This window comes from Arthrobacter vasquezii (assembly GCF_029455255.1).
GTDB lineage: Bacteria > Actinomycetota > Actinomycetes > Actinomycetales > Micrococcaceae > Arthrobacter_D > Arthrobacter_D parietis.
Map to the genome: position 1 here is coordinate 1 of NZ_JAROKN010000012.1, position 57671 is coordinate 57671.

Annotated in this window: 53 protein-coding genes, 3 tRNA genes and 2 pseudogenes (1 of these 58 running past the window's edge); 29 read left to right on the forward strand and 29 right to left on the reverse strand. The window is 60.9% G+C overall.

Annotation, left to right across the window (positions count from 1 at the left end):
* The 3 genes and pseudogenes from P4U43_RS06900 to trxA all read left to right on the forward strand — a co-directional run.
* Positions 1 to 1017: pseudogene (locus P4U43_RS06900) on the forward strand (hypothetical protein); the annotation flags it as partial.
* 117 nt (positions 1018 to 1134) lie between these two features.
* Complete coding sequence (gene trxB / locus P4U43_RS06905) at positions 1135 to 2169, forward strand: thioredoxin-disulfide reductase (protein ID WP_277358062.1); 1035 nt, start codon at positions 1135 to 1137, stop codon at positions 2167 to 2169.
* A 21-nt stretch (positions 2170 to 2190) separates the two neighbouring features.
* Positions 2191 to 2514: a thioredoxin gene (gene trxA, locus P4U43_RS06910; protein ID WP_277358063.1), complete on the forward strand. Its 324-nt coding sequence runs from the start codon at positions 2191 to 2193 to the stop codon at positions 2512 to 2514.
* 1949 nt (positions 2515 to 4463) lie between these two features.
* On the opposite strand, the gene P4U43_RS06915 is transcribed toward trxA, so the two are convergent.
* The 8 genes from P4U43_RS06915 to rpmH all read right to left on the reverse strand — a co-directional run bounded on the left by P4U43_RS06915 (position 4464) and on the right by rpmH (position 10361).
* Positions 4464 to 5930: a ParB/RepB/Spo0J family partition protein gene (locus P4U43_RS06915; RefSeq protein ID WP_277358064.1), complete on the reverse strand. Its 1467-nt coding sequence runs from the start codon at positions 5928 to 5930 to the stop codon at positions 4464 to 4466.
* A gap of 93 nt (positions 5931 to 6023) precedes the next feature.
* Positions 6024 to 7133, reverse strand: coding sequence for a ParA family protein (locus P4U43_RS06920; protein ID WP_277358065.1), 1110 nt, complete (start codon positions 7131 to 7133; stop codon positions 6024 to 6026).
* A gap of 97 nt (positions 7134 to 7230) precedes the next feature.
* On the reverse strand, positions 7231 to 7869 hold the full coding sequence (rsmG, locus tag P4U43_RS06925) for a 16S rRNA (guanine(527)-N(7))-methyltransferase RsmG (protein ID WP_404800709.1): 639 nt from the start codon (positions 7867 to 7869) through the stop codon (positions 7231 to 7233).
* Positions 7870 to 7903: 34 nt separating this feature from the next.
* Positions 7904 to 8461: a Jag family protein gene (locus P4U43_RS06930; protein WP_277358066.1), complete on the reverse strand. Its 558-nt coding sequence runs from the start codon at positions 8459 to 8461 to the stop codon at positions 7904 to 7906.
* Positions 8458 to 9420, reverse strand: coding sequence for a membrane protein insertase YidC (yidC, locus tag P4U43_RS06935; RefSeq protein WP_277358067.1), 963 nt, complete (start codon positions 9418 to 9420; stop codon positions 8458 to 8460). The genes P4U43_RS06930 and yidC overlap by 4 nt, the downstream gene beginning before the upstream one ends.
* A gap of 13 nt (positions 9421 to 9433) precedes the next feature.
* Entirely contained in the window at positions 9434 to 9787 is a 354-nt protein-coding gene (gene yidD, locus P4U43_RS06940) for a membrane protein insertion efficiency factor YidD (protein WP_277358068.1), read from the reverse strand.
* Entirely contained in the window at positions 9784 to 10158 is a 375-nt protein-coding gene (rnpA, locus tag P4U43_RS06945; protein ID WP_277358069.1) for a ribonuclease P protein component, read from the reverse strand. The genes yidD and rnpA overlap by 4 nt, the downstream gene beginning before the upstream one ends.
* A 65-nt stretch (positions 10159 to 10223) precedes the next feature.
* Positions 10224 to 10361 carry a 50S ribosomal protein L34 gene (gene rpmH, locus P4U43_RS06950; RefSeq protein WP_022892375.1) on the reverse strand — a complete coding sequence of 46 codons (138 nt, stop codon included), beginning with the start codon at positions 10359 to 10361 and terminating at the stop codon, positions 10224 to 10226.
* A gap of 454 nt (positions 10362 to 10815) precedes the next feature.
* Between rpmH and dnaA the strand changes: the two genes are divergently transcribed.
* The 11 genes from dnaA (at position 10816) to P4U43_RS07005 (ending at position 22489) form a co-directional block, all read left to right on the forward strand.
* Positions 10816 to 12219, forward strand: a complete 1404-nt coding sequence (gene dnaA / locus P4U43_RS06955; protein ID WP_277358070.1) for a chromosomal replication initiator protein DnaA — start codon at positions 10816 to 10818, stop codon at positions 12217 to 12219.
* 454 nt (positions 12220 to 12673) lie between these two features.
* Positions 12674 to 13798 (forward strand): DNA polymerase III subunit beta, encoded by a 1125-nt coding sequence (dnaN, locus tag P4U43_RS06960; RefSeq protein WP_277358071.1) that lies wholly within the window; start codon positions 12674 to 12676, stop codon positions 13796 to 13798.
* Positions 13799 to 13839: 41 nt separating this feature from the next.
* Positions 13840 to 14727 carry a phosphogluconate dehydrogenase (NAD(+)-dependent, decarboxylating) gene (gene gnd, locus P4U43_RS06965; protein ID WP_056545603.1) on the forward strand — a complete coding sequence of 296 codons (888 nt, stop codon included), beginning with the start codon at positions 13840 to 13842 and terminating at the stop codon, positions 14725 to 14727.
* Between the two features lie 17 nt (positions 14728 to 14744).
* Positions 14745 to 15926 (forward strand): DNA replication/repair protein RecF, encoded by a 1182-nt coding sequence (recF, locus tag P4U43_RS06970; protein ID WP_277358072.1) that lies wholly within the window; start codon positions 14745 to 14747, stop codon positions 15924 to 15926.
* A 25-nt stretch (positions 15927 to 15951) separates the two neighbouring features.
* Entirely contained in the window at positions 15952 to 16509 is a 558-nt protein-coding gene (locus tag P4U43_RS06975; protein WP_277358073.1) for a DUF721 domain-containing protein, read from the forward strand.
* 248 nt (positions 16510 to 16757) lie between these two features.
* Entirely contained in the window at positions 16758 to 18812 is a 2055-nt protein-coding gene (gene gyrB, locus P4U43_RS06980; protein ID WP_404800710.1) for a DNA topoisomerase (ATP-hydrolyzing) subunit B, read from the forward strand.
* An 82-nt stretch (positions 18813 to 18894) separates the two neighbouring features.
* Positions 18895 to 21528 carry a DNA gyrase subunit A gene (gene gyrA, locus P4U43_RS06985; protein WP_277358074.1) on the forward strand — a complete coding sequence of 878 codons (2634 nt, stop codon included), beginning with the start codon at positions 18895 to 18897 and terminating at the stop codon, positions 21526 to 21528.
* On the forward strand, positions 21525 to 22058 hold the full coding sequence (locus P4U43_RS06990; RefSeq protein ID WP_056545612.1) for a DUF3566 domain-containing protein: 534 nt from the start codon (positions 21525 to 21527) through the stop codon (positions 22056 to 22058). The genes gyrA and P4U43_RS06990 overlap by 4 nt, the downstream gene beginning before the upstream one ends.
* 82 nt (positions 22059 to 22140) lie before the next feature.
* Positions 22141 to 22214 (forward strand) — tRNA-Ile (locus P4U43_RS06995).
* Positions 22215 to 22254: 40 nt separating this feature from the next.
* Positions 22255 to 22371 carry a DLW-39 family protein gene (locus tag P4U43_RS07000; RefSeq protein ID WP_235563158.1) on the forward strand — a complete coding sequence of 39 codons (117 nt, stop codon included), beginning with the start codon at positions 22255 to 22257 and terminating at the stop codon, positions 22369 to 22371.
* A gap of 45 nt (positions 22372 to 22416) precedes the next feature.
* Positions 22417 to 22489 (forward strand) — tRNA-Ala (locus P4U43_RS07005).
* A 54-nt stretch (positions 22490 to 22543) separates the two neighbouring features.
* Here P4U43_RS07005 and P4U43_RS07010 read toward each other — a convergent pair.
* Positions 22544 to 23380 carry a glycosyltransferase gene (locus P4U43_RS07010; protein WP_277358075.1) on the reverse strand — a complete coding sequence of 279 codons (837 nt, stop codon included), beginning with the start codon at positions 23378 to 23380 and terminating at the stop codon, positions 22544 to 22546.
* A 110-nt stretch (positions 23381 to 23490) separates the two neighbouring features.
* Complete coding sequence (locus tag P4U43_RS07015; RefSeq protein ID WP_277358076.1) at positions 23491 to 24294, reverse strand: hypothetical protein; 804 nt, start codon at positions 24292 to 24294, stop codon at positions 23491 to 23493.
* A gap of 153 nt (positions 24295 to 24447) precedes the next feature.
* Here P4U43_RS07015 and P4U43_RS07020 point away from each other — a divergent pair, with 153 nt between their 5' ends.
* Together P4U43_RS07020 and P4U43_RS07025 are read left to right on the forward strand one after the other, a co-directional pair.
* On the forward strand, positions 24448 to 24990 hold the full coding sequence (locus P4U43_RS07020) for a peptidylprolyl isomerase (protein ID WP_056545617.1): 543 nt from the start codon (positions 24448 to 24450) through the stop codon (positions 24988 to 24990).
* A gap of 240 nt (positions 24991 to 25230) precedes the next feature.
* Positions 25231 to 25863, forward strand: coding sequence for a rhomboid family intramembrane serine protease (locus P4U43_RS07025; RefSeq protein WP_318533010.1), 633 nt, complete (start codon positions 25231 to 25233; stop codon positions 25861 to 25863).
* Between the two features lie 153 nt (positions 25864 to 26016).
* On the opposite strand, the gene P4U43_RS07030 is transcribed toward P4U43_RS07025, so the two are convergent.
* On the reverse strand, positions 26017 to 26724 hold the full coding sequence (locus P4U43_RS07030; protein ID WP_277358078.1) for a FadR/GntR family transcriptional regulator: 708 nt from the start codon (positions 26722 to 26724) through the stop codon (positions 26017 to 26019).
* A gap of 166 nt (positions 26725 to 26890) precedes the next feature.
* Between P4U43_RS07030 and P4U43_RS07035 the strand changes: the two genes are divergently transcribed.
* Positions 26891 to 27403, forward strand: a complete 513-nt coding sequence (locus P4U43_RS07035) for a gluconokinase (protein WP_277358079.1) — start codon at positions 26891 to 26893, stop codon at positions 27401 to 27403.
* Positions 27404 to 27482: 79 nt separating this feature from the next.
* On the opposite strand, the gene P4U43_RS07040 is transcribed toward P4U43_RS07035, so the two are convergent.
* Positions 27483 to 27728, reverse strand: a complete 246-nt coding sequence (locus P4U43_RS07040) for a cell division protein CrgA (protein WP_056545619.1) — start codon at positions 27726 to 27728, stop codon at positions 27483 to 27485.
* Between the two features lie 277 nt (positions 27729 to 28005).
* Between P4U43_RS07040 and P4U43_RS07045 the strand changes: the two genes are divergently transcribed.
* Genes P4U43_RS07045 through P4U43_RS07055 form a run of 3 tightly spaced genes read left to right on the forward strand, consistent with a single transcriptional unit; the run spans position 28006 to position 29542 of the window.
* The gene (locus P4U43_RS07045) at positions 28006 to 28728 is read left to right on the forward strand and encodes a class E sortase (protein WP_277358116.1); all 723 of its coding nucleotides are present in this window, start codon (positions 28006 to 28008) and stop codon (positions 28726 to 28728) included.
* The gene (locus P4U43_RS07050; RefSeq protein WP_277358080.1) at positions 28728 to 28886 is read left to right on the forward strand and encodes a hypothetical protein; all 159 of its coding nucleotides are present in this window, start codon (positions 28728 to 28730) and stop codon (positions 28884 to 28886) included. The genes P4U43_RS07045 and P4U43_RS07050 overlap by 1 nt, the downstream gene beginning before the upstream one ends.
* Positions 28887 to 28888: 2 nt before the next feature.
* On the forward strand, positions 28889 to 29542 hold the full coding sequence (locus P4U43_RS07055) for an anthranilate synthase component II (RefSeq protein WP_056546686.1): 654 nt from the start codon (positions 28889 to 28891) through the stop codon (positions 29540 to 29542).
* On the opposite strand, the gene pknB is transcribed toward P4U43_RS07055, so the two are convergent.
* From pknB to P4U43_RS07090, 7 genes are read right to left on the reverse strand one after another with little or no spacing between them, the layout of a single operon-like run.
* Complete coding sequence (gene pknB, locus P4U43_RS07060) at positions 29531 to 31465, reverse strand: Stk1 family PASTA domain-containing Ser/Thr kinase (protein WP_277358081.1); 1935 nt, start codon at positions 31463 to 31465, stop codon at positions 29531 to 29533. The two genes, P4U43_RS07055 and pknB, sit on opposite strands and share 12 nt — an antisense overlap.
* Before the next feature lie 22 nt (positions 31466 to 31487).
* Positions 31488 to 33233: a protein kinase domain-containing protein gene (locus tag P4U43_RS07065; protein ID WP_277358082.1), complete on the reverse strand. Its 1746-nt coding sequence runs from the start codon at positions 33231 to 33233 to the stop codon at positions 31488 to 31490.
* Complete coding sequence (locus P4U43_RS07070) at positions 33230 to 34672, reverse strand: peptidoglycan D,D-transpeptidase FtsI family protein (protein WP_056545626.1); 1443 nt, start codon at positions 34670 to 34672, stop codon at positions 33230 to 33232. The genes P4U43_RS07065 and P4U43_RS07070 overlap by 4 nt, the downstream gene beginning before the upstream one ends.
* Positions 34669 to 36081 carry an FtsW/RodA/SpoVE family cell cycle protein gene (locus P4U43_RS07075; protein WP_277358083.1) on the reverse strand — a complete coding sequence of 471 codons (1413 nt, stop codon included), beginning with the start codon at positions 36079 to 36081 and terminating at the stop codon, positions 34669 to 34671. The genes P4U43_RS07070 and P4U43_RS07075 overlap by 4 nt, the downstream gene beginning before the upstream one ends.
* Entirely contained in the window at positions 36078 to 37661 is a 1584-nt protein-coding gene (locus tag P4U43_RS07080) for a PP2C family protein-serine/threonine phosphatase (protein WP_277358084.1), read from the reverse strand. Before P4U43_RS07080 ends, P4U43_RS07075 begins: the two co-directional genes overlap by 4 nt.
* 3 nt (positions 37662 to 37664) lie before the next feature.
* A complete protein-coding gene (locus P4U43_RS07085; protein ID WP_056545632.1) occupies positions 37665 to 38141 on the reverse strand; it encodes an FHA domain-containing protein FhaB/FipA in 477 nt (158 codons plus the stop codon).
* On the reverse strand, positions 38138 to 38866 hold the full coding sequence (locus P4U43_RS07090; RefSeq protein WP_277358085.1) for an FhaA domain-containing protein: 729 nt from the start codon (positions 38864 to 38866) through the stop codon (positions 38138 to 38140). Before P4U43_RS07090 ends, P4U43_RS07085 begins: the two co-directional genes overlap by 4 nt.
* A gap of 279 nt (positions 38867 to 39145) precedes the next feature.
* On the opposite strand from P4U43_RS07090, the gene P4U43_RS07095 reads away from it, so the two are divergent.
* Positions 39146 to 39228, forward strand: a tRNA-Leu gene (locus P4U43_RS07095).
* Positions 39229 to 39307: 79 nt separating this feature from the next.
* Here P4U43_RS07095 and P4U43_RS07100 read toward each other — a convergent pair.
* The 3 genes from P4U43_RS07100 to P4U43_RS07110 are packed head-to-tail and all read right to left on the reverse strand — an operon-like array spanning position 39308 to position 45155.
* Positions 39308 to 42715, reverse strand: coding sequence for an error-prone DNA polymerase (locus tag P4U43_RS07100; RefSeq protein WP_277358086.1), 3408 nt, complete (start codon positions 42713 to 42715; stop codon positions 39308 to 39310).
* 44 nt (positions 42716 to 42759) lie between these two features.
* Positions 42760 to 44361: a DNA polymerase Y family protein gene (locus tag P4U43_RS07105; protein WP_277358087.1), complete on the reverse strand. Its 1602-nt coding sequence runs from the start codon at positions 44359 to 44361 to the stop codon at positions 42760 to 42762.
* Positions 44358 to 45155, reverse strand: coding sequence for a hypothetical protein (locus P4U43_RS07110; RefSeq protein ID WP_277358088.1), 798 nt, complete (start codon positions 45153 to 45155; stop codon positions 44358 to 44360). Before P4U43_RS07110 ends, P4U43_RS07105 begins: the two co-directional genes overlap by 4 nt.
* Positions 45156 to 45248: 93 nt before the next feature.
* On the opposite strand from P4U43_RS07110, the gene P4U43_RS07115 reads away from it, so the two are divergent.
* Positions 45249 to 45950: an SOS response-associated peptidase gene (locus P4U43_RS07115; protein WP_277358089.1), complete on the forward strand. Its 702-nt coding sequence runs from the start codon at positions 45249 to 45251 to the stop codon at positions 45948 to 45950.
* A 3-nt stretch (positions 45951 to 45953) separates the two neighbouring features.
* On the opposite strand, the gene P4U43_RS07120 is transcribed toward P4U43_RS07115, so the two are convergent.
* Positions 45954 to 46334, reverse strand: coding sequence for a DUF5997 family protein (locus tag P4U43_RS07120; protein ID WP_277358090.1), 381 nt, complete (start codon positions 46332 to 46334; stop codon positions 45954 to 45956).
* Positions 46335 to 46371: 37 nt separating this feature from the next.
* Here P4U43_RS07120 and P4U43_RS07125 point away from each other — a divergent pair, with 37 nt between their 5' ends.
* Entirely contained in the window at positions 46372 to 47085 is a 714-nt protein-coding gene (locus P4U43_RS07125; protein ID WP_277358091.1) for a LysR family transcriptional regulator substrate-binding protein, read from the forward strand.
* 7 nt (positions 47086 to 47092) lie between these two features.
* Here the strand turns inward: P4U43_RS07125 and P4U43_RS07130 are convergent, their stop codons facing one another.
* A complete protein-coding gene (locus P4U43_RS07130) occupies positions 47093 to 48475 on the reverse strand; it encodes a GH1 family beta-glucosidase (RefSeq protein ID WP_277358092.1) in 1383 nt (460 codons plus the stop codon).
* Between the two features lie 105 nt (positions 48476 to 48580).
* On the opposite strand from P4U43_RS07130, the gene P4U43_RS07135 reads away from it, so the two are divergent.
* Positions 48581 to 49447 (forward strand): CPBP family intramembrane glutamic endopeptidase, encoded by an 867-nt coding sequence (locus P4U43_RS07135; protein WP_277358093.1) that lies wholly within the window; start codon positions 48581 to 48583, stop codon positions 49445 to 49447.
* Here the strand turns inward: P4U43_RS07135 and P4U43_RS07140 are convergent, their stop codons facing one another.
* Complete coding sequence (locus P4U43_RS07140; RefSeq protein WP_277358094.1) at positions 49448 to 49969, reverse strand: DUF4262 domain-containing protein; 522 nt, start codon at positions 49967 to 49969, stop codon at positions 49448 to 49450.
* Positions 49970 to 50051: 82 nt separating this feature from the next.
* Here P4U43_RS07140 and P4U43_RS07145 point away from each other — a divergent pair, with 82 nt between their 5' ends.
* Genes P4U43_RS07145 through P4U43_RS07155 form a run of 3 tightly spaced genes read left to right on the forward strand, consistent with a single transcriptional unit; the run spans position 50052 to position 52408 of the window.
* The gene (locus P4U43_RS07145; RefSeq protein ID WP_056545659.1) at positions 50052 to 50864 is read left to right on the forward strand and encodes an enoyl-CoA hydratase/isomerase family protein; all 813 of its coding nucleotides are present in this window, start codon (positions 50052 to 50054) and stop codon (positions 50862 to 50864) included.
* Between the two features lie 51 nt (positions 50865 to 50915).
* Entirely contained in the window at positions 50916 to 51395 is a 480-nt protein-coding gene (locus P4U43_RS07150) for a transporter substrate-binding domain-containing protein (protein WP_277358095.1), read from the forward strand.
* Positions 51392 to 52408, forward strand: coding sequence for a cation diffusion facilitator family transporter (locus P4U43_RS07155; protein WP_277358096.1), 1017 nt, complete (start codon positions 51392 to 51394; stop codon positions 52406 to 52408). Before P4U43_RS07150 ends, P4U43_RS07155 begins: the two co-directional genes overlap by 4 nt.
* A 57-nt stretch (positions 52409 to 52465) precedes the next feature.
* On the opposite strand, the gene P4U43_RS07160 is transcribed toward P4U43_RS07155, so the two are convergent.
* Positions 52466 to 52945, reverse strand: coding sequence for a Dps family protein (locus P4U43_RS07160; RefSeq protein ID WP_277358097.1), 480 nt, complete (start codon positions 52943 to 52945; stop codon positions 52466 to 52468).
* A gap of 218 nt (positions 52946 to 53163) precedes the next feature.
* On the opposite strand from P4U43_RS07160, the pseudogene P4U43_RS07165 reads away from it, so the two are divergent.
* Positions 53164 to 53613: pseudogene (locus P4U43_RS07165) on the forward strand (SRPBCC family protein); the annotation flags it as partial.
* 188 nt (positions 53614 to 53801) lie between these two features.
* On the opposite strand, the gene pstS reads toward P4U43_RS07165, so the two are convergent.
* Genes pstS through P4U43_RS07180 form a run of 3 tightly spaced genes read right to left on the reverse strand, consistent with a single transcriptional unit; the run spans position 53802 to position 57114 of the window.
* Entirely contained in the window at positions 53802 to 54914 is a 1113-nt protein-coding gene (gene pstS / locus P4U43_RS07170) for a phosphate ABC transporter substrate-binding protein PstS (RefSeq protein ID WP_404800711.1), read from the reverse strand.
* Between the two features lie 59 nt (positions 54915 to 54973).
* Entirely contained in the window at positions 54974 to 56461 is a 1488-nt protein-coding gene (locus P4U43_RS07175; RefSeq protein WP_277358098.1) for an FAD-dependent oxidoreductase, read from the reverse strand.
* A 29-nt stretch (positions 56462 to 56490) separates the two neighbouring features.
* Positions 56491 to 57114: a hypothetical protein gene (locus P4U43_RS07180; RefSeq protein WP_277358099.1), complete on the reverse strand. Its 624-nt coding sequence runs from the start codon at positions 57112 to 57114 to the stop codon at positions 56491 to 56493.
* 59 nt (positions 57115 to 57173) lie between these two features.
* On the opposite strand from P4U43_RS07180, the gene P4U43_RS07185 reads away from it, so the two are divergent.
* Positions 57174 to 57671: the 5' portion of a cysteine hydrolase family protein gene (locus P4U43_RS07185; RefSeq protein ID WP_277358100.1), read on the forward strand. Its footprint extends 66 nt past the window's final position; the window shows 498 of its 564 coding nt (coding positions 1–498); the start codon lies at positions 57174 to 57176; its stop codon lies off the right edge, out of view.

Here is a 57671-nt window from a genome sequence, read left to right on the forward strand (position 1 = left end):
GCCGCCGGCGGAGCTGCTGCGGGTGCTGCCGCCGCGTCCGGACAGGCAGATCCAGGCACTGCACCGCAGGACATCTCGGCATCCCGCCCCGTCGGAGGCAATGCGAGTGTTCCACCGCCACCGAGCGCCCCTCCCCGGGCTATCCCGGCTGACGAGCGGAACGAGCGGGCGAAAGTCACGGCCTGGTCCGAAGACGATTACGACCGCCCGGAAGACCGATCATCATCCCAGCGGCCGGCGTCGCGTTTCCCCGCCGCTGCTGCGGGCGGAGCTACCGCTGCCGGTAGCCAGTATGACGACGACGGCCCGTACGAGGATTACGACGAGGATGAAGATCGCGAGAACAATCCCCGCTTCACGCGCTTGCTCGTGGGTATTGTCCTCGCTCTTGTAATTGTCGGTGCGGTCGTCCTCGCTGTCACCCAATTGCGGCCCATCTTCGACCCGCCTGTCGCCAACGAGAGCGCAACGACGGAGAGTGCCGTCGAACCCACGGACAGCGCGGCTCCCTCTCCGTCCGCCTCAGGCTCTGCAACACCGACACCGGAGCTGGTACCCCCGGTCGCCACAAGCGTCACTCGCCTGGTGCCGGATAATCCCGAGCTCAACTCCCAGACCGACGGTGACCTCGGGGCAATCATCGACGATAACCCTGCAAGCTTCTGGGGCAGCCTCGTCTACGCAAACGAAACCTTCGGCGGGCTCGCTCAGAACCTTGCGCTCGTGGTGGAACTGGAAGAGCCATCCAGCATCTCGGAAATTCAGATTGAACAACTGAACAGCTCGGGCGGCAGCTTCAGTGTATTGCTGAATGATGAGCCGACACTTGAGGGCGCTACCCAGGTGGCGCAGTCGGGCTTCACCGGACCGTCGGTGACGTTCAATGTGCCGCAGGTCGATGGTGCTCCTGCCACAGCGCAGTATGTGATCGTAAATTTCACTCAGCTCCCCAGGCTTTCCAACGTTCAGGCACAGTACCCATGGGGAATGCGTATCGCCGAGATCAACATCTCCTAGCGACTACCCCTCTGCCCGGGACACGGAATAACGGCAGTTGACCTGTCGTTATTGCAAATGATCGCGACTGGACTGAAGGTTCGATCGCTCTCACCGATAGAAAGGTTCATCAAACCCGTGAGCACTGAGACAGACAACGGCAGCAATTCGCCAAGCGATATCCGCGACGTCATCATCGTAGGGTCCGGTCCCGCTGGATACACCGCCGCGGTCTACACAGCAAGGGCCAATCTTTCACCGCTGCTGATCGCCAGCTCGGTGACCGCTGGCGGCGAATTGATGAATACGACTGACGTCGAGAATTACCCGGGATTCCCCGACGGTGTCATGGGCCCTGACCTCATGGAGAACTTCGAGAAGCAGGCAGCGCGCTTTGGAACTGAGATCCTTTTTGAAGATGTGACGTCGGTAGACCTCTCTGGAGACGTCAAAGCCGTTACCATCGGCACCGGTGAGACGTTCAGGGCTCGTGCGGTCATCATCTCCACCGGATCCGCTTACCGCGAACTCGGCCTCGAAGATGAGAAGCGACTTTCCGGTCACGGAGTCAGCTGGTGCGCCACCTGTGACGGGTTCTTCTTCAAGGACCAGGACATTGCCGTTATCGGCGGAGGTGACTCAGCTATGGAGGAGGCACTCTTCCTGACCAAGTTCGCCCGCTCGGTTACGGTGGTCCACAGGCGTGATTCCCTCCGCGCGTCACGAATCATGCAGGACCGCGCACTGGCTCACGAGAAGATCCGCTTCGAGTGGAACGCGGAAGTGGCAGCTATCCATGGCACCGACAAGGTGACCGGTCTGACGCTCGCGAGCACCGTCGACGATTCCTCCCGGGAACTAGCTGTCACTGGAGTGTTTGTGGCGATCGGCAACGACCCTCGGATCGACCTGGTCAAAGATCAGCTCAAGCTGACAGGTGAAGGAACCATTGCCGTTCTCGGGCGGACATCCAAGACCTCCTTGCCCGGTGTGTTTGCAGCCGGGGACGTCATTGACCCGACGTACCGTCAGGCCATCACGGCGTCCGGTTCCGGCTGTGTTGCTGCCATCGATGTCGAGCACTACCTCGCTGATCTGGGAGACACTGTGCAGACAGCCGCTGAAGTACCGACACCGGTAGCAGAAGAAGTCTCCGAGACCGCTTCCGTATAACCCTCGAAAAGGAGTAGAGATATGAGCGATGCAAAGGAAGTTACTGACAGTTCGTTCGAAGCCGACGTACTCAACGCTTCGAAACCCGTAATGGTTGATTTCTGGGCCGAGTGGTGTGGCCCCTGCCGTAAACTATCGCCAATCCTTGATGACATCGCTTCAGAGCACGCCGACAAGATCGATGTCGTGAAGCTGAATGTTGATGACAACCCTGCCACGGCGGCGAAGTACGGGATCACGTCAATTCCCGCTGTGTACGTCTTCCAGGACGGGGAAGTGGCGGCTACCTCAATTGGTGCCAAGCCAAAGCAGGTGTTGGAACAGGAGTTTGCACAGTTCCTCTAAGAACGCGGATCAGAAGAAGCCGGGCCGCCCAATCGGGCCCCGGCTTTTTCGTGCACGAGATTGCGGTGCCACCTCCCGATAGTTTCCAGACGCTGATGTCCACGAGATCAATGTTTCACGTGGGACACAATCTGCATGCGCACGGAGCTTTAGTAGCGGGAGTGTGTTTGGCCGCGGGCCACTACAACTTCAACTCAGCCAACGGCTCACCGAAAATCGTATCCCGCCCCCGGTCTGCTGTGGACCGATAGCAGACGCTGGCCCGAGGACTTGTCCGACAGGTCCTCTATCTCCTGAGCGTCCTGGATGTCAGCGGCAGTCCCGCGCCAACACTGGCTAGCCGCCCGATGCTGGCCGGTACGTTTCACGTGGAACGCGCGAGCGGTCAGGTACTTACAAGGCGACCCACCAAAAGCCAAAGGGAATCGGTGCTCTGATCGCAGATGCCGACTCTGTTCACAGGGCGCTAACGTCCGTCCAAGAACACACCCGCCGGCGTCACCAGCCAGGTCAGATAGGGAAACCGGCGGTTTCACGTGAAACCTTCGGACTTCCTGATTCATGAAGCCGGACCATCGACAACCCATCGCGACTTAGCCCCGCTCGCGCGTCGGTGGCAGCTCGATCCCGAGGAGCTATCCGGGGCCGGCCTTCGTTAGGCTTGCTGCCCCAGAGCTTCGCGCTCAATCGAGCTGCCCGTCCTTCGGAACGGATCCAGGCAGTTCCAGGCCTAGCTCCCAACAGCGTCACGCAGGCACTCATTCGGTCGAGTTTCACGTGAAACTGGGACTCCAAACGTGTAGCGACGGGGTCGTGCCGGTTTGCAAGTTACAGGTCTTCAAAGGCTAGGCGGCAAATACGGGACGTGGGCGCCGTGGTGGCCATTGGGGTCCCCGAGCGCAGACTGCACGAAACGACCCGCCTCAGCCTCCAGCAACGTTGTCTTCGGCGATACTTCTGAAGCACCCGCGGACACTCATACGCAGACACTCATACCAATTGGGCTACGGTCTACTTTCCCTGAAGCGAGTGAGTAAGAAAATAGAACGGTTGGCGAGGAGCCAGGGCACATGGCAACGCGCGACATGGCCACAACCGGAGCCGCATAGCGCATCGTCACATTGCATCCGTCAGTAGTATCGCGCGTTTCACGTGAAACGGCTTGCTCCGACAGCATAGAGCTGGAAGCTGCCCGCCCGTAGCCTGAATCAACGGCAACACGCACCAATACCGCCGCTGAACAATTCAATCGGTTAAGCCAATCGGCAACTCGTTAATGACGCCGACCGCGTAGTGCCCGTGCCTGTCGCCCGCCCGTCGCCCTCGGGTCGCCCGCCCTTCGCAACAGCCGCTCACCGAGATGGCATTCCGGTGTACCGGTGTTTCACGTGAAACCGTTCGTTCCTTGGCACTCCTGCACGAGCAATTTCCTACAATGCAGAGGCTCGCCACGAGTGCTCGGAGTTCCGCGTGACACTTTCCTCCGCCGTCGTATCCGGTGCCATCAGCCACGCAGTCGTCAACTAGCCCATCGTGCAAAGGTGCGAGCGGTACCACCAGCAACCGGGTGGGTACGGTAGACAGCTCTCTGTTTCAAACCCCGGTCCTACCTTCAGCCAATTTTGACCAGCGCAGGGACCATTAAACACCAAACGCCTTCCAACCCAGATAGCAGTAGCATATAGCGCGCCCATAGGGGTCGCGTGGCCTCAGCGTGATTCGCCGCTGTATGCGGCGATGACTTCGACGGACCGTGCGAATGCTACGCGGAGTCATCAACCCCTGATTACACCTTCAGCGCAGGTGGAACCGCAGATCTGGCCCGAACGGACTTCGCAACTGTAAACGACCCGTCCTCGGCAGCACCAGTCTGACCACGAAAAGGCGCCGTTTCACGTGAAACTTCCACGCAAACGACGCCTTTTCGTAACCTATGACCGTTCCGTCCATTATGGAGTCGGTGCGAGTACCCCCATGATTCGGTTCAGGTCGTCAACACTCGCGAACTCAATACTCACCCGTCCCTTTTTTGCGCCCAGTGTGATCTTGACACTGGTGTCCAACCGATCGGACAGAGAGGTAGCAAGGTAATCGAGGCGCTCATGTCGCGCGCCAACTCGCGGACTACTTGGCTTCGATGGCCGGCGCAGACCGTCACTCATGGCGACGATCTCTTCTGTGGACCGGACGGATAGACCCTCAGCGACGATCCGTTGTGCCAGCTTCTCCATCTCAGCTGGATCGGACAGTCCGAGAAGCGCCCTCGCGTGCCCAGCACTGAGCACGCCAGCTGCCAGGCGGCGCTGCACGAGCGGTGGCAGTTTCATCAGCCGCAATGTGTTCGAGATCTGCGGTCGGGAACGCCCGATGCGCACCGCCAGCTCCTCTTGAGAACAACCGAAGTCCTCGAGAAGCTGCTGGTACGCAGCAGCTTCCTCAAGTGGATTGAGTTGACTACGGTGCAGGTTTTCCAGCAGGGCATCCCGGAGAAGATCATCGTCCGTGGTATCGCGGATGATTGCTGGAACGGTTTCAAGGCCGGCCTCTTTTGATGCTCGCCAACGACGCTCGCCCATCACTAGCTCGTAGTTCTGTTCTCCACCCTCAGGGGAGACACGAACCACTACCGGTTGCAGCACACCAATTTCACGGACAGAGTGCACCAGCTCAGCCATCTCGTCTTCGTCGAAGACGTTACGGGGCTGCTTCCGGTTAGGGTGAATGGAGTCAATCGGGAGTTCGGCGAAACGGGCTCCCGGCACCTCGCGAAGCGTTTCACGTGAAACGTCATCGGGTGGAACGTCATCAGCGGTATCGGTTCCGGCGTCGACGATACCCGTCTTATCCTCGCCCGGCTCGGCTTCGGAGCCCGGCGACGCCCCTTCAACTCGGGACACAGGGGAAGGTTCCTTCGCGGCCGGGCGCTGCAACTCAACTGCGTCAGATGCCGCCAAGGTGGTCGCCTCGCCGGGGCTTGTCTGCAAACCCGCTGCATCCAGAGCAGGCTCCGCCGTGATGCCGATCTGGTCTGTCTTCTGATCATCAATCGCCGAATCAGCCGGTGTTGCAACAGTGCCTTGACCAGTGGGTTCCGGCTTGGCTTTTGCTGCCCTATTCGGCGGTTGCTTCTTGAGCCCTGCCTGGTTACGTCCGGTCTGTCGCTTCGAGGGCGCGGTCAGCGCCTCCTTGTTAATCGACGATCGCGTAGACGACTGCGACGGCTCATCCCGCTCTCCGCCATCACTTGAGCGATCACCGGCGCCATTAGATGCGCCGGTGGGGAAGAAGAGGTCAACTGGACGCCCGCGCTCAGTGACCCTCGTGCTAGTACTGCCTGCGTTTCCATCCTGTTGTTCTGCGCTGCTCGGTATGAGCGCGCCAAGTCCTCGACCTAGACCCCTACGCTTCTCAGGCATGAAACGGTTCCTCTCAAAGGAGAGCAGACAAACTGCAGCGATTGATAACGCGTTCAGTCTACTGTGGGGGATGCGCTATACAGCGCAGGCGCTCTAGGAGCGTTCCGCTATTTCAGCGGCCGCTTCTAAATAGGACAGTGCACCACTCGATGATGGGTCATAGGTAAGTACTGTCTGCTGGTAGCTGGGAGCCTCTGATATCCGCACAGAACGGGGAACAACCGCTTTTAAGACCTGGTGGGGGAAGTGCTCGCGAACCTCGGCAGCCACCTGCGCGGCCAGATTAGTTCGGCCGTCGTACATGGTGAGAAGGATCGTAGACACAACCAGATCAGCATTGAGGTGCTTCTGGATCATCTCGATGTTCTTCAGAAGCTGGCTCAAACCCTCTAGAGCGTAGTACTCGCACTGGATGGGTATAAGGACTTCACGAGCCGCTACAAAAGCATTGACGGTCAATAAACCGAGACTTGGCGGGCAGTCGATGAAGATGAAATCCAAACGGTCCTCACCATTCTCCGCACGCTCTTTCGCATACAGATCGATGGCACGCCGCAGCCGCTGCTCACGAGCCACCAGCGAGACGAGCTCAATTTCAGCGCCGGCCAAGTGAATTGTCGCGGGCGCGCAGATTAGGTTTGGAACATCTGGGCACGGTGCCACCACACTCGACAGTGGAAGGTCATCGATCAGGACATCGTAAATGCTGTCCACTTCGGCATGATGCTCAATGCCCAGAGCGGTAGAGGCGTTTCCTTGCGGGTCGATGTCGATAACAAGAACGTTCAAGCCGGAGGAGGCGAGACCTGCCGCGAGATTCACTGTTGTCGTCGTCTTGCCGACGCCGCCCTTTTGATTGCTGACGGTAAGCACACGCGTCTCGGCCGGCCGAGGCAAAGAGCGCCCCAGTAGCTTCTCGCGTCGCCGGTTCTCCGACGCAAGCTCACGCGCCAAAGGGGTGCTGTCGTCGAGAACATCCATGACGTTCCTGGTACTTCCATTAGATTTCACGCTGGTGGCCTGACTTGAATCACTTGTCCCGCCCGTGCGGCCCGTTTCACGTGAAACGATGCCGGTGTTTGTCGGGTTCGAAAACACTTCGGGTTGAATATCGGCGATAGTGATTGCCAAGGACGAACCCATCATCGACGTAGGCTGCTCGCGTCGCATGGCAGAATCTTTCGTCACAAGCGTTTTGCTCACTTTCCGGTCCGGGTGTTCCACTCTAGGTTATCGGGTGTAGGCCCCATACCCCGGCAGGCAATCCCTTGTGTGGTGGAACTTCCCTCTAGAGAGGAGATCAGCGTTCGACGACGATACGGACTACCGTCGTCGGTTCGTCAAGGAGATCGCCACCCACTGTTTCAACGCGCGTCGACTTTCCACCCAAACGGCGGATGATCTTCGCCGCCTTCTCTACTTCTTCACCCGCGCTTCGCCCCTTGATGGCGAGGACCTCTCCCGGACCCTTAAGGAGTGGCAGGGTGAGCGAGGCGAGCCCGGACAGCGCGGACACAGCGCGAGCTGTAACAACATCTACGTCAGACTTTCCGATAGCTTGCTCAGCGCGACCGCGAAAAATCTCCACGTTCTTCAGGCCGAGATCCTCGGTCACCTCGCGAAGCCAGTTCACTCTTCGTTCGAGGGGCTCAATCAGGAGGAATGCAGCGTCCGGTCTGGCGATGGCAAGAGCCAACCCAGGCAAGCCGGCACCACTACCGACATCAGCAACGCGAGACGCCTCTGGAATCAGTTCACCGACAACCGCACAGTTAAGGACATGCCTGTCCCACAAGCGCGGCAACTCGCGAGGTCCGAGGAGACCTCGCTCGATCCCTGACGTAGCCAAGTGGTGTACGAAGCGCTCAGCAAGCGGAAGGTCGTCACCGAAGATGGTGCGCGCAGCAAGAAGTTCCTTCGTGCTGATCTCAATCGTCAAGGCAATCCCTCCTTTGGGAAAGACAGACGGGATGTCAGGATCCGGCTGACACTACGATGTGGCGCCGTGACCCCTCACCCTCGGACTCGCTGACCATGCCCAGATCCGCAACAATGTCGTGGACGATTTTGCGTTCGTATGCAGACATCGGCGCGAGAGCTACCTCTGTGCCGCCTTCCTTGACCGTACTTACTGCCTGTTCGGCGATCTCGCGGAGCTCCTTGTTACGGGCCTCACGAAATCCGTCAATATCCAGAACAAGACGTGAGCGGTGTTCCGTCGACGTAAGCACCGAGAGCCGTGCCAGTTCCTGGAGTGCTTCAAGAACCTCCCCATCCCGACCGACAAGAGCTTCAAGTCCCCGTGCTTCATTCTCTTCCGACACGATCGAGATGTAGGTGCGCCCATTTCGCACCTCAATGTCGATATCACCGTCTAGATCCGCTATGTCCAGGAGTTCCTCCAGGTAGTCCGCGGCGACGTCGCCCTCGTCTTCCGCTGAGGTCGCTTCATTTTGGTCTCCTGCGTCCTGGGCGCCGGCGTCCCCAACAACTGTCTGAAGAGATTCTTCCTGCATGTTGTCAGTGCTCATTTGCGTTTCCTGTTCTTGCGCTGAGGCTGTACTCGTTGAGCTTTGGGTGGAGCAACAACTTCGACTGCCGGTTCACTCTTCTTCTCGCCGAGCAACGGAACCATGGGCAGTCCCTTCTTTGCGCGACGCTCGGCCAGGGCCTTCGCCGCCGGGGACCCCGGAGTAGGCATCCGCCTGATCACGTAGAACTGCTGAACCATGGTCCAGAGGTTGGTAGTGGTCCAGTAGATGAGCACACCGATCGGAAAGTTGATTCCACCAACACCGAAGACCAGCGGAAGGATGTACAGCATGATCTTCTGCTGCCGCATGAAGGGACTCTGCATGGCCTCTTCGGACATGTTCTTGGCCATGATCTGCTTCTGCGTGATGAACTGCGAGGCAGTCATGGCAAGGATCATGATGATCGAAAGGACCACCACTGAGGTATGTCCCTCAGTACCGAACCCGTGAAGCAGGGAGGAGGAGAGGGGCGCACCGAAGATCTCGGCAGCATCGAACTGCTGCACATCGTCGACGGTCAGAGCACCGATACCCTCACCATTGTCGCTTGCGGTGGATACACCGTTCAGAACAGTGAACAAAGCGAAGAAGAACGGCATTTGGATCAGGATCGGCAGACACGCAGCAAACGGGTTTGTCCCATGCTTCTTGTACAGTGCCATCTGCTCCTGCGTCATTGCCTGACGCGAAAGCTGATCCGTCTTGCCCTTGTATTTCTGCTGCAGCTTCCGAAGGTCCGGCTGCAGCGCCTGCATCCCGCGCTGGGCCTTGATCTGCTTCACGAAGACGGGGATCAATGCGGCTCGGATGACCACAACCAGGCCAACAATGGACAGCGTCCAGGTCCAGCCGGACGCCGCGTCCATCCCGAGGAAGGTGAATCCCTCGTGGAAAGCCTGCATGACCCAAGACACCAGCCATCGGAAGGGCAGGAGAATCGTTTCGAAGAAATCCATAATCTGTTGCTCCTCAGGCCGCTGGGCGGCTTTCCTCGTCTGCAGGAATCACCGGGTGATTCAGCACTACAATCTGTGGTTCCTCACCGGGTGCAAAGCGTCGCCCACCAGACGGCACGTGGTCCACGCCGCCGTCGTTCCAGGGATGGCACCGGCAGAGCCGCCTGGCAGCTAGCCATGAACCCTTTCCAGCACCATGGACGGTCACAGCTTCAAGTGCGTAGGCCGAGCAGGAGGGGAAAAATCGGCATACCGGTCCATAGAGGGGTGATATCAAGCGGCGGTAGCCAACAAGGATGCCGATAAGAATGAAACGTGGCAGCGACAACAGCCCGGAGAGTTTGGACGGCGAATGATCCCGTGTCATCTGCCGTCTCCCTTTCTGCCGCCGTCCTTGCTGAACCGCTTCACACTCGATGCCAGGCATCGTTCAAAATCGGAACTGAGCTCGGGCCAACCCGCCGAAGCCGCCGAAGGCAGTGCACGTACGACAACATCTACTCCGACCGGTCGCTTCACCAGCGCTGACGCTGCTGCTTCTCTCAGTCTCCTCTTAACGAGGTTCCTTGTTACCGCGTTCCCCACACTTTTCGACACAATGAAACCGAAACGCGAAGGCCTACCGGCTCCGGTTCCGACCGCATATAACACCAAGTTCCGGCACCCCGAACGGGTACCGGAACGAACGGTATGTGAAAAATCTGTGGCCGTCCGAACTCGGTGGGCGATAGGAAGCACCTGGAGCTCCGGGACGGTCAGGGCGTTGTCAGTTGAGACAACACCGGCGGACGGATTGACTGATGCTAGGCCGAAAGCTCGGTGCGTCCCTTGCCGCGGCGCGCAGACAGGATGGCGCGGCCGGCGCGGGTGCGCATGCGAAGGCGGAAGCCGTGCTTCTTGGCACGACGGCGGTTATTCGGCTGAAAGGTCCGCTTGCTCACTGTGATACTCCAGAACGTTCTTGGCATGCGCTGCCGTTGCAACAAGGGGGAAGAACGGACTGGCGCAATGAAGTTGTAGTACATCTGCGTTGGCGTGCAACAGCATACTGTTCAGCGCTTGGCTGACCATATGGAGGCACGCAAAATGCAGACATAAAGGACTACATAACGTTAGGGCACCGGACACAAGGCGGTCAAACCGACCGGCTTCGACACAGCGCGCGGCGTCCTGTGAACCGTGTGGACAACTGCCGACAACCGGCCGCTCCTGCACCCTACGGGCACTCGCGGGAACTACCTTATCCACAGGCGCGGGCCCAGCTATCCTCTGTACTTTTCATCGTCTACTGTTGCCGGGTGGCGCAATTATCCACGTACTGTGCATAACTCTGTGGATTACTGACCCTGCTACGGGGTCAAGATGGCTCAAAAGAACTGACAACTGAGGACGCGAGTGAGTACAGACGAGATCAATGATGTAGGAAGCTCCTGGCGCAAGGTCATCCGAACCCTGGAACAGGACGAGCGGATATCTCCACGTCAACGTGGGTTCGTGGTGCTGGCGCAGGCACAGGGACTCATCGGGACAACCCTGCTGGTGGCCGTTCCGAATGAACTGACCCGCGAAGTTTTGCAGAGTCAGCTGAAGAGCCAGCTCAATGACGCACTAAAAGACGTTTTCCGAGAGGATATCCAGTGCGCGTTCGTCATTGATCCGGAACTCACTCCGATCATTGAAGAAGAACCGGAAGAGATTCCGGAGGAAAGTGCGCCGCGGGACCAGACGCCATCGCCCACTCCACCGAGCAACTCCCATGAGTTCGGGCGACTGAATCCTAAATACATCTTCGACACCTTCGTCATTGGTTCATCGAACCGGTTTGCGCATGCGGCCGCAGTGGCGGTCGCCGAGGCGCCGGCCAAGGCGTACAACCCGCTCTTTATCTACGGCGATTCCGGGCTGGGTAAAACTCACCTGCTACACGCCATCGGCCACTACGCCCGCCACCTCTACACAGGGATCCGGGTTCGCTACGTAAACTCCGAGGAATTCACGAACGACTTCATCAACTCAATTCGCGATGATGAAGGCACAAGCTTCAAGCAGACGTATCGGAACGTCGACATCCTGCTCATCGATGACATTCAGTTCCTCTCCGGCAAAGACCGTACACAGGAGGAGTTCTTTCACACCTTCAACGCCCTGCACAACCACAGCAAGCAGGTGGTCATCACCTCTGATCTTCCGCCCAAGCAGCTGTCCGGCTTCGAGGAGCGGATGCGTTCGCGCTTCGAGTGGGGGCTCCTTACTGACATCCAGCCGCCGGAACTGGAAACCCGGATCGCCATCCTTCGTAAGAAGGCAATCAGCGAAGGAATGAGCGCACCCGATGAGGTGCTTGAGTACATCGCGTCGAAGATCTCCACGAACATCCGTGAACTTGAGGGTGCGCTGATCCGCGTAACAGCCTTCGCCAGCCTGAACCGCCAGGCGGTGGACAAGAACCTGGCCGAGATCGTGCTCAAGGACTTGATCAGTGACGACGGCGCCCAGGAAATTACATCGTCGCTGATCATGGCGCAGACAGCTGAGTACTTCAACATCACTCTTGATGACCTGTGCAGCAAGTCGCGAACGCGCACGCTGGTCACGGCACGGCAGATTGCGATGTACCTGTGCCGTGAGCTGACCGATATGTCACTACCGAAAATAGGCCAAGAGCTGGGAGGACGGGATCACACCACTGTCATCCACGCTGACCGCAAAATTCGCGAGCTCATGGCGGAACGCCGGGCCATCTACAACCAGGTGACCGAACTGACCAACCGGATAAAGCACCACCGGAAAGATTCATAGGACCTTTGGTACATACCTCAGCCGCGCGTGAATTAACATCTGTGGAAACAATTGTGGATAACTACCGGATTCCCGTGGACGTTAATGAGGACAACGCCAGGGAAGCCTGTGGACCGCTGAATTACGGCTATCTCATGCACAGCACACCTGGTACTTCTCCGTCTTCAGCTCACATGCTGTACACAGGGAGAATCCGCGGAAATGCCAGTACTGGGAAGGTTATCCACAGTATCCACAGGAGTTATTAACACTACTGATCCTTAATCCATCGATCTGTTCCAAATAACATTTCCCCTCCAGGCCATCCGGCAAGACTGTCCGCTGTGTCGCGCTAAGCTGTGACTCAGTAGAGTTGACGCTTGCTCACGCCTCCTCCTTCGCCCGCAAAGAATCGTCGGACAGGTCGAGGCCGAGTGGCTTCCCCCATGTACCTCGCGAAAGGCGGCACCCTTCAGTGAAATTCCGAGTCGAGCGCGATGTCCTGGCTGAGGCCGTCACATGGACGGCGCGTTCCTTGTCACCGCGTCCTCCCGTACCGGTGCTGTCGGGACTGTTGATCAAGGCGGGTGCAGGCAGTCTCAGCTTGGCCAGCTTTGACTACGAAATCTCAGCTCGTTTGGAAATTGCCGCTGATGTAGCCGAAGAAGGCACCATTCTCGTGTCCGGCCGGTTACTCGCTGACATTTGCCGCAGCCTTCCGTCCGCACCGGTTGAGGTAGAGACTGACGGATCCAAGGTCACACTGACCTGCCGTAACAGCCGCTTCAACCTGGCGACGATGCCGGAAGCGGAGTATCCCGAACTTCCAGCACTGCCGGAGGTCAGCGGCGTCGTCGACGGCGATGCTTTCGCCGAAGCCGTTTCTCAGGTCATCATCGCTGCCAGCAGGGATGACACACTGCCCATCCTCACCGGTGTACGGATGGAAATCGAGGAAGACCTGATCACCTTCCTCGCCACCGACCGTTATCGCTTGGCGTTGCGTGAACTCTCCTGGAAACCGACGAACCCTGGAATCTCCACCAGCGCCCTGGTCAAAGCCAAGACGCTGAGCGAAGTGGCAAAGACCCTGGGCGGATCCGGAGATCTCAACATCGCGCTGTCTGACAACAGTGAACTCATCGGCTTCGAAAGTGGCGGCCGGCGAACCACCTCTTTGCTGGTTGACGGCGATTACCCCAAAATCCGGTCCCTATTCCCGGACAGCACACCCATCCATGCAACGGTGGAGACGAGTTTGCTGGTCGAAGCAGTCCGTCGTGTGTCCTTGGTGGCCGAGCGGAATACGCCTGTGCGCCTCGCTTTCAGTGCGGGCCAGGTGGTACTTGACGCCGGTACGGGTGAGGATGCCCAGGCATCCGAAGCCATCGAAGCTACCCTGGACGGCGAGGACATTACCGTTGCCTTCAACCCCCATTACCTGAGTGAAGGTCTTGGTGCCTTCAGCAGCCGCTTCGTGCGGTTCTCCTTCACCACCCCGCCCAAACCCGCTGTTATCTCGGCGCAGGAAGAGGCAACCGGCGCTGACCGGGAAGATTACAGGTACTTGTTGATGCCGGTGAGGTTGCCAAACCAGTAGCAGCGAGACCGTCCATCCCACCGAAACCCATGGAGGATACTTTGCACATCGGCCTAATCGGACTCGGAAAAATGGGACATAACATGCGGGAACGGTTGCGTTCCAAGGGCATTGAGGTCTCCGGTTACGACCGCAATCCGGATGTATCCGACGTCGCAAGTCTTGATGAACTGATTGCTACGATCCCCACTCCACGGGTGGTCTGGGTCATGGTCCCGGCTGGAAAGATTACCGATCAGGTGATTGCCGAGTTGGGAGAGAAGCTCTCCGAGGGCGATCTCGTGATTGATGGCGGCAATACCAAGTTCAGTACCGATCAGGAACACAGCGAGCAGTTGTCACTCAAAGGCATTGCCTTTGTTGATTGTGGGGTCTCCGGCGGTGTATGGGGCCTTGAGAACGGATATGGGCTGATGGTCGGCGGAGCTGCCGAGGACGTTGAACGGGTGATGCCGGTCTTCGATGCCTTGCGTCCGGAAGGTGACCGCGAAGAAAGCTTCGTCCATGTGGGAGACACCGGTGCGGGACACTACGCAAAAATGGTGCATAACGGGATTGAGTACGGTCTGATGCAGGCTTACGCCGAGGGCTACGAACTGCTCGAGGCAAAAGACATCATCAAGGATGTACACGGGACGTTCCGCGCATGGCAAAAGGGTACAGTCGTGCGGTCCTGGCTACTGGACCTGTTGGTGAAGGCGCTCGAGGAAGACCCGAAACTCACCCAGGTTGGCGCTTACGTTGAGGACTCAGGCGAAGGGCGGTGGACGGTTGAGCAGGCTATTGCCAATGAAGTGGCCGCACCAGCCATCACTGCTGCGCTCTTTGCCCGATTCAGCTCGCGGCAGGAGGATGCACCCTCGCTGAAGATGGTTGCGGCCCTGCGCAACCAGTTCGGCGGCCATGCCGTACGCCCTCCCCGCAAGTGAAAAATGATTGAGCAACGGTGTACGTCCAGCATCTCTCACTGACCGATTTCCGTAGTTATTCCCAGCTTGAGGTCGCCCTGGAACCAGGAGTGACGGTGTTCGTCGGGCAAAACGGCGTCGGGAAGACCAATATCGTCGAAGCCATCGGTTTCCTCGGGTCCCTCTCGTCCCACCGGGTGAGCTCCGACAAACCATTGATAGCCTTCGACGCTGAGCGGGCGTTGGTCCGTGGGCGCCTGGTACGCGGATCACAAGCCACGAGTGTGGAGCTGGAGATCAACGGCGAGCGGGCCAATCGCGCCCGTATCAACCGGGCCAACCCGGTTCGGGCACGGGACGCCGCAGGTATCCTGCGTACGGTTCTCTTTGCACCGGAAGACCTCGCTCTCGTCAAGGGAGATCCGTCCAACCGCCGCCGGTTCCTGGACGAACTGATGGTGCAGCTGGTACCGCATCATGCCGGCACACGAGCGGACTACGAACGGGTCTTGAAGCAGCGCAACGCATTACTCAAATCATTGCGGGGGCGCAGGCTGACCGATGCGCATGAGGCCACTTTGGAAGTGTGGGACCAGCACCTTGCGGCGGTTGGTTCACAACTCCTCCATGCCCGACTCGCCGTTCTGACCAGACTTCTGCCGCATATTCAAAAGGCCTATCGCGAGCTGACCGACGGCTCGAAAGTTGCAACAGCCGCTTACCGTTCGTCCCTGGTCGGTCCGGTTTCCGATGACGACGACGGCCAGGCACCTTCTTCGGCCGAAGACCTCGGCACGCTCTCCATTGAACACATCACTGAGCGGTTTTTGACGACAATCAGGGAGCAGCGGCGCCGCGAAACCGAGCGTGGTATCTCATTGGTGGGGCCGCACCGCGACGAGGTGGAGCTCATGCTCGGTCGTGCCCTGGTCAAGGGGTATGCCTCGCACGGCGAAACCTGGTCGATGGCGCTTGCGCTCCGCCTCGGTTCGTACTACCTCCTGACCGATGATGATCAGACCCCGGGATCCACGCCAGTCCTGATTCTCGACGATGTGTTTGCTGAACTGGATACTGATCGCCGAGAGCGGTTGGCCTCTGTGGTGGTCGGAGCTGAACAGGTACTGGTGACCGCTGCGGTTGGAGCGGATGTACCTGCTGCGTTGGCAGGCCGCCAGTTCGAGGTAGTACCGGGGGGCTTCAGTGAAGTACCGGCCTGAAGATAATCGTGCAGCGCCGGGTGTTATGAAGGCACAACCCAATGACGACGCCGGCACACCCCTTGCGGATGATGCCGGGGAAACACCTGCCCAGGATGCACCGCGGCTGTTGTTGAATCGACTCCGTGACGCGTCTGCAGCGCGTGGTGATCTTCGCGCGCCGGCCGCCCGCCGTCGTCGTACTGGGAATGGTGCTCATCATCCTAGAGGTCAGGAGTCCTACACCGGCAGGGATCCGCAGGGAGTCGGGGCCGTATTCGGGCGGCTCCTTAGTGAGCGAGGCTGGAATTCGCCGGTAGCCGTGGGGTCGGTCATGGCGCGGTGGCCGGAACTGGTCGGGCAGGAAATCGCCAGCCACTGTACTCCCGAAAGCTTCCACGAAACAACGGTTCTCGTGCGCTGCGACTCCACCGCCTGGGCAACGCAGCTCAGACTGATCAGCCCTGACCTTTTACGCCGCTTCGAACACGAGCTGGGCACAGGTGTTGTGACGGCCATGAAAATTGTCGGGCCGTCGGCTCCGTCCTGGCGAAAAGGGGGCCGATCGGTTCCCGGCAGAGGTCCCAGGGACACCTACGGGTGACCTGCTGACCGGTTATCTGCGGATCCGCTGATGAGCGGCGTGCAGCGCCGAGCGGACCCCAGCGGACGTATACGCCCCCACAAGACCCCCCGCTGAGAGCTTAAATAGCTGTTTATTCGCCGTTAGGGGGCAATTGAGGCTCCGTTGTCGGCCACTGCACGGTAGAATGACAGGTGCAGGCATTCCTTTTGGGATGCCTTCATTCTGAGACTGGGCAACATTAGGACAACGAGGAGTCGACAGCGTCAGTGGCTAACGACAACGAAGTGGAATCTGCCGGACTGCCGGAAACCGGCGCCGGCGCACCCAAAGGTTACGGCGCAAGCGACATCACAGTCCTTGAGGGGCTGGAAGCGGTTCGAAAGCGGCCCGGTATGTATATCGGGTCCACTGGTCCCCGCGGCCTGCACCACCTTGTCTATGAGGTTGTGGATAACTCTGTGGATGAGGCACTCGCGGGATACTGCGACCACATCAAGGTGGCGCTGCTTGCTGACGGCGGCGTCCGCGTCATCGACAATGGCCGCGGTATTCCGGTTGATATGCACCCGACCGAGGGCAAACCCACCGTTGAAGTAGTCATGACTATCCTGCACGCAGGCGGGAAGTTCGGCGGTGGAGGATATGCCGTATCCGGTGGCCTCCATGGAGTGGGTATTTCGGTTGTGAATGCGCTTTCCTCCCGTGTCAACACGGAAATTAAGCGTCAGGGCCACGTCTGGAGGCAGTCCTTCGAGGATGGTGGAAAACCTGTCGGAAAGCTCGAAAAGGGTCCGGAGACCACCGAGACCGGTACCACGCAGACTTTCTATCCGGATGCCTCAATCTTCGAGTCGGTTGAGTTCGATTTCGAGACGTTGCGGGCGCGTTTCCAGCAGATGGCCTTCCTGAACAAAGGCCTGCGGATCAGCCTTGTGGATGAGCGCGTGCCTGAGGTGGAGACCGAGGAAATTACGGACGCCGCCCACGCCGAGGCAGAACAGTCCGAAGAGAACAAGCACCGCCATGTCGAGTACCTCTATGAGAACGGCTTGCTGGACTACGTCAAGCACCTGAACTCATCGAAACGCGTTGACATCATCCACGAGGACGTCATTGCGTTCGAGACTGAGGATTCGGACCGCTCCATCGCCGTCGAAGTGGCAATGCAGTGGACAACGGCGTATTCCGAAAGCGTTCACACCTACGCGAATACGATCAACACCCACGAGGGTGGAACCCACGAAGAGGGTTTCCGTGCAGCTATGACATCGTTGATCAACCGTTATGCGCGTGAGAAGAACATCATCAAGGAAAAGGATGACAACCTCACGGGTGACGACATCCGTGAAGGGCTTACCGCCGTCATCTCGGTCAAGCTGTCCGAACCACAGTTCGAAGGGCAGACCAAGACCAAGCTGGGCAACTCGGAAGCCAAGGGATTTGTGCAGCGCGTGGTCACGGACCAGTTGGGTGACTGGCTCGAACGTAATCCCGGGCCTGCCCGCGATGTCATCCGCAAGTCCATTCAGGCAGCCCAGGCGCGGCTGGCTGCGCGCAAGGCAAGGGAGTCCACCCGGCGGAAGGGCCTGCTGGAATCCGGCGGGATGCCGGGCAAGCTCAAGGACTGCCAGTCGAAGGACCCATCGAAGTCTGAGATCTACATTGTCGAGGGAGATTCCGCAGGTGGCTCGGCCGTTCGCGGTCGCAATCCGGAAACGCAGGCAATCCTCCCGTTGCGCGGAAAGATCCTGAACGTTGAGCGTGCCCGGCTTGACCGTGCGCTGAGCAACACCGAAGTCCAGGCGATGATCACCGCCTTCGGAGCCGGCATCGGTGAGGATTTCGACGTCGAGAAGGCCCGCTATCACAAGATCGTCCTGATGGCAGATGCCGACGTCGATGGTCAGCACATCACCACGCTGTTGCTGACGCTGCTTTTCCGCTACATGCGGCCGCTCATCGAGAATGGGTATGTGTACCTGGCGCAGCCGCCCCTGTACCGCATCAAATGGTCCAACGCTGCGCACTCCTACGTATACAGCGACCGCGAGCGGGATGAAACCATCAAGATGGGCCTTGCCAATAACCAGCGTCTCCCCAAGGAAAACGGGATCCAACGTTACAAGGGCCTCGGCGAGATGGACTACACCGAGCTCTGGGACACCACGATGGATCCTGACAACCGCACCTTGCTGCAGGTCACTATGGATGATGCCGCTGCAGCCGACCAGATTTTCTCTGTACTGATGGGTGAGGATGTCGAGTCTCGCCGCAACTTCATCCAGCAGAACGCGAAAGACGTACGGTTCCTCGACATCTGAGCGTCATTGAGTAGCCCCGGCCGGGCACGCAGCTATCTGCTGGCCCGGGTCCTGACACGCATTCACGAATGGAACGAACTAGATGAGTGACGAAGTAACGCCTGAGGTTCCGAGCGGTACGCCCATTGAAGGTGCAGTGCTGACGGACCGTATCGAGCAGGTAGACCTGCAGACCGAGATGCAGCGGTCCTACTTGGACTACGCAATGGCGGTCATTGTCGGTCGCGCGCTGCCTGACGTGCGTGACGGTCTGAAACCCGTTCACCGTCGCGTTCTCTATGCAATGTTCGACGGCGGCTACCGCCCCGACCGCTCGTTCAACAAGTGTGCGCGCGTTGTCGGTGAGGTCATGGGCCAGTACCACCCGCACGGCGACAGCGCTATCTATGATGCACTCGTCCGGCTGATCCAGGACTGGACCATGCGGTACCCGTTGGCCCTTGGGCAGGGGAACTTCGGATCGCCGGGTAACGACGGCGCGGCAGCCCCCCGGTATACCGAGACCAAGATGGCACCGCTGGCCATGGAGATGGTCCGCGACATCGACGAAGAGACTGTCGACTTCCAGGACAACTACGACGGAAAAAACCAGGAACCCACCATCCTGCCGGCGCGCTTCCCGAACCTGCTGGTCAATGGATCCTCCGGTATTGCCGTCGGCATGGCAACCAACATCCCGCCGCACAACCTGCGTGAGGTGGCGGACGGTGTGCAGTGGTATCTGCAGAACCCGACTGCCAGCAAGGAAGAACTGCTTGAGGCGCTCATCCAGCGCATCAAGGGACCGGATTTCCCTACCGGAGCGCAGATTCTTGGCCACAGGGGTATTGAAGACGCCTATCGGACAGGCCGCGGTTCAATCACCATGCGCGCCGTGGTCAACGTGGAGGAAATTCAGGGTCGTACCTGCCTGGTCGTAACCGAGTTGCCCTACCAGGCCAATCCGGACAACCTGGCGATCAAGATTGCCGATCTCGTCAAGGACGGGAAGGTTTCGGGGATCGCCGACCTCCGGGATGAGACCTCGGGCCGCACGGGCCAGCGCCTGGTCATTGTCCTGAAGCGTGATGCCGTGGCCAAAGTAGTGCTCAACAACCTCTACAAGCACACGCAGCTCCAGGACAATTTCAGCGCCAACATGCTGGCGATCGTGGATGAGGTCCCCCGCACCCTCAGCCTGGATGCCTTCATTCGGCACTGGGTGACGCATCAGCTCGAAGTCATTGTCCGCAGAACCAGGTACCGCCTGCGGAAAGCGGAAGAAGCCGCACATATTCTGCGGGGACTGCTCAAGGCACTCGACGCCCTCGATGACGTGATCGCCCTTATCCGGAGATCTTCGACCGTAGAGGACGCACGCAATGGGCTGATGGGTCTGCTGGACATTGACGAGATCCAGGCTCAGGCGATTCTGGACATGCAGCTGCGGCGGCTCGCCGCCCTGGAGAGACAGAAGATCCAGGATCAGCATGCCAAGCTCGAATCCGAAATCACCGAGTACAAAAAAATCCTTGCCTCCGAGGTACAGCAACGAGAAATCGTCTCTACGGAGTTGCAGGAGATCGTCGACAAGCATGGTGATGACCGCCGCACCGAGATTCTCATGGGGTACGACGGCGATATGAGCATGGAAGACCTCATCCCTGAAGAGGAGATGGTGGTCACCATCACCCGAGGTGGTTACGTCAAGCGGACTCGTAGTGATAACTACCGCCAGCAGGCTCGGGGCGGTAAGGGTATCCGTGGGGCGCAGTTGCGCGGCGACGATGTCGTCGAACACTTCTTCGTCACCACGACGCACCATTGGCTGCTGTTTTTCACCAACCTTGGGCGCGTTTACCGCGCGAAGGCGTACGAGCTTGTGGAAGCGGCACGCGACGCCAAAGGTCAGCATGTAGCGAACCTGTTGGCATTTCAGCCTGACGAAACCATTGCGCAGGTACTTGATCTGCGCGATTACCAGCAATCCCCTTACCTGGTGCTGGCAACCAAACGCGGCCTGGTCAAGAAGACGCGCCTCGAGGACTATGACACCAACCGGTCCGCGGGTGTTATCGCCATCAACCTGCGTGACGGTGATGAACTGGTGTCAGCTCAGCTTGTGTCCGAAACCGACGACATGATGCTGGTCTCCCGGAAAGGGCAGTCACTTCGCTTCAGTGCCACCGATGAGGCGTTACGCCCGATGGGCAGGGCTACCTCGGGAGTGACCGGCATGAAGTTCCGGGAAGAGGATGAGCTACTGGCGGCCAACGTCGTGAGTGATGACTCCTACGTGTTCATCGTGACCGAGGGCGGCTTCGCGAAGCGGACCAAGGTCGATGAGTATCGGGTGCAGGGCCGTGGTGGCCTGGGCATCAAGGTAGCAAAGCTTGCTGACGTGCGCGGCGATCTGGTTGGGGCCCTCATCGTGCAGGAAGAAGACGAAGTCCTCGTTGTTATGGGCGGCGGCAAGGTGGTGCGGTCATCGGTGGCCGGCGTTCCGGCGAAGGGCCGTGACACCATGGGCGTGATTTTCGCGAAGCCGGACAAGTCGGACCGGATCATCGCTGTTGCCCGCAACACGGAACGTGGACTCACGGTGGATGAGGAAGTTCCGGTAATGGGTGTGGATGACACTGAATCTGCGCCGGTTGCTCCTGATGAAGTACCGTTGTCGTCAGAAGAAACGGCTGAGCCGGAGGCTGAGTCAAGCGATATTGGAGGTTCCGAGTGAGTTCTGCCAACTCAAATCCGCGCACGACTGCGGGCAGCGCTGTGCGGTCGTCGGGCGGCGGACCTCGGGTCAACCCGCCCGCGCGGCCCACCCAGCGTCCGGCTTCATCAGGCGCAAGGCCGGCGGGAAACCGTCCTGGGCTGGTCAAACCCGCACCGAAGGCCAAGGCTCGCAAAGCGCGTCTGCTGGTCAGCAAGATCGATCCGTGGTCCGTCCTCAAAATGTCATTCCTGCTTTCTGTGGCGCTGGGCATTGTTACGGTGGTTGCGGCGATCGTCATTTGGACTGTGCTAGACCTCACTGGGATCTTTGATCGGGTGAACCAGCTCCTTGGAGAGATCGCTGGATCAGAGGGAGCCGGCTTTGATCTGCGCCAGTTCGCATCTCTGGGTCAGGTTGTCTCGTTCGCCACCATCATCGCCGTCGTGAATGTAGTGCTTCTGACCGCCCTGGCCATGCTTTCGGCGGTTCTTTACAACATTTCATCGACCCTTGTCGGCGGAATCGGCGTGACGCTGACGGACGACTGATCTGCCGAAATCGATGCGGGCCTCAATTTGTGGATCGCTGAGGCCCTACTGTAAAGTCGTATTTCGGCCCGATGAGGTACGGGGGCGTATAGCTCAGGCGGTTAGAGCGCTTCGCTGATAACGAAGAGGTCCCAGGTTCAAGTCCTGGTACGCCCACGGATCGTGAAACCGGCAGGCAACTGCAAGGAGGAGCACTGTGAAGAAGTTGCTGGTAGCGGCAGCTGCTGTTGCAGGAGTTTTCGCCTACAAACGGTGGCAGGAGTCCGAGAAGGAAAAAGAAGTGTGGAGCAGCGCGACTGATCCAGTCGAGTAAAACTTCACCGCCTGGTCGGGGTATACTGATCAGGTTCCGTTTTACGGGGGCATGGCGCAATTGGTAGCGCACCTGCTTTGCAAGCAGGGGGTTCGGGGTTCGAGTCCCCGTGCCTCCACCGAAAGATAAGGGCTCCAGTCGAAAGACTGGGGCTCTTGTCTGTTAACGGTGGCTAACGGTTCGCCGCTGTGTTTCGGGCTGCACGCGCGGTGTGCACGGCACGCAACACCTTCGCTGGGTAGTAGATCGACATGAAGATCAGCATCGGAATTTTCAGAACTTTCTTGTCAATCTGATGCGCTCGGTAGGTGCGGTCGAACCTTGTGACGTAATAGCGGTAGTCCTTGGGCGAATTCTCGAGGCGCCGGGCTGACATCCCGCTCACCATGCCGGGGATGTACCGGATGATCAGATCCTGTTCTGCAAGGTGAAGAGAGAGGTCTATGTCCTCATGCATCTCGTCCTTTTCATCAAGACAGGTGTACTCACGGATCTGTTCCCATGCCGTCCTGCGAAGCGCCATGTTGGAGCCGAAGAGAAAGTGGTACTGGTTACGTGCGAGCTTCAGCACGAGTTGACGCATCTTGTCATCCGCTTTCAGCCCCCACCGCCGCATCGGCATGTCATAGTAGACAACCGGTCCGGTCGCGGCGGCTACGGTTGGATCGCTGAAGCCTGCCTGAACGGTTTCGACCCAGTCGGGTTCCAGGACGGAGTCGGCATCAATTCGGCCTAGTACGTCTCCTGTTGAGTGGTTCAGCCCATAGTTTCGGGTAGGTATGAGACCTTGCTTGTCATCTTGCTCCAGCAGGCGGATCGGGCTCTCAGGGTATTCGAGCTGCATCTGACGGACAATGTCGGCAGTGCGGTCAGTAGAGCGATTGTTCACGACCAGAATCTCGTGTGCCGGCATTGACTGATAGATGGCCGCGACGAGGCACTGGCGGATGACGCTTTCTTCGTTGTACGCCGGGATGACTATCGACACGGACGGCTTCGCGGTGTGCACGGCCGTAAATCTATCACCGGCCGGTCAGACTAAGACCCCAGACATCAAAAAAGCGGGAAAGATCCTCCGATAGGTGGACCTTTCCCGCTTTTTGCGGGGCGTCAACGAACCTAGACGGCGGGACCCTTGGGTGCGCCGGCGCCGTCGTCCGACTTTTCGGCTGCGCGGTCAGCGGCTTCCTTGATGTCGTTCACAGCCTGCTTGGCCTCTTCATTGTGCGCAATGTCTGCAACAGGAGTCGGTTCAACCGGAGCTGGGGTTTTCCAGGGATCCTCCACAGGCTGTGAAGCGCGCCAGATGGCAACTCCAGCTGTCAGGGCGGCGGCGATGATGCCGACAATCAGCCAGCCCTTCCCGCCCTTGCGCTGCTTGCTTCGCCTGAGGTCTTTCGCGGCGCGCTGGGCGGCGACAACGGCTGCTTTCTGGTACTTCTTTACGGCCTTTTTGTCACCGGTAACCTTGGTCACCACACCGGCAACTCCAGCCGGGATGGTAGCAGCAGCCAAAGTACGCGACGCTGAATCTGCGGCATCACCAAGCCGGTATGACACAGCCGGGATGTATTCACTCACGACGCGGTCGCGCGCGTGGTGGATGGCCGGGGTTGCGCGGTCCAGGGTGCCCTGAATGCGGGGCGCCGTGCCGTCGACGAACTGGTTGATGCGCGGACCTACGCGGTCCAGGCTCTCCTGAATTCTAGGGGTGACGACGGCTATGCCGTCTGAGAGACCCTGTGTTGCCCGGTTCACGCCCTGCTGGATCCTGGGCGAGGCCGTCTCGATTCCTCGCTCGATTCGCGGCGTCACCCATTCTCTGGCGGCATCCACTCGCGGAGCGGCCCAATCCCGTGCCGTTCCGACGCCCATCAGAACGTTGTTCTCAAGGCTGCGGACAACGCTTTCGGATTTCTTCACAACTACCTCCCATGGATAGTGACTGTTGTTAGTCAGCCTACGTGCTATCCCGAGGTCCATGCTATCCGTGCGTTGGTTTCACAGCTTTTTCACTGTACGCGGAACGTGGTCGTTCCGGGAGATACCACGGGTGTGCGTGAAAGAATGGATCCCATGACAGCTATAGCTACTGCACACGCAACTATTCACACCAGCCTTGGAGACATCAAGGTGGAGCTTTACGGCAACCACGCCCCGAAGACCGTCAAGAACTTCACGGGCCTCGCTACCGGTGAGATAAAATGGACTCACCCCAGCACGGGCGAAGAGACCAACGCACCGCTCTACGACGGCACCATTTTTCACCGCGTCATCAAAGACTTCATGATCCAAGGTGGCGACCCCCTTGGCCAGGGCATCGGCGGCCCGGGCTACAAGTTCGACGATGAGATCAACCCCGACCTTGACTTCAGCGCTCCCTACAAGCTGGCAATGGCCAATGCCGGCCTGCAGAATGGCCGCGGAACCAACGGCTCGCAGTTCTTCATCACCTCCGTTCCCACCACGTGGCTGCAGGGGAAGCACACCATTTTCGGCGAGGTCAAGGACGAGTCATCCCGCGCCATCGTCGACCAGCTCAACTCGATCCCCACCGATGGACGCGATAAGCCTCTCGAAGATGTCGTAATCAACAGCATCACCATCGAGCAGGCCTAGCACCGTATGACCTATGGAATCCCGGCGGGCCAGCCGGATGAGGACGTTCCCGTATGCCCACGCCACCCGGACAGGGTGAGTTATGTGCGGTGTCAACGATGTGGCAGGCCCGCCTGTCCGGAATGCCAGCGTCCGGCGGCCGTCGGGATTCAGTGCGTCGACTGCGTGCGTGACGCACAGCGCCACAGTCCGGCCACGCGCACCATCTTCGGCGGAACAGTGCGGCAAGGGAAACCGCTGGTGACCTTTTCGCTCATCGGAGCCTGCGTAGCGTTGTTCCTGGCCCAACTAGCCATCCCCGGGGTGACGGACCTATTGGCGTACGCAGGAATCTATACCTCCGGCATCATCACTCCGGAACCCTGGCGCATGATCACCGCCGCGTTCCTTCACTCCACAGGATTCCTGCTCCATATCGGTTTCAATATGTATGCGCTGTGGATCATCGGACAGGCTCTTGAACCCCTGCTGGGGCGGGCAAGATTCCTCGCCCTGTACCTGATCGCTGCCTTCGGCGGATCGGTGGCGGTACTCCTGCTGACCAATCCGCTGCAGGGCGTTGTCGGGGCATCAGGGGCGGTGTTCGGACTCTTCGGGGCCATGCTCATTGTGCAGAGGCGGCGTGGCGGTGACGTACGGCAACTGGTTGTGCTCATTGCAATCAACACCGTCCTCGGGTTTGTGGTATCGGGAATCTCCTGGCAGGCACACCTTGGCGGTCTGATGGCCGGAAGCGCTGCCGCGGCCATCATCGCCTACACGCCGCGGAGTTCGAAGCGCTCCCTGATCCAGTGGTCAGGACTGGCCGCGCTGACGGTTGTCTTCCTTGTTCTTACGTTTGTCGGTGCAAGCCTGGTGACGTTCCCCGCCTAGTTTTCCACAAGGGTTATCCCCAGTGGGGAAAACTTACACACATGTAATTCCACAGGTGTGGATAAGCAGAACCCACGGATTTCAGAAACGGCCCGAAGAATTGCACCGAGTTACCCACAGCTGTGGATAACTCGGTGCACAACCTGTGCACGACTACGTAACCGCTTCCTGTACTTCGGCCAGCAGGTTCCGCATCTCTGTTTCGGCTGCGTCAGGGTCGGATCCGGCGATCGCCGCCGCGACGGCTTCGTGGCTGGCAAGCGAATACTCACGGGGTGTGCGGGGCATCAACCCCTGGGTGGTCCTTCCCCGGAGAACTTCCGTGACAACGTCATCGAGCGCGGAGAACATCTCGTTACCGCTGGCCAACAGGAGTAGGGCGTGGAATTCGATATCCACGGCTAGAAACTCGTCAAGACGGCCCGCTTCGCCGAGTGCGCGCAACTGCTGGGCGAGGTTCACAACGACGGCGCGTTGCTCTTGGGTTGCATTGCGCGCTGCTCCCGCCGCAGCAAGCGGCTCAACTGCGCATCGCAGTTCCATCAGGCTCTTGAACTGCCGTGCGCGGGATGTTCCCTCCAACCGCCAACGGATGATCCGCGCGTCGTAGACATTCCAGTGACGAGGGGCCTGAACCACAATTCCGACGCGGCGTTTGCTGAAGACGAGGTTCATGGATTCGAGAATCCGCATGCAGTCGCGAATCACGGTTCGTGAGACCTTGAAGCGCGCCTGTAGTCCCTCGATTGTCAGCCGTCCCCCGGGTTGTAGCTCACCGCTGACAATGCTGCGCCCCAGCTCCTCGATGATGCTGCTGTACTTTACGGCGGCCGCCGGTGCCCGGCCTTGCGAAGACAGCACCACTGATTGACCTTTCCGAGGGGTAGGGATGGGATCAGAATAAGCCGGGACGCCGGCGATTCAAAGGTCGCATCTTTACATTCGGTAAAGGTGCTACCTTTATAGCCGAGTAGATTGAGCGTTGAGTCACAGGCGGCGGAAACGACCAGAAAGTCGAGGAGACGGCGTGGAGTCACGAATGCATCTGGTGATTATGGGCGTGTCAGGATCAGGCAAGACGACGATCGCCACTGCACTGGCGGAGCGCCTCGGTTGGATCTATGCCGAAGCGGACGAGTTTCATTCCCCTGAGAACATCACGAAGATGACCCAGGGTATTGCTTTGACCGACGAGGACCGCAAACCCTGGCTTGATTCAATCTCGCATTGGATCAGCGAGAAGAGCGCCAATGGAGAATCCACCATCGTGACGTGCTCGGCGCTGCGAAGGCGTTACCGGGATGTTCTGGCCGCTGCCGACGGTGACATCCGGTTTGTTCACTTGCTCGGCGATGTTGACCTCATTCGCTCACGCATGAAGACGCGCACCGGGCACTTCATGCCTGAATCCCTGCTGCCATCGCAGGTCAGCACCCTCGAAATCCTCGAGGAGAACGAGCGCGGGCTCACCATCGACAATGTCGGCACACCCGCGGAAGTTACGGATCGGATCATGGCCGAACTCGGCATCATCGCCTGAGCGCATAGAACAAAGGAGGCGCCTTTCGCTCGGAAGGCACCTCCTTTCTGGCTGGATGGAGCAGCCGCTCTGGCTAGAACTACCGCCAGCGGGTGGTCATGAGGAACCCGGCGATCGCGACTCCAAAGCCAATGAGAATGTTCCAGGAGTCGATGCCTGGGATCGGGAAACGTCCTTCGGAGATGTAATAGACCAGAATCCACAACAGACCGAGCACCATCAACCCGAACATTACCGGCTTGTACCAGACCGGGTTCGGCTTCGGTTCCGCAGCGGCGCGCGTCTTCGGCTCGACCTGCTTCTTGCGGGACTTCGACTCGGGCACGGATCCTCCTAGACGGTGGCTGGGGCTTCCAGCCGCTGTGTTTGTGGTCATACAGCTCGGAACCCGGCCGCGACACCAGTTATCCTGAGATGAGGACCCATGGCATCGGCGCGGTTCTAGCTGCCCATTCTAGCTAATGAATGGCCGCTGCGACGCCCGACATCACATCCGTAGGCAGGGAGAAGGATTGAGCGACCTCGGCGGCGGCATCGCGGTGGCTCGCCGTGACCGTTCCCGGCGCGCGCCCGCCCGCCGACGTCGTCGTAGTCTGCTCGAGATGGCGGCCCAAGTGATCGGTGAGCTGCTCATCACGGCCGGCGTTATCCTGCTCCTGTTCGTGGCGTGGCAGCTGTGGTGGACAAATGTCCAATCCAATGCAATACAAGACCAGGCAGTTGAGGAGTTCTTCGCCGACCTCGGTGAGGCGCCTGTGGCAGATGATCCTGTGGACGAGCCTCCAACTTCGTCACCGGATCAGGTTCCCGTTCTGGAGGCGAAAGCAGCGGGTGAGACCTTCGCCGTCATCTACATCCCGCGTTTCGGGGACAGCTACACCCGGCCGGTCACCAGCGGGGTGACTACGGCCGTGCTCGACAACCTGGGCCTGGGACACTATCCCGAGACCGGCATGCCGGGTGCTGTAGGGAATTTCGCACTTGCAGGCCACCGGCAGACAAACGGCGCCGTGCTGGACAACATACATACTCTGGTGCCCGGCGATCGCATCTATGTGCAAACACAGGACGGTTATTACTCCTACGTCTACCGGAATACGCAGATTGTACTGCCGGACCGAACTGATGTCCTCGCGCCGGTACCTACGCAGCCGGGCGTTGAACCCGAGGAACGAATCCTCACCCTCACCAGCTGCAATCCGCGCTTTGGCGCGCAGGAACGAATTATCGCCTACGCAGTGATGGAGTCATTCCAGTCACTGGAGGACGGACCGCCGGAGGAGATTGCCGCACAAGTAGCCGAGGTCGCGGAAGGAGCCGCCTGATGTACGCCTTCATATTCCGCCACTTGCCGGGGCCTCTCTGGCTTCGGATCGTCTGGGCGATTCTGCTCATCATTGCAGCACTGGCAGTCCTCGTGAGCTGGGTCTTCCCCTGGCTGTCCCAGTTCAGCCCCCTGACCGATTCAACGATTGGCACGTGATCATGAACAGTCCTACCCGAATCCTGGTTGTCGACAACTACGACAGCTTCGTGTACACGCTGGTCGGATATCTGCAGGAACTGGGTGCGGAGACCACCGTTGTCCGGAATGATGACGTCACGCTCGCTGAAGCTGTGGCGCTTGCCGAAGTGAGGGACGCAGTTCTCATCTCCCCCGGGCCGGGAGCGCCCGCGGAAGCCGGCGTCTGCATCGAGCTAATCAAGTGGTGCGGCGCAAACGACAAGCCGATGCTCGGGGTGTGCCTTGGCCACCAGGCGCTGGCAGAGGCTTACGGCGGATCAGTGACCCATGCTCCCGAACTGATGCATGGAAAGACGTCCCTGGTAGAACATGACTCAACGAACGTCTTCGAAGGTCTGAACTCGCCGTTGACGGCCACCCGCTACCACTCGCTGGCAGCAGTAGGGGACGTTCCTTCCGAACTGCGTGTGACGGCGCGGACGGCGAGCGGAGTGATCATGGGTCTTGAGCACCGGTCCGCTCCGCTGTGCGGAGTTCAGTTTCACCCGGAGTCGGTCTTGACCGAGGGCGGCTACCGGATGCTGGGGAACTGGTTGGAGCAGGCCGGCCTGGACGGCGCTGCAGCCCGCTCAGCCACGCTTAGCCCGCTGATTCACCAGCAGTCAGGGACCTAGGCCCTCCACCGCATCTCCCACGACGCCGCTGTTGCCCTGCCCGTTTCCCTGTCCTCGCCCGCGACCCTGGTTGCCGGGCTCTTCCTCCTCGGCAGGAGCGCTCGACGCGGGCGGCGGGGCTGTTGACGGAGCAGGCTCTTCTTCGGCCGGTTTGGTAGCAACATAGATGACTACTTCGGTGCCCGGCGCGATATTCGAGTTCGCAACCGGTTCCTGTCTCACTACAAGGCCGGCTTCCACGACGGCGTTTGGTTCCTCCTCGATCCGTGGGACCAAAGCGCGGGCCGGGTCTTCCAACAGCGCGACTGCTTCATCGCTCGGCAAGGAAGTGAGACGAGGGACGGTCACCAGCCCGGTGGAAAGCACGAGGTTAACCTCGGAATCAGCGGGTACGGTCGAGCCGAGTGCCGGCTCGGTTTCGATCACCCGGCCCGCGGGAACAGTTGCGCTGTTCGCTTCACTCACGCTACCGCCGCGCAGGCCAACCGACTCAAGGGCATCCCTCGCTGAGGATTCGGTCATCTGGAAAATGTCCTCAGGTATTGCGCGATTTGCCGGTCCCTTGGAAATCAGCAGTGATACCAGGGCATCCGGTTCCACCTCGCTGCCTGCTTCGGGATCGGTAGTGATAGCGAAGCCCGACTCGACTTCATCGTGGAACGTACGTTCCACCTGCGGACGGAGACCCACGGCGGTCAGCGCGTTGCTTGCCTCGGTTTCACTCAGGGAGTCAACGGCGGGAACAGAGGTGAGGATGGGCTCCTCCGGTTGCGCGTTGAGGATTCCGAAAAGCGCGATACCTCCGGCAGACAGGAGCAGTGCCAACAGCACCAGCAGTACAGCTATCCACCCGCGCCGGCGTGAGCGGGTCCGGTCTTCGGCATCGCGACGGTTCTGCGCCGCATGTGCCACGGGCAGCGAGCCCGTCTCCTCTTCCTCCACCAGCGAATCAGCTGCGATGCTTCCACCGGCAAGAACCCTGGCCATCGCTCTTGTCTGAGGGGCGTCGTCGTCCGTTCGTGCTGGAACGGCGGCGATTGCTTCGGTAGGTGCTGCCGGCACGTCTGGCCGGATGCCTTTGCGCGCGTCACGAAGGGCCGACCGGAAGTCGGCTGCACTCTGGAAGCGCCGGGCGCGGTCCTTCTCCAGCGCAATGGAGAGCACTGACTCGATCTCCGCCGGAATGCTGGCATCGATTTCACGGGCAGGCGTGGGAATCTCACGCACATGCTGGTAGGCAACAGACACCGGGCTGTCGCCGACGAACGGAGGCCTTCCGGTGAGTAGTTCGTAGAGTAGGCAACCCGCCGAGTACAGATCACTGCGAGCGTCCACGGTTTCTCCGCGCGCCTGCTCAGGGGAAAGGTACTGTGCGGTACCGATCACCGCTTGGGTCTGGGTCATGGTGGCGGCGGAATCGGCCATTGCCCTCGCAATGCCGAAGTCCATCACTTTCACCTGACCCTCAGGAGTAATCATCACGTTGGCCGGCTTGATATCCCGATGGACAATGCCTGCACGGTGGCTGTACTCGAGTGCTGAGAGAACTCCCAAAAGGTAGTCGACAGAGGTCTCAGGCGTCAGTTCTCCGCGCTTGAGGAGATCGCGGAGGGTCCGCCCGGCAACATATTCCATCACGATGAAGGGAACACGGACCTCGTCATGGTGCTGGCCCTCGACCTCCTCCTCACCGGTGTCGTACACGGACACGATCGTGGGGTGGTTCAAACCGGCAACCGCCTGCGCTTCGCGGCGGAATCGGGACTGGAACAGTGGGTCCCGGGCAAGGTCACGGCGCAGCACCTTGATGGCCACGGTACGGCCGAGCCGGACGTCACGGCCGAGGTGAACGTCGGCCATACCGCCACGGCCGATCAGTTCACCCATCTCGTAACGTCCGTTGAGGACTCTCTCGCTGCTCACCTGGTGCCCCCTCACATGCTTCCTAGGGCTGGTCCTGGCCGGGCGGAGTCTGGCCGGGACCGATCGCCGGGGGCGCCTGGGTTTCATCAGGGCCCAGGGAGACGACGTAACGAACGGTGCTTCCCGGTTCCACCTCGGTGCCTTCAGCCGGATCCACGGACAGGACGGTTCCCGCTGCTTGTTCGGAAGCTTCAGAACCGGAACGGACGGCGCTGAGCCCCAGATCGGCGAGGGCCTGCTGCAGTTCTTCCTCGGTGGCTCCTACAAGGCCCGATGGAATGGTCAACGTCTCGGGCGCTTCCGCGAAGGTGACAGTGATCTGGGAGCCGGGCGTCAGTGGGCCGACGGGGTTGAGGGTCAGGACCGTCCCGGGATCAAAATCGTCCGTAACCTCCGGCTGCTGGTCCACGGAGAATCCCAGATTGTTGAGCTCGGCCACGACCACGTCAATGGGACGACCCTGATAGGTGGCCTCATCCACCACGATCGCTTCCGGTGTGGTGGGTGCGGGGGTGGTGGGTTCCGGAGTGGTTTCTTCCGGCGTGGGCGTCGGGCTTTCACTTTCGGACGGCGTTGCGGACGCCGAGGAGCTGGTGGGTGCCGGGGCCGGCTCGTCTTCGTTGCCGGCCAACAGCGGAGCGAGCAGGAAGCCGGCAACGGTGAGCGCTGCCAGGACCAGCAGGACAATCAGCGCAATCAGCCAGGGACTGCGTCCACGGGATTCTTCCTCTGGCGGGGGAACTTCGTCGATATCTTCCTCGGTCCACTCCCGTGACGCCGCAACTGCGCCGGCGCCTGCCCCTGCACCTGCGACGGCGGGCAGAGCCGACGTCGTTGGGGCGGGAATCGCGCGGGTGGCGCCGGTGGGTGCCGGGACCGGAGTGGTGAGTGGGCCGGTGGAGTCCGTAAACAGCAGCATTCCGGGTACGGCTGACTCAGCTGCACGGATATCGTTGCGCCGGATGGCGGCGACAGCCTCGGCAAGCGCTTCCGCGTTCCCCGGACGGTCCGCCGGGTCCTTGGCCAGCATGCTCGCGATAAGCGCACGCACCGGATGAGGGATAGTTTCGGGTAGATCAGGCGGCGCATCATTGACCTGGGCGAGGGCAATTGCGATTTGCGACTCACCGGAGAACGGGCGGCGTCCGGCGAGTAGCTCGTACCCGATCACGCCCAGCGCGTAGATATCGCTGGAACCGGTTGCCTGCTGCCCGGTTGCCTGCTCTGGAGCCAGGTACTGGGCAGTGCCCATAACCTGTCCGGTGGCGGTCAGCGGAACCTGGTCAGCAAGGCGCGCAATGCCGAAATCTGTAATCTTCACGCGGCCATCGGGCATGATCAGCAGGTTTCCGGGCTTGACGTCCCGGTGCACAAGGCCCTGGCGGTGTGCGACGCTGAGGGCCGTTGCGGTCTGGCCGATGATTGACAGCGCCCTGTCCGGTGCCAGGATTTGTTCGCGCTCAATGATGGTCGACAGGGGCTGGCCTGGGACGAGCTCCATGACGAGATAGGCTGAGCCGCCTTCCTCACCATAGTCAAAGACGTTCGCGATGCCCTCGTGGTTCAGCAGGGCGGTGTGGCGGGCTTCGGCGCGGAACCGATTGAGAAAACCGGGATCCCCCGTATATTCCTCTTTGAGAATTTTTATGGCCACGATGCGTCCGAGCACCTGGTCACGTGCTTTCCAGACCTCACCCATGCCTCCGATGGCGATGCGATCAGTCAGCTGGAACCTGCCGCCTAATGTGATACCTGAAGTAGGTCTCACCTATTCAACACCGCCTCTATGAGTCTCTTAGCGTTTGGACTTGTCAATTGAGCACCCGTCGCTATGTCGACGTCCTGCATCACGATGGAAACCACTACTTCCGGATTGTCGGCCGGCGCGAAGCCGGTGAACCAGGCGTTGTCGCCCTGCTCGGGTACTTCCGCCGTGCCGGTCTTGCCGGCTACTTCCACCCCTGGGACCGCGGCATTCTGGGCCGTACCGTTCTCCACCACGTTGACCATCCACTCCGTGATCAGGTTGGCGTTGTCCGCGCTGAGGGATTCGCGGAAAACCTCCGGCTCCGGTTCGTCGATGATGGAGAGGTCCGGTGCACGGACGGCTTTCACCAGGTTGGGCTTCATGAGCACACCATCATTGGCGATCGCAGCGCTAACCATCGCCATCTGAAGCGGTGTGACTGCGACACTGAACTGCCCGATGGCCGACTGCGCGAGCTGGGCTTCACTAAGTTCTGTGGGGAACTGGCTGGCCGCCACCTCAACCGGAATGAAAAAGCGCTCACCAAAGCCGAACTCCTGCGCCTGCTCGAGTACCGCCTGCTCACCGACCTCCCACGCAATCTGGGCAAACGGAGTGTTGCAGGACTGCTCGAGTGCAAACTCGAGGTCTGCGGTGTCACGCGCCGCGCACCCGCCGGTGGTGAAGTTCGGGAGCCCGACGTCGGTGCCCGGCAGGTCAAGCACCGGCGGGTTGGGGATGGTGGACTCCGCATCGAACTGACCTGTCTCAAGAGCGGCCGCGGCCACCACGAGTTTGAAGACTGATCCGGGAGCCACAAGTGACTGCGTTGCTGGGTTGAAGTAGATGGACAAGCCGGGAACCTGAGCGAGCTGCTCGATGTTCTGCACAACCACCGACGTGTCATGGGCGGCGAGCAGATTAGGGTCATACGACGGCTTGGAAGCCATCGCGAGCACGTTTCCGGTGGCTGGCTCCATCACAACGATCGATCCGGTCTGCCCTTCGGGGATCATGTCCCAGGCCAGCTGCTGCAATTGAGGATCGATGGTCAGCTCGACGGAGGCACCCTGTGCCTGGGCGCCCGAGAACAGCCGGACCATCTGATCAATGAAGAGATCGTCGCTACTGCCGGAGAGCTCCTCATTCATGACGTTCTCCAGCTGTGTGGAACCGTTCACCAACGAGAAGAATCCCGTGAGGTGCGCATACATCTCCGGCTCGTTGTAGACGCGCTGGTAGTTGAATTGGTCATCCGACGGCACGGATTCCGCGATCGGACGACCATCCACCAAAATCGCGCCCCGGTTCTTTCCATAGTCCTGCAGGATCTGCCGCGTATTCCAGTCATTGTTCTCCAGCGCGTTGGCCTCGAAGAACTGGACATAGGTGAGGGATCCGAGGACGAGCGCGAACATGCTCATGGCCACGATCCAGGAGCGTCGGATTGCCTGGTTCATGCGGTGACCTCCCGCGTAGGATCTGTTGCCGGAGTGTTCCGATTCTGCTTGCCTTCGGAAAATGTTTCGCGGACCGGCCCCTTCACGGCCGGCCGCCGGGCCGTCTCCGAGATGAGCAGGAGCAAGGCGACGATGATCCAGTTCGCCAGCAGGGAAGAACCACCGGCCGACATGAAGGGTGTGGTGAGCCCGGTAAGCGGAATGAGCCGTGTTACCCCGCCGATGACAACAAAGCACTGCAGCGCGATCGTGAAGGACAAGCCGCAGGCGAGAAGCTTTCCGAACCCGTCACGGGTGCCGAGAGCCGCGCGGAAACCCCGGGAAATAAGCAAAATGTAGAGCAGCACGATGGCGAAGAGCCCGATTAGGCCGAGTTCCTCACCGAGGGCCGTGATGATCATGTCGCTGTTGGCATAGGTTACAAGATCCGGCCTGCCCTGCCCGAGCCCGGTGCCGACGAGTCCACCGTTCGCAAGGCCGAAGAGCCCCTGGACAACCTGACCGCTGCCACCGGGATTGCGGTTGAAGACCTCCGGCTCAAACGCATTGATCCAACTGTCTATGCGCAGGGCAACGTGGCTGAACAACTGAAGGGCTGCGTAACCACCGACAGCAATCATCGCGAGGCCGATCAACACCCAGCTGACCCGCGACGTCGCGACGTAGATCATGGCCATAAAGAGGCCGAAGAACAGGATGGAGGAGCCGAGGTCACGCTGGAAGATCAGCACGCCGATGCTGACCAGCCAGGCGGCCACCATGGGTGCCAGGTCCCGGAAACGCGGAAGCTGCAGCGGTCCCAGCTTCTTTCCGGCCAGCAGGATGAGGTCGCGGTTGGTGGAAAGATACCCCGCGAAAAATATGGCGAGAGTGATCTTGGCGACCTCGCCGGGCTGGAAGGTACCCACACCCACGTTGATCCAGATACGCGCCCCGTTGATTTCGACGCCGAGCGGGGTAAGCGGCAGCATCAGCAGGACCGCGCTCACAATGAGCGATATATAGGTGAACCGACGCAACATCCTGTGGTCCTGAATCACCAGGAGTGTAGCTATGGACGCACCCATGGCGACAGTTGTCCAGAGGAACTGGCTCGGTGCAACAGGTTGTGCATCGGCCGGAAGTGCCAGGTCTAACCGGTAAATCATGGCCAGCCCGATTCCATTGAGCGCGATCACGATGGGAAGAATTACCGGATCTGCATATTTTGCGCGGAAACGAAGAAGTATGTGGAAGATCAACGCCAGCGCGGCCAGCGTACCGCCCTGCAGCCAGAAGGCCGAGTCGAACGGATTCTCCTTGTCGAGACCTACAAGCCAGTTGGCGCCGATCGCTACTGTCAGGGCCACGACAAGGAGGAGTGCCTCGACATTACGACGGGACTTCGGGACTGTGAGTACCTCACTCATTGGACTCTCCCTCCACAGGAGGCTGCTTCGCCTGGTGCTGCATCAGCGCTTGCGGAGGCGCTGGGGCTGGCTTCGGCGGTGGCGCCGGGACTCGCAGGAGAGGCACTTGCACTCGGTTCTGGTGTTGGGCTACCCGAGGACGACGGCTCAGGCGACGCAGTCTCGGGTGAGGCTGAAACTGTGGGCGACGGGCCGGCGGACGGGCTCGGATTGCTCTCCGGTGGACACGGCAGCGCCCGCAGTGACTGGCGGAGGTCTTCAACGATGTCCTGTGCATGTTCGAGGTCGCTCGCTGCGAGAGTGTTCTCGAGGCGATTGCGCTGGAATTCCGGAAGGCTGGACACAGGAATGTCGGTCGTCTGGTCCACGTGGCTCAAGGGAATCGGCCCGAGTGTCTGAGCAACCCCGTTGTAGATGGCCACCCTGTTGTCGAAGGTAGCAACGTAATAGCGCGTCTGGGTCCAGACGTATCCCAGGGAAAGCACTGCGGCAAGGATCAGTGCCATCAAAGCCAGGGCGGCCGGCAGCAGCCAGCGCCGGCGGCGGGGCGCGGAAGCTTCCTCGGTCTGGTCGTCCTCCACGGTGTCCGCGGGTGCTGCCTTGTGCGTCAGCATCATAGCTGCGCGGCGCTCGGTGGACCGCTGCGTGACGATGGGAATCTGTCCGGTTTCAGTAGCCAGCGCTGCCGAACCCACCAGGGTATGCGGGCGGGATGACAGGTCTTCCCGGATAACGTCCGCCCTGATGGCTACACCGGGTGTCGCGTCATCAGTAGAAGTGTCGCTGTCCTTCTCCCCGGCTGCTTCACGCGCGGGCGGAAGTGCGGTGAGCGCGGCAGTGCGCAGATCTTCAGGCGTGGCGGTGTCCACATCCACCACCACGATGGTGATGTTGTCCGGGGATCCGCCGGCCAGCGTCAGGTCAACAAGCGTGTTGACGCAAGCTGAAAGATCACGCGTTTCACGGATAATTCGTTCGACTGTGGCATCATCCAGGACGGCATTCAATCCGTCCGAGCAGAGCAACCAGCGTTCACCGGGCTCAGCATCGAAGGTGGTCAGGTCGAGTTCCGGGCTGGCATCGACATCACCGAGGACGCGCATCAGCACGTTCTTGTGCGGATGGACCTCCGCCTCCTCCGGCTTGAGCCGGCCCTCCTCGATGAGTCGCTGCACAAAGGTGTGGTCGACGCTGATCTGCTCGAAAACATCGTTCTTCAGCCGGTAGGCCCGCGAATCACCGATGTGGGCAAAGGAAATTTTCTCGCCGTTGAGAAGCATCGCCGTAACGGTTGTACCCATGCCGGCAAGCTGCGGGTTGGTGCTGACCAGTTCAGACAGGAGCGAATTGGCAGTCTGGATCTCGTCGGCCAGGTGAGTGCCGGCGTCGTCGTCGTAATCCTTACGGTCAAGATGCACCAGATCCAGGACTGTGGACGCTGAGGCGATGTTGCCGCCGGCGTGCCCGCCCATTCCGTCCGCTACAACGGCGAGGTAACGGCCGGCATAGGCGGAATCGTCATTCTTTGCGCGGACTTTTCCCACATCCGAGCGGGCGGCGAAACGGAAAACCAGGGCCATGGACTATGGCCTCAATTCAATAACCGTCTTACCGATCCGGACGGGTACGCCAGGTTCCACCGGCAGCGCGCGGGTCAGCTGGTTGCCGGCAAGATAGGTTCCGTTGGTGGATCCGAGATCTTCAATGAACCACCGGCTGCCCTGCGGGAAGAGCCGGGCATGGCGGCCGGACGCGTAGTCATCCTCAAGGACAAGCGTGGCTTCTTGGGCGCGGCCCAGCAGGATGGGGCTGGACGCGAGGTCCAGGGCGGTTCCCTTGAGAGGGCCTTCCGTGACGATCAGACGCCGCGCCTGCGCCTTGGCCGGTGGTTCCTCAACCAACTCCGGGTGCTTACGGGCTTCGCGGGCTGTAGGAGAGCCAGTCCGGTTGCGCAGGCCCACCACAAGATCCCGCCGCAATGCGCTGACGACGCTAAGGACGAGGATCCAGATCAGGAGCAGGAACCCGTATCTCAACAGCGTTACGGTCAGATCACTCATGCTTGGCGTCCACCGTTCTGCACGGGTACAAGTCGGAAAGTCATGCGGGTACGACCCATGGTGATCACTGAGCCGTCCGTCAGGTCCGCTTCCCCCTGTACGCGTTGTCCATTCACATAGCTGCCGTTGGTCGAGCCGAGGTCAACGGCACGGGACTGGCCCTGAGCGGTGTGAATCTCAAGATGCCGGCGGGACACACCGGTGTCATCGATGAGGATGTCCGCCTCCGATGAACGGCCCAGAAGGACGGACCCGGCGTTCAACGAGTAGCGCTGACCGTCGAGTTCAAGGACGGGCTGATAGCGCGTGGGCTGGCGGTTTGGGACGCTGGGAGCAGGCCGACGCTGCGCGGGCTGTTTTTCGGTGGCTGAGTCGATTTCAAAGGAACCGGGCTTCAGGTCGGAATCGCGGGTGAAAGACACCCGAACCGATCCCTGAAGCGTGTAGTGCTGGCTGTTGACGTGCTTGATGACGACATCACACAGTTCCTCGGCGAGTGGCGCCCCCCACTCCTGAGCGAGTGCGAAGTCCGGATCTGATAGCCGGGCGGTGAAAACATTCGGTGCAAGGGTGCGTCCCTGCGCCAGCGTGAGTGACTTGTTATCCAGTTCGCGGCGCAGTGCGCTGGCAATCTCGACGGGCTGCACCTGGGACCTGGAACCGGTGGAGAAGGCGCCACGGACCATCTTTTCGAGTCCGCGCTCGACATTATCCAGAATGCCCATGCCTACCTCCTTACCTGCTTTTCTTGCTGCCCGAATGCGCCCGCACGAAAGCGCGCGGAGGCATGCCGGGTCGCTGCTGTCTTGTGTCGATACTACTGGGGCGTCCCCTAAATGGCCTTAACGCGGCATGTTGCCCCGTCGATTACATTCAACGTCTCTACTCATCGCAAAGTTGCGCGGTGTGCCGTAGCTGTACCGTTTAGGTGTTTTTGGCGCCGCTCCGTTATGCTTGTTTCTGCTGATTCGGAGGAATCTTTTCCAAGAATCCTTCTTCACTTTGCGCGAGTGGCGGAACGGCAGACGCGCTGGCTTCAGGTGCCAGTATCCGAAAGGGTGTGGGGGTTCAAATCCCCCCTCGCGCACGAGAGAAAAATAACCCCGGCCTCGTGTCGGGGTATTTTTTTACCTACTTTCTGATGCATTGAACGGCCAAGACCCCGGTCAGCGGAAGTCCCGTGACTTGGTGGCGGCTTTGAGGCGGAGCACCTCGAACTTGTCTGCCACCAGGTTCACCACCCCCTCGTTGGACCGCTCCAACACTCCACGCACCAGGACGCTACTGGCCTCCCGCGCTATCCGCCGATACCGCTGCCAGACACCGACTGAGCAGATGACATTAACCAGCCCTGTCTCGTCCTCAAGGTTCATGAAGGTGATGCCGCTAGCCGTGGCAGGGCGTTGCCGGTGGGTAACCACTCCACCGACTTCAACGCGCCGACCAGCCTCGGCGGAAAGGAGGTCCGCGGCGGTCAGTGCGCCTCGGCGTCGTAATGCTGGCCGGGCGTGGCGCACCGGATGGTCATCTGTGGTGATTCCAGTGGACCACAGGTCTGCTGCCACGCGGTCGACGTCGGTAAGGTCCGGAAACAGGGGCGGCTGGATGTACACAGTGGTTCCCTTGATTTGGCCCTCGCGTTCCGTGGAGGCGGGACCGGCATGCCAGAGCGCTTCCCGCTGGGTGAGTCCCATTGAGTCAAATGCCCCGGCAGCTGCCAGCGCTTCGAGCTGCTGTGAGTTCAGTTCGGTCCGGCGCGCCAGGTCACCCATGGTTTCAAAGGGGCCGTTTGCCTCGCGTTCCTCGACGATGGCCTGTGCCAGTTTCTTGCCGATCGACTGCACGCTGTCCAGCCCTAACCTGACCGCATGGTTGCCGTCGCGGCGGTGAACCGTTGAGTCAAAGGGAATGGTGCGGTCGAATTTCCCCACTGGGGGCTGGTGGAACGCCAGGCAGTTATCAGAACCTGTGGAACCTGTTCCCGCGGAGCCGTCCACCTCCAGATCTGCATGAATCCCGGACAGCAGGATGTCCGGGCGCAGGACCGTGACGCCGTGCCGCCGGGCATCTGCCACCAGGGTCTGGGGTGAGTAGAAGCCCATGGGCTGTGCGCGCAGGAGCGAGGCCAGGAAGGCCCCCGGATAGTGGAGCCGGAGCCAGGCACTGGCGTAGACCAGCAGGGCAAAGCTGATGGAGTGGCTTTCAGCAAAGCCGAAATTGGCGAACGCCTGGATTTTCCGGTAGACGGAGTCTGCGGTTTCCCCGACAATTCCATTGGACTTCATGCCCGCGTACAGCTTCTCCTTGAGGGTGTCGATCCGCTCAAGGCCGCGTTTGGACCCCATAGCGCGGCGCAGCTGATCGGCGTCGGCGCCTGAACAGTTGCCCACTACCATGGCCATCTGCATGAGCTGCTCCTGGAAGAGCGGTACTCCGAGCGTGCGCTTGAGCACCGGTATCAGCTTGGGATGCAGGTAGCTTTCTTCCTCCTCGCCCAGTTTCCGCTTGATGTACGGGTGCACCGCTCCGCCCTGAATGGGGCCGGGACGCACCAGCGCAACCTCGATAACCAGGTCATAGAACCGGCGGGGCTGCAGGCGCGGCAACATTCCCATTTGCGCGCGGCTTTCCACCTGGAACACTCCAATGGAATCAGCGAAGCACAGTTGATCGTAGACTCCCTGCTCTTCCCGGGGCATGGTGTGCAGCGTCCATTCCTCACCGAAGTGCTTTTTGACGAGGTCGAAGTTGTACTGCATGGCCGCCATGATGCCGAGGCCCAGCAGGTCGAACTTGACCAGGCCCATCCAGGCGCAGTCATCCTTGTCCCACTGCAGGACGGTGCGCCCGTCCATGCGCCCGTGCTCGATCGGGCACACTTCCCCGATTGGGCGGTCGGTGAGCACCATTCCGCCCGAGTGGATTCCCAGATGGCGCGGAAACTTCAGCACTCCCTGTGCCAGTTCCACCACCGGCTCGGGGATGTCGTGATCATCACTGGAAACCAGTGCACCCCAGCGCTCCACCTGTTTTGACCAGGCATCCTGCTGCCCGGGGCTGTGCCCCAGCGCCTTGGCCATGTCGCGGACCGCGAACTTGGGCCTGTAGGTGATGACGTTGGCAACCTGGGCGGCATTGAACCGGCCGTACTTGTTGTACACGTACTGAATGACCTCTTCGCGACGGTCGGAATCGAAATCGACGTCAATATCGGGTTCCTCGTCCCGCAGGCTGGAGAGGAATCGTTCAAAGGGGAGGTCATACAGGATGGAATCGACGGCGGTGATTTCCAACAGGTAGCAGATAGCGGAATTCGCTGCTGATCCGCGGCCCTGGCAGAGGATGCCCCGGGTGCGCGCAAAGTGGACCAAATCATGGACGATCAGAAAATAGCCCGGGAAGTCTTTCTCCTCGATCACACGCAGTTCTTTTTCAATGCGCTCACGGACATCATCCCTGCCGGCGTAGAACTTGGCTGCGCCTTCCCAGACCAGCTTCCTCAGCCAGCTCATCTGTGTGTGGCCCTCCGGCAGGTTGAGTTTGGGCAGGCCGGGCTTGACGCTGCTGAGCCGGAATGCCAGATCATCCGCCAGTTCCACTGTCCGTTCCACGGCCCCTGGATAGGCGGCAAAACGGGCTGCCATTTCCGCGCCGCTGCGCAGATGCGCAGACCCCGACGCCGGTAGCCACCCATCCATGTCATCCAGTGACCTGCGTGCGCGGACGGCGGCCACCGCGGTTGCCAGTCTGTGTTGCTCAGGGACGGCATAGTGCACATTGTTGGTGGCAACGACGGGCAGCTTCAGCCGCGTGGCGATGTCCCACAGGGCATCATTGTGCGCACTGTCCAGCGGGTTGCCGTGGTCGTAGAGTTCGACGGCGACGTTGCCCGTACCAAAAAGGTCTATCAAACGCCGGGTTTCCTCTTCCGCGTCCTGAAGGCTGCCGTTGCGGAGCGCATGGCGGACGGCTCCTTTGCGGCACCCGGTCAGTATCATCCAGTTGTTGCCTGCCCTGGCGGCGAGCTCGGCAAGGTTGTACCGGGGCTTGCCTTTCTCTGCTTCCGGTTTCAGCTGAGCTTCCGTGATTGCCGCGGCCAGCTGATGATAGCCCTCTGCGCCGCGGGCGAGGACGAGCAAATGCCGGCCCTCCGGGTCTGGTTCACCGTTTTGGGGTTTGCTCAGTTCCAGGGATAGCTCAGTGCCGTAGATGGTGGAGAGCCCGGGGTGTTTCTCTGCCGCTTCAGCCAGGTGGACAACACCGTAGAGCCCATCATGATCGGTCAGCGCCAGCCCGTGGAGACTGAGCCGGTGGGCTTCCTCGACAAGCTGTTCGGGGCTGGCAGCACCATCAAGGAAGCTGAAATTCGAATGCACGTGAAGTTCCGCGTAGGGCACCACCGGACCGTCAGGCATGGTCACCGGTTCTTCCGGCGGGGAGTACGGATGCCGTTTCAGGGACCAGGCGGGACTGTCTCCGCCGTCAGCACCCAGGGGCGGGGAACCGGGGCGGCGACGATCGGAGAGGGTCCGTTCAAACTCCGACCAGGAAATCGGGGGATTATTGAAGCCCATGTCAGGACTCTCTGTCCGTGCCAGCACGGTGGCATACGGAAGGCCTAGTCATAGCTGGCCTCCGCCCACCAGCGGTGATCAACAAGCAGCAGCAGCCAGGCCGTTCCTGATTCATCCACCACCTGGAACCGGTTGAGGGTGCGCCCGTTCGAATCCCACCAGCGCTCGACAATGGGCCACGGCCCCGCCCACGAGGAAATGGCGGTTTGCCGCGGAGGCGCCGCGACAAGCACGGCAGGAACGGCTGTGAGCAGTCCGCGCCGATCAACGTCTACGGTGCTTCCTGCGCCGTCCAGCACCTGGACCGGACGGGGCTCGTCGAAGACGGTGGCTGGAACTGGGCCGGGGAGCTGGCCGGGCCACGGAAGATCCCGGCTTTTGGCAGCAGCTTCCGACGGCGGATCTCCCCAGGGAATGAACACCCGCCGGTCGGTGAGCATTCTTCCACCGGCCACCATGGCCGTCAGTACCGCACCATGTCCCAGCATGCTTTGCACCCGGGCAAGACCGTGGTGAATATTTTCATCCGGGCCCGTTCCCCACAGCCCGTCCGCGTGGTCGCTGAGATCCTCCACCGTCTCCGGCTGAAGCTGGACCTTGCTGATTCCGGAGCTCAACCCATGCTCAACGTTTCCGCTGCCCTGCAGTTGCCAGCGGACGCGGTCCAGCACGTCATCCGCGTCGAACCAGCGGGGGTGCCGCCAGAGCCGAACCGATTCCTCACCGGATTCCGACTGCAGCCGTACCACCAGAACCGTGCACACCAGCCCTGCTTCACGCAGCCGGCCCACGAATTCCTCCGCGGACAGGCGCAGGGTGAACGTCAGCTCATCAATGCGTGCCAACGGCGGTTCACAGTGCACGACGGCGTCGAGTTCCGCCGGCGGTTTCCTGACCACTACGCTGTGGTGGTCATATCCGCTTGCCTTGAGATGGGCCAGTGCACCTTCCACGCCGAACCGGTTGCGGACGTCAGCACGGGCAAGGGCGGCGAAATCTCCAAGCGTGCGGATTCCAAGCCGGCGCAGCACCACCGCGAGTGCTGGTTCCTCCAGAACTTCCAGGGGGAAGCTGCCAAGGAATGAGGCTGATTCTCCGGGCGGAAGGATCCATACGGGATCGGCCCCCGGATCCTCCAGGAATTCCGTTGCACGGGCAGCATGCTCAGCGGCAAAGGGGCTGTCTGCTACTCCTACCCGGGTGGCCGTGAGCCCGATGGCGGCGAGGGTTTTGAGCAGGACAGCCGCCGCGCGTTCTTCACTGCCGTAATACCTGGCAGGACCTTTGGCGTGAAGGACACATAATCCTGGGCGAACAAGCTGCACCCCGGGCATGATCTTTTCCATAGCGGTTATAACTGGTTCGAAGTTTCTCGCGTCCAGTGCCGGTTCATAGGGAAGAACAGTAAGGGTGGTGCACCGGGCCTGGGCTTCCCGGAGGCGAAGGCCGCGTTTGACTCCTTGTTCCCGGGCGGAGGGGGAGCAGGCGAAAACCTCGCCCTTCCCGATCAATGCCACGGGGTGTTCTGCCGGCAGGAGGTATTCCCTGAGTGCTGCAGTGATGGGCCAGTCCGGACACCAGAGAGCCATGGTGCGGGTAGTGGTGGGGGATGCCGGCGCGGCCTGGCTGGAACGGGAAGATTTCATGATGCGCGGGCCGGTCTGGAGAAAAATTCCTGCTGCCCGGACTCCGAATGTGCAGCGGGCGCAGATGGAGACCTGGATGTGGACCACGGCCCATGGTGAAGATCCGGCAGCCATAGGTCTGCGGTGCGTGAACGGCCGGTGGAAGCGTGCGCTGTGATCCGCATCCTGCGGCTTCGAAGATGCCCGGTTCCTGAACCCAGGCCCTGCCAGTTGCTCCCGGTTACGCTGAGCGTTGCCTCGCTGTGCGGCCAGGGCCCCATGGTCACCAGTGCAGCACCGCGCTGGCGTAGGCGTGCCATCAGACGGGAGGCATCCGATGGAGCGACGTGCTGTGGAGCGCAGGTCAGAACAATTGACACCACATCCACCATTGCTGCAGTCACCGTGAGCCACTGATCCCCGGGGTGGGGCACCAGAACCAGTTTGTCCAGCGCTATGCCGAAGCCGGCAGCGGCTTCCACACTGAAAGTGGGCATGCCGATGACGCTGCACCAGGCTCCGGCGCCTGACGGGCCTGCCAGCAAAGCCATAGCCAGGGTGGTGGAGTTGGTCACCGAATACGCCGCACCCGCCTGGAGCCCGCCCCCCGGAAGAATTCCAGCCAACACCGGCACGGTGGGCAGCCGCCGGGAAGAGGGCCTGCTGTTCTGCATGCCGTTGATTTTGGACTGGAGCTCCGCCTTGAGCCGGGCTTTGTCAGCAGCCTGATCCACGGCAGACAGCGCCCGGCGGGTACCGCCGGGGAACTGACCCGGAGGTACGGCCTGAACTACGGCTGCTGCTGGTGAACTCACACTTAATGTTCGAACGCGTGTTCGATTAAGTCAATTGGCTTTCCAGGCTGTGGAGGACTTCATGGTCACCCAGTACTCCAGTACCCTGTCTCCATGTGCGGACGCTTTGTAGTGGCAGGCTCGAACAAGGATCTGGTGGACCTTTTCGACGTTGACACGGTGGGCGATGATCTTCCCGAACCGTCGTGGAACATCAGCCCTACCGATCCCGTTCGGGTAGTCCTGGAATCACTCAAAGACGAGCAGGTCACCCGACGCATGGAGGCCGCGCGGTGGTGGTTGACGCCGTCGTTCTCAAAAGAACTGAAAACCAAGGCGCCCACCTTCAACGCCCGGTCGGAAACGGTGGGCAGCAAGCCCACCTTCAAGCCGTCCCTCGAGAGCCGCCGCGCCCTCATTCCTGCCAGCGGCTACTACGAATGGCGAACCGAGGGAAAAACAAAGATTCCGTTCTACATCCACCTGCCGGGAGAACCGGTGGTGTTCGCAGGACTGTACGCCTGGTGGCGCAACAGGGAGTTACCGGATGACCACCCCAACCGCTGGGTACTCTCCTCCACCATCCTGACCCGTCAAGCAGTGGGGCCGGTGGCTGAAATCCACGACCGCACACCGGTGACGCTCCCCCGCGAATTCTGGAACGAGTGGCTGGATCCCACCACAAAGGGGACGCAGGAACTTGCTGATGAAGCGGTTGCAGCAGCCACTCCCGTTGCCGAACAACTGCAATTCCACGAGGTGGCGCCGGTTCGGGAGGACAGCCCGCTGCTGATTGAACCGCTGAACCCGGCGTAGGAGCTAGTCCTTTGCGCGCCGCGCTTCCTTGGCCCGCTTCTCTTCCGCACGTACCCGAGCCATGGTTGAGCGCTCCGCCACCAGCCACTCAGGCGGTGACTGGAGCAGCGCGGTGATTTCCGCAGTCGTCAGTGGGTCTGTGATTCCGCCGCGGGAGAGGCCGCTGATCGAGACACCCAGCTTGTGCGCCACTACGGGACGCGGATGGGGACCGGTGCGGCGAAGCTCGGCAAGCCACTCGGGTGGATTCTCCTGGAGCTGGTTGAAGTCTCCACGGGAGATGTCGTTGTCCTGGAACTCTTGTGGTGTTGCGGGCAGGTAGATGCCAAGTTTCTTCGCGGCGGTAGCCGGTTTCATGGTCTGCGGGGACTTCGCTGGGGTCATCCTCTCAGCGTAACCGCGACTGGGTTACTGTGAAGACGTGCCCGAGCCCCAATCTTCCACGCTGCAGGTCGGCTTTGTTCCCGGGGTAACGCCCGGAAAGTGGGTGGGACGCTGGCGGGAGCGAAACCCTGAGCTTCCGATCGAAGCAACAGAGTACGACGACGGCGCGCTGGCTTCGGCGCTCCGGGCCGGCTCAGTGGACCTTGCGTTCGTCCGCCTGCCCGTGGACAGGGACGCGCTCAGCGTCATCCCGCTTTACGAGGAACTCGCCGTTGTGGTGGTCTCGAAGGAGAACGAGCTCTCCCTGCTTGATGAGGTCCCACTCTCAGAACTGGGCAACGAGAATGTCCTCGACGTGCAGGAATGCGGTGGAGCGCGGATGGCCATCGAAATCGCGGCGTCGGGAGCCGGTGTCGTTGTGCTGCCCATGTCCGTTGCGAGGCATTACAACCGGCGTGATGTCGAGGTTCGGGTTGTACCGGACGCACCTTCCACCAGAATTGCCGTTGCATGGATTGCCGAGAACACCACGGATGACATCGAGGAATTCATCGGGATTGTTCGGGGAAGGACGGCGCGCAGTTCACGGCAGCCGTCGGCCCAGAAGGAAGTACCCAAGCAAAAGGAAACCCGTAGCGAGCCTAAAAAGGCAGCAAAGCCCGCGAAGGGCAGGTCTGCGCCCGGCAGGACCAGGAACAAACCGACCGCCAAAGGTGCGCCGAACCCTCGCGGGCGCGGCCGCCGTCGTTAAGTGAATTTCAGGATGCTTCGGCGGCCAGCGGCGCCGTAGCAGTTTCAGAGTTCATCGTGGCGTTCCTGTGCTGAGCGATAATTTCTGCGTACCGGTGGAAGGAAGCCCGCGGGACGCGGTCGAGTGTGGCCGGTTCCATGCGGATCAGGCCGAACTTCTTGGTGTAGCCCTCCTGCCACTCCCAGTTGTCCACAAGGGTCCAGTGGAAGTAGCCGCGCACGTCGACGCCGTCAGCAATTGCATCACCGATCGCTGCCAGGTGTTTCTCCAGGAACTCGATCCGGCGGGTGTCTTCCACGTCTCCGCCGGGGCCGTCGTCGTAGGCGCAACCGTTCTCGGTGATGTAGATCGGCGGAATGTTGGGGTACTGCTCCTTGAGCTGTTTGAGGATGGTGGTCAACCCGCTGGGGATGACCGGCCAGTCGAAGTCGGTTTTCGGAACGTCCGAATAATCACGCGGCATGAACGGAACCGGAAACAGCGGCGGAGCGGCGCCGACCTTCGTCGGGAAGTAATAGTTGATTCCGTAGAAATCCAGCGGAGTGGAAATGATGTCCATGTCCCCGTCCTGGATGACCTCAAAGGACATGCCTTCGATCTCCGCAAGATCAGCCGGGTACTCCCCGGTCAGCAACGGCGCCGCGAACTGGCCGTTGTGGTAGTGATCGTAGAGAAGCGCGAGGTTGCGCTCCTTCTCCGAATCACTTGCCGGCTCCACGGGAGAGTGGTTATTGACGACGCCGATGGGTGTGTCCAGTGTCTCGCGCAACACCCGGACGGCGTGCCCATGCGCAAGCAGCAGGTGATGTGCAACGGAGAATGCGCTGCCCAGCAGCATGAGCCCTGGCGCCGCCCGTCCGATCGCATGCCCGACGCCGGTATGCACCACCGGTTCGTTGACCGTCATCCAGGCGGCAACCTTGCTCCCGAACTCGTCGCGGAGAAGCCGCGTGTAATCGGCGAAAGCATCGATTGTGTCCCGGTTCTGCCAGCCGCCGGCGTCCTGAAGCGCCAGTGGAAGATCCCAGTGATACAGCGTCACCCACGGTTCTATTCCGCGCTCGAGCAGGGAGTCGAGCAGCCGATGGTAGAAAGCGATCCCTTCCGGATTGGCGGGTCCACGGCCTGTGGGCTGAATGCGGGGCCAGGCGATGGACATCCGGTACGCCTTGCCGCCCAACTGCTCAAGGAGGTCGAAGTCTTCTTCATACCGGTTGTAGTGGTCGCACGCGATGGCAGGGCTTGAGGCATCGAGGATGTTGCTGTGCTGGCTGGCGTATTCGTCCCAGATACTCGGTCCGCGCCCGCCTTCATTGACCGCACCCTCAATTTGCGCTGCCGCAGTTGAGGTCCCGAATACGAACCCCGCCGGCAATCCGAACTCGCTCATCCGCACTCCCTGATTCCGATGTCCCTTCACTAAAGAGCTCCTCACCCTCACCCGTCAACTGCCCGGACCCGGTTTCTTCCCGGCATAGCCGGATAAGGTGCTTTCATGGCCCGATCTTTTCTTCCGCCCGCAGGGCAGCGAACAACGCTTCGCCTGGCCAATCCAACACAGCTGACTCCCGAAGGACTCCTCGCGCCGAAGTGGGGCGCCGGACTGGCACTGGCAGGGCTGGTGCTTGTAGTACTGCTGCCGCTGCTGGGAACCCTTGCGCTGGTGGAGGTGCTTTCCTTCGGCCCGCCGCTGGTCCTTGCATCCCTGCTGCTGACCTGGACCGCGATGTTCTCAGTGACCTTCTACGCCTCGCGGCGCCATGGATTCCGTTCCCTTGCCCGCGATTTCGGTCTCAGGTTCCGTTGGATCGACCTCGCCGTGGGACTTGGTGTGGGGATTGCGGCACGCATTGTCCTGGCCGTGCTCCTGGCGATTCTCACCCTGCTCTGGCCGCTGCAGGACGGCGAAGTGATCCAGGGCAATGCCGAACTGTTTCTCACGGACGATACAGTATGGCTGCTCATCAACGGCGTCCTCGGCGGTGTGCTGATTGCGCCCTTCTTGGAGGAGCTGTTCAATCGCGGCCTGGTGTTGCGCGGGATCCAGAATGCACTGTGGCTTCGGCGCACTGGCAACCCCCGCGATTCCGTAACGCCCGCCGTGCAGCGGCGGTCCCTGATGACCTCTACCGTTATTGCCCTTCTGGTGAGTTCCCTTGCTTTCGGTCTGTTGCATACCGGTGCCGTTCCGGACCTCCGGTCTTCCGTCTATCTGCTGCTCAGTACGTTCACGGTGGGCTTGATGTGCGGGGTGCTGACCGTGATCACCGGACGGCTGGGTGCTGCCATAGTGACCCATGTTGTGTTCAACGGCACCGGCGTGGGCTTGCTGCTCCTGGTGCCGCCGGAGCTGCTTCCCTGACTAGGCACTGCCCTTCCCGCCAAGCAGGTCACCGAGTGATCCCCCGGCAAGGAAAGGCTGCGCCGCGAGGAACCGGATCTCCCATTGCTGCGGCAGATGGTTGTCCGAACCCACCGTCCAGTAGACCTGCAGCGCACTGAATCCCTCCTGTCCGTACAGCTGGAACGCATCCCGCAGCCTTTTCAGCGACGCCCCGCGCACCTCGACGGCCTGTCCATCGAACTGGCCGTGGAAAACTTTTGCTCCTGGCTGGGTGAGTAGATGCAGGGCAGGTTCAAGCAACGACCAGGCATGACGCACGTGACCGGGACTTTGGCCGTACAGAATGAGTTCCGGGAGCCCGCGCTCAGTGAGGCCCACTGTGTAGGCGCAGGACAATTCACCGTGAGCCTGGCTGAAGCGCACCAGGACGCCCTCCCGCGCCACCTGCGCTTCAATGCGCTCGCGGTCAAGGACGTCATCACGCCACAGGTTTGAGAACTCCAGCGACGAGCAGTGGGGGTGAAAGATGAGGTCGGTCATGTGCGCTCCTTCGATGTGCCTGATGCAAAGGTGTCATCCCGCTCCGACATTCTGATGACTTTCGGTCGCTACGCTTGGGATCATGCAGTTTCCCGCGTACGCCACACTCCTGACAGACATCCGCGACACCGTCCTGACCATCACGGTCAACCGGCCGGACGCCCTCAACGCCCTGTCCTCCAGAGTGATCGAGGATCTTGAACACTGCCTCGACGCGGTGTCTGACGTCCTGACAAACGACGACGGCGCGTGGCCGGTTCGCGGCGTCATCATCACCGGCGCGGGGAAGGCGTTTGTTGCCGGTGCGGATATCCGCGAAATGACCGCGATGTCACCGGACGACGCCCACGCCTACAGCTCCCGCATGCACCAGGTCACGCTCGCGATCGAGCAGCTGCCGGTCCCGGTCATCGCTGCCGTCAACGGTTTCGCCCTTGGTGGCGGCTGCGAACTGGCGATGGCCTGCGACGTCATCTATGCGGCGTCGACCGCGTCCTTCGGGCAGCCGGAAGTCAGCCTGGGCCTCGTTCCGGGGTTCGGGGGATCCGTGCGGCTGCCGCAGTACGTCGGGCCGGGCCTGGCGCGCGAGCTCCTCTTCACCGGACGCCGCCTGGATGCCGGGGAAGCCCAGCGGGCGGGTCTCGTCACAGCGCTTTTCGATACCGTCGATGACCTGCTTGACGGTGCGCACAGCACTCTGGCGCTGGTGGCACGTCAGTCTCCCGCCGCCGTCGCGCTCGTCAAGCGGACTCTCATCGCGACTTTGGGCTTGCCCACCGATGAAGGGCTTGCCATCGAGGCGGAGTCCTTCCGGACCGCCTTCGCAACGGAAGACAAGGCGGAGGGAACCCGCGCGTTCCTCGCCAAGGAGCACCCCAGCTTCCCCGGACGCTGACAATCGTGCCCTGACCTGCAGAAACGGCAGGAAGGGGGTATGTTGCTAAGCATGCTGAAGATTGGTGCGGTGATCCCCGGACTGGTGCTCCTCCTCGGACTGACTTCGTGCGGCATCACCATTCCACAGGATCCGGAAGGAACTTTGGAAAAGGTATCTGGAGGCATTCTCCGGGTTGGTGTGAGCGAAAACGCGCAGTGGGTTCAACTGCCGCCTACCGGGGACCCTCAGGGCATCGAGCCGGAATTGGTCGAGGAGTTCGCGGACACACTTGACGCCGCGATCGTGTGGGTCCCAGGCGCAGAACACGAGCTGGCCGGCGACCTGTTCCACGGAGAACTTGATATGGCCATCGGCGGATTCGGCGCGGATACCCCGTGGGTCAAGGAGGCCGGCATTACCCGGCCCTACACCGAGACAGCCGATGAACGCGGCAAGACAATCAAGCACATCATGCTGGTTCCCCTGGGGGAGAATGCCTTCCTGCTGGAGCTTGACCAATTCCTGCAGGCGCAGGAGGTGGAATTGTGAGCACGGCCGGCGAAAAAAACACAGCGCGCTTCGGCCATACGGAACTGCCCGAGGAACAGCAGCGTGCCCTGCGCAAGGCAGTCAAATGGGAATGGATCACCATCGGATTCCTAGTCGTCTCTACGTTCCTGGTGTATCTGGTCCTGGGAAATTCGCAGGCCATGAAGGCCGCGTGGATCGAAGACCTGCTGTCCTTCCTTCCGCCGATCTCGTTTCTCATCGCAACCCGGGTGATCCGTCGTCGTCCCTCCGAGTCCCATCCGTACGGCTATCACCGCGCCGTCGGTGTAGCGCACCTCGTGGCCGCTGTAGCGCTGGTGGTGATGGGTGCGTATCTCATTGTCGATTCCGGCATAGGTCTGTTCACTGCCGAGCACCCTACGATCGGTGGAATCACGCTCTTGGGAAGCACCTTCTGGTTGGGCTGGCTGATGGTACTCGCGATGCTGCTCACCGCTGGGCCTCCCGTAGTCCTCGGAATCGTCAAGATGAAGCTCGCGAGGACGCTTCACGACAAAGTGCTCTACGCCGACGCGGACATGAACAAGGCTGACTGGATGACGGCGCTCTCGGCAGCGGTAGGTGTTCTGGGTATCGGCGTGGGCCTGTGGTGGGCGGACTCGGTGGCAGCGCTCCTCATTTCCACAAGCATCCTGCGCGACGGGATCAAGAACCTTCGCGGAGCCGTCGGCGGCCTGACCGACACACGGGCCCGGACCTACGATGATTCCGAGCCCGATCCCGTCGGTGAGCGCATCGACTCCTATCTCCGCAGCCTGGGTTGGGTCCGGGAAGCCAGATCGAGGGTGCGTGATGAGGGGCACGTGTTCCACATCGAATCGTTCGTAGTGCCGCGGACGTGGCCGAGGGCAACGCTGCGAAGAATCGAGAAGGCCCGGGACGCGTGCGTGGAAATGGACTGGAAAGTACAGGACATGGTCATTGTGCCTGTTGCGGAGCTACCGGAGGAGTTTCTGCCCGGCGTAGCCAAGGGCGGTTCGGAGTACCGCTGACAACACGAAGAGGGTGGCAGTCTCTCGCGACTGCCACCCTCTGTGTCTGTGCGTGCCTTACTTTCGGGCTGGCTTCACCACGTTGGCCGTGGGTGTCATGTTCTCCGCATCGACCATCCAGGCGTACTGCTCCAATTTCTCGATGAAGCCGTGCAGGATGTCTGCGGTGGTGGGATCTTCCTCATCCACCTGGTCATGGACGTCCCGCATCCGGCCGACGGCCGCCTCAAGCATGGCTACCACCATGGAAACGGTGTCCTTGGTATCCACCAGACCGGACGGGAACTCATTCAGTGAGGTTCCTTTGGCGACGACGGCGCTGCGTCCGTCCGGAACAGCGTGCAGGGCGCGCATCCGCTCAGCCATCTGGTCCGCGAAAAGGCGGGCGTCCTCGATGATTTCATCCAGTTGAAGGTGCATGTCGCGGAAGTTCTTGCCGACGACGTTCCAGTGGGCCTGCTTGCCCTGCAGGTGCAGCTCCACCAGATCAACCAGGACAGCCTGCATGTTGTCGGTCAGTGTTTTTGACGCCTTCATAAGTTCCTCCACTCGTGACGGAAATCCGGCCGCTGTTCGCCGCCAGCATCAGCCCCAGCCTAGACCGGCGCTTTCGATCGAATCCAGTTGCTGGGAAAACTCTAAGTAAACTTACCATTCTGTTGATCCGGCAAGAATCGTGGGTTAGCGTGGCGAACAAGCGGTCAGTTATCCGTGATGTTCTGCGCGAAGTTCCAGCAAACGAGGAGGAACAGACAATGGCAACAGTTCAGGAATTCATAGACGTTTCAGTGCCGGTGTCCACCGCCTACAACCAGTGGACGCAGTTCGAAACCTTCCCCGAGTTCATGGGGGGAGTCGAATCGATCACGCAGATCTCCGAAACACACAACCACTGGGTAACCAAGATCGGCGGAGTTGAGCGCGAGTTCGACACCGAGATCACCGAGCAGCATCCCGACGAGCGGATCGCGTGGAAGAGTACCGACGGAAAGTCCCATGCCGGCGTCGTAACCTTCCACCGGCTGAGCGACTCCACCACGCGTGTCACTGTTCAGCTGGATTGGGATCCGGACAGTTTCACCGAGAAGGTCGGCGCAGCTGTCGGCGCCGATGACCGGCAGGTGAAGTCGGACCTCGCACGCTTCAAGGAGTTCATCGAGAACACGGGGAACGAAACCGGTGCCTGGCGCGGTGACGTGGACGCTCCCGGTTCCGGCTCTGCCACGGTCGGCCGGACCGTTGATCCTTTGGCGGGCGGGGCAGGCCTTGCCGATCCATCACTGGATGACCCGGAATCGGGCGGGCCTCGAGCCGCCAACCCGGCTTAGGACGTCAACCAAACGAAGGGCCCTCTCTCGGGAGAGCCCTTCCTTTGGTTAAAGGGATGAATGCCTCACTCTTCGACGCTGATCGTGTTGATTGCCTCGGTCGCGCGTTCCGACAGGTTCTCGGAAATCGGTGCGCTGCCGGCGGCAACCGCAGCGGCCTGCTGACCCTCTTCGCTGACAACGAAGGTACCGAAGGTCTTGACCAGGTTTGCGGTCTGTTCGTCCTCGTAGGTGGAGCAGAAGATGTGGTAGGAAACCAGCACCAGCGGGTATGCGCCGGGGGCTGTGGTTTTTCGGTCCAGGTTGAGGGCGATGTCGAATTCGGCTCGGCCCTCCACCGGCTCAGCCTCGTCGACGGCGGCAGCCGCGGCTTCTGAACTGACAGCGACATACTCGTCACCCACGAGAAGCTTTGCCCGGCCCAGCGGCGGTCCGACGGCGGAATCATCCGCATAGGTGACCGCGCCTTCGGTGGCGGCAACGGTGCTGACGACGCCGGCATTGCCCTTGGCGTTCTCTCCCGCCAGCCCTGCCGGGAAGGTGCCGTCCGCCTCGTTGGTCCAGATCTCCGGCACTACAGCATGCAGATAATCAGTGAAGTTTTCCGTTGTGCCCGAGTCATCGGAGCGGCTGACCGGAGTGATGCGGGTGTCGGGAAGATCAACGCCCTCGTTCTGGCTAGCAATTGCTGGGTCATTCCAGCGCGTGATTTCTCCGCGGAAGATGCGGGCAATAGTCGCGGCGTCGAGGTTCAGCTCTTCGATCCCGGGCAGGTTGAAGGCGATACTGATCGGCGCCACATAGGCCGGGATGTTGAAAGCGCCCTCGGGTCCGCACACTTCACGGGACTCCTCGAGTTCTTCTTCGCTGAGGTAGGCATCGGATCCCGCGAAATCCACGGCTCCGGCCAAAAGTGCACCGCGCCCTGCCCCGGACCCGTCCGGCGAATACTGCACGCGAACGTCCGGATGCATGGTTGCGAACTCCGCCTGCCAGGCATTCATGGCCGGTCCCTGCGCCGATGATCCCGCGCCAGTGATGGTCCCGCTCAGGGTCGAGGTGGCGTTCTGCGCGGCAGCTTCCTGCTCCGGCCCCAGTGGGTAGTCCGAACCGCAGGATGCAACAGTAAGGCCGGCAGCGCAGCTCAGGGCGATGGTCAGCACGCGACGAAAAATCACACGCCCACGATACAGGTGAATACTGGGTGTCCCCACGTTGAACAACTCGTGAACCGGCCCTACGGCGCCTGCAAGTCGCGTGTGGCCGGGCCTTCGAGGCGTACGCCGTCATGGGTGAAGCGGGATCCGTGGAGCGGGCAATCCCAGGATTGCTCGGCGTCATTCCAGCTCAATACCCCGCCGAGGTGGGGGCAGACAGCTGATACCCGGTGCGTCACACCGGCGATTTGGCAGACACCCACCGGCCGGGCACCTTCCCGCACAATCACGCCCTGGCCCTCGGCAGGCCGGGCGTGGGAGGTCCGCGCCAGCCCGCCCAGCCAGCCGGTGACCATTTCGACCCCGACGCCGGCGTTGGTCTTTGCGGTGCTGAGCGCGTCCTGTTTGCCGACCCGGGTCTTATACAGCTCCTTCGCCCACGGCATCTGCCCGCCGAGGATTTCCGCTGACAGGGCCAGCCCTGCAGCCACGCCGTTGGTGAAACCCCACTTGTTGAAGCCGGTTGCCGCGTAGATGGATTGGCCGCCGACGGGCATCTTCCCGACATAGGGAACCGATGACGCCGGCTGGTAGTCCTGCGCCGACCAGCTGAACGCTGCCTGCGCGGTGGGAAAGTGCTCCTGGGTCCAGCGAATGATGTCGTCGACGAGGGACTGCGTATGCGCCTCGCGCCCAACGGTATGTCCGTTGCCGCCCACGATGAGGTACGGGCGTCCCTCGACCATGGCAGTGCGCAACGTACGCGAGGGAGAGTCAACTGACAGGTACATGCCCTGCGGAATCTCGTCCTGCACGGTAAAAGCAACGGCATAGGAACGGTGTGGCCGCAGGACGGAGAAATGCCCGCCACGGTCCAGGATCGGCGTTCCGGTGGCGATGATGACGCTGGCCGCCGAAATCTCGCCCAGCGAGGTCTGGATGGTGCTCCGCTCGCCCTTGGTGCTGCCGGCCTTCACGCCGGTGACCCGAACGCCCTCGATGAGCTCGCCGGAGTGCTTGCGCAGGTCTGCTGCGAGTGCGGCAAGGACCTCCAGTGGATGTACCTGTGCCTGACCAGCCACGCGCAGCGTACGGGTCACCGGGAACGGGAGCTCCGAGGAGTCTTCAAGGACGGCACTGAGTCCGGAAGTGGCGCATGCGTCCCGTTCCTCGCCCAGGAGGCGGGCGCCGTCGTCCGTGATGGCGTAATTGAAGGCGTCCCGGACGTCATAGCTGACGTTGTTTTCATCGCAGAACCGGAGCAGCCAGCTTTGGCCCTCGCGGTTTGCGGTGACATAGTGACGGGCCAGAGCCGCTCCGTGGTGTTTGATGACCGAGGACAACTGCGTGCCCTGCAGCAGTGAGACTTTGGCCGTGCTGTTCCCGGTAGTCACTGCACCAACCGTTCGCGCCTCCAGGACCGCTACCCGCTGACCGGATCGCGCGAGCAACGTGGCAGTGGTCAGACCGGTGATACCGGCGCCGACCACCACGGAATCGTACTGGCCGTCCGCCTGAAAGGTGTCAACGGGAATGCGCGGTGATGATTCAAGCCAAAGGGACTTCACGGCCAGTTCTCCTTCTGTAGTGCGGTTGATTACCAGTCCAGTTCAATTCCGATGTTGTCTGACGGACCTTCCTGCGCCGTGCCGAGGTAGATTACCTCACCGGTTTCGTCGTCGCGCAGGAAAGTGTGGAAGGTTCCGGGAGTGAGGCTGCCGCTGATCGGCGGGAAGCCCTGTTCGGCGGAGATCCGGTCCTGGAAGCCGACGGCGGGAAGGCCGTCGTCGTTCACAATGAACCAGTCCCACACCGCGCCGGTCGACAGGTCGACCGCGAGAACCGTGCCGGCGGGCCATCCTGCGTCCGGATCCCGGTCTGAACCTGGGATCTGGCGCCCGGCTGAGCGGTCGTACCCGGCGAGGAATTTTCCTGTGTCAGCACGCACCAGGCCAACCAGTAGGGGAAGCCCCGGTGTTCCGGGGGAGAGCGCCGTTGTGTCCCACCATCCGCTGTAGGCAGTCTGCAGCGGGAACACGTCGCCCGGTTCCACGCTCACGGGCAGCGGCTGGAAGTAGGGCGGCGTTGGCGCGGCGGCCGTCTGCGCACTGCAACCCGGAAGAACGACGACGGCGAGCAGCACCGTTACGCCCGGCAGATGCGTCCGCACCGTAATCACCTCCGTGGCGTCAACGCTAGCCCTCGCCGGCCTGCCCCTCAAGGAGGATTCCTAAGTATGCTGTCAAAGAGTTGCAAGGAACCTTCGCAGGGAGGAAGAACATGACGGCTGCACTGCTCATCATTGATATGCAGAAGGCATTTTTTGAAGACGAATCTCTCGGCAATCAGCAGGACTTCCTGGTTGCGGCCTGCAACTCAGCTATCGCGGATGCGCGCGAGGCCGGCATTGCCGTCTATCTCATCCGCACAGAGCACCAGCGGGACAAATCAACGTGGACACTGAGCATGCTCGATGATGATCAGGGTTTCCTTTTCAGCGGCACTGAGCAGGCCGAATTCGTTGATGACCTCGATGTCGAGGGTCTTCCTGAGTTGGTGAAGACGCGCGACAGCGCTTTCTTCGGGACCGACCTGCTGCAGCGCCTGCGCATTCTGGAGGTAGACACGGTGGTCCTCGCAGGGGTTTCAACGCACAATTGCGTGGCCCAGACCGGTGCGGATGCCTACGCGAACAACCTGCGGGTGGTGTACGCCAGGGATGCGGTCGCCTCAACCAACAGTGAGTATGCGCAGAATGTGCTGGGCGTACTGATGGAT

What these genes read in the sequence shown, in the direction of transcription:
- P4U43_RS07055 (WP_056546686.1), top strand. Translation starts at nt 28,889, where the DNA reads ATGAACAGTCCTACCCGAATCCTGGTTGTCGACAACTACGACAGCTTC.
- P4U43_RS07085 (WP_056545632.1), bottom strand. Translation starts at nt 38,141, where the DNA reads ATGAGTGATCTGACCGTAACGCTGTTGAGATACGGGTTCCTGCTCCTG.
- P4U43_RS07140 (WP_277358094.1), bottom strand. Translation starts at nt 49,969, where the DNA reads ATGACCGACCTCATCTTTCACCCCCACTGCTCGTCGCTGGAGTTCTCA.
- P4U43_RS07130 (WP_277358092.1), bottom strand. Translation starts at nt 48,475, where the DNA reads ATGAGCGAGTTCGGATTGCCGGCGGGGTTCGTATTCGGGACCTCAACT.
- P4U43_RS06915 (WP_277358064.1), bottom strand. Translation starts at nt 5,930, where the DNA reads ATGCCTGAGAAGCGTAGGGGTCTAGGTCGAGGACTTGGCGCGCTCATA.
- P4U43_RS07075 (WP_277358083.1), bottom strand. Translation starts at nt 36,081, where the DNA reads ATGAGTGAGGTACTCACAGTCCCGAAGTCCCGTCGTAATGTCGAGGCA.
- P4U43_RS07145 (WP_056545659.1), top strand. Translation starts at nt 50,052, where the DNA reads ATGCAGTTTCCCGCGTACGCCACACTCCTGACAGACATCCGCGACACC.
- P4U43_RS07080 (WP_277358084.1), bottom strand. Translation starts at nt 37,661, where the DNA reads ATGGCCCTGGTTTTCCGTTTCGCCGCCCGCTCGGATGTGGGAAAAGTC.
- yidD (WP_277358068.1), bottom strand. Translation starts at nt 9,787, where the DNA reads ATGACACGGGATCATTCGCCGTCCAAACTCTCCGGGCTGTTGTCGCTG.
- P4U43_RS07105 (WP_277358087.1), bottom strand. Translation starts at nt 44,361, where the DNA reads ATGAAATCTTCCCGTTCCAGCCAGGCCGCGCCGGCATCCCCCACCACT.
- P4U43_RS07120 (WP_277358090.1), bottom strand. Translation starts at nt 46,334, where the DNA reads ATGACCCCAGCGAAGTCCCCGCAGACCATGAAACCGGCTACCGCCGCG.
- P4U43_RS06975 (WP_277358073.1), top strand. Translation starts at nt 15,952, where the DNA reads ATGAAGGCACAACCCAATGACGACGCCGGCACACCCCTTGCGGATGAT.
- P4U43_RS07020 (WP_056545617.1), top strand. Translation starts at nt 24,448, where the DNA reads ATGACAGCTATAGCTACTGCACACGCAACTATTCACACCAGCCTTGGA.
- P4U43_RS07160 (WP_277358097.1), bottom strand. Translation starts at nt 52,945, where the DNA reads ATGAAGGCGTCAAAAACACTGACCGACAACATGCAGGCTGTCCTGGTT.
- P4U43_RS07070 (WP_056545626.1), bottom strand. Translation starts at nt 34,672, where the DNA reads ATGAACCAGGCAATCCGACGCTCCTGGATCGTGGCCATGAGCATGTTC.
- P4U43_RS07100 (WP_277358086.1), bottom strand. Translation starts at nt 42,715, where the DNA reads ATGGGCTTCAATAATCCCCCGATTTCCTGGTCGGAGTTTGAACGGACC.
- P4U43_RS06930 (WP_277358066.1), bottom strand. Translation starts at nt 8,461, where the DNA reads ATGAGCACTGACAACATGCAGGAAGAATCTCTTCAGACAGTTGTTGGG.
- gyrA (WP_277358074.1), top strand. Translation starts at nt 18,895, where the DNA reads ATGAGTGACGAAGTAACGCCTGAGGTTCCGAGCGGTACGCCCATTGAA.
- yidC (WP_277358067.1), bottom strand. Translation starts at nt 9,420, where the DNA reads ATGGATTTCTTCGAAACGATTCTCCTGCCCTTCCGATGGCTGGTGTCT.
- P4U43_RS07090 (WP_277358085.1), bottom strand. Translation starts at nt 38,866, where the DNA reads ATGGGCATTCTGGATAATGTCGAGCGCGGACTCGAAAAGATGGTCCGT.
- P4U43_RS07150 (WP_277358095.1), top strand. Translation starts at nt 50,916, where the DNA reads ATGCTGAAGATTGGTGCGGTGATCCCCGGACTGGTGCTCCTCCTCGGA.
- P4U43_RS07050 (WP_277358080.1), top strand. Translation starts at nt 28,728, where the DNA reads ATGTACGCCTTCATATTCCGCCACTTGCCGGGGCCTCTCTGGCTTCGG.
- P4U43_RS07115 (WP_277358089.1), top strand. Translation starts at nt 45,249, where the DNA reads ATGTGCGGACGCTTTGTAGTGGCAGGCTCGAACAAGGATCTGGTGGAC.
- P4U43_RS07045 (WP_277358116.1), top strand. Translation starts at nt 28,006, where the DNA reads ATGGCGGCCCAAGTGATCGGTGAGCTGCTCATCACGGCCGGCGTTATC.
- P4U43_RS07135 (WP_277358093.1), top strand. Translation starts at nt 48,581, where the DNA reads ATGGCCCGATCTTTTCTTCCGCCCGCAGGGCAGCGAACAACGCTTCGC.
- trxA (WP_277358063.1), top strand. Translation starts at nt 2,191, where the DNA reads ATGAGCGATGCAAAGGAAGTTACTGACAGTTCGTTCGAAGCCGACGTA.